The organism is Nonomuraea sp. NPDC049725, from assembly GCF_040674795.1.
Taxonomy (GTDB): domain Bacteria; phylum Actinomycetota; class Actinomycetes; order Streptosporangiales; family Streptosporangiaceae; genus Nonomuraea; species Nonomuraea ceibae.
In genome coordinates this window covers 626717-682452 of record NZ_JBFANJ010000002.1, presented here as the reverse complement: position 1 = coordinate 682452, position 55736 = coordinate 626717, and the positions used below count along the sequence as shown (strand labels likewise).

Here is a 55736-nt window from a genome sequence, read left to right as displayed (position 1 = left end):
CCGACGCCGGAGTGCCGGGAGCGGCCGGTGTGCTGTGGGGTGACGACGACCTGTGGTGCGCCCCCGACCTCGCCCCGCTGCGGCCCGGCCACCTGCTGATCGTGTCCACCGCGCACCGCCCGTGCTTCGGCGCGTGCCCGCCCGCCCTGCTGGACAAGCTCGCCGCCTGGCGCGCCCTGGTGACCGCCATGCTGGCCGGCGCGTACGGCCTGCCCGTCACCTTCTTCGAGCACGGCCCGGCGACCTCGCAGGGCGGCGGCGCCTGCATCGACCACGCGCACCTGCACTGCGTCCCCGGCCTGCCGTCCCTGCGCGAGCGCGTCGAGGCCGAGGGCCTGCGGGCCGGCCCGTACGGGATGACGGGCCTCTACCGCCGCCGGACCTCCTACCTGTACGTGGAGGACGCCTCGGGCCCGGCCGTCTACCCGTGCCGCACGGCGCTGCCCACCCAGTTCCTGCGCAAGGCCGCGACCGCCGAGGGACGGCCGTGGCGCTGGCAGGAGACCTACGGCACGTTGGCGACGCGCGAGCTCTTCCTGGCGACGTTGCGCGCGCTGCTGCCGTGGGCCGACCGGCTGCTCAGCGGCCAGGCCGACAGCAGCCAGCGCAGCTCGGCCGCCGTCACCGCGTCACCGAACCCCATGGGCTCGCGGGCCAGCTCGTAGCCGGTCTCGTAGTCGCGGTGGACGAGGCCGTGATGGTAGACCGTGGACCGGCCCATGTTGCCCGCCCCCGACCTGATCAGCCACACCGGGCCGCCCGGCAGCGCCGCGTCGAGATGCGGGAAGAGCTGCGCCGGCGTCGCGCACGGCGTGCCCAGCAGGCCGTTGAGCGTCTGCAGCTCGGCCACGACGACGTCGGCCGCGTGCAGCGCCGGCAGCCACCGGCGGGAGTCCACGCGCAGGTGGAGGTCATGGGGCACCATGTCGACGCAGACCAGGGTGCCGCCGGCGTGCGCGATGCCCGCGGCCTCCAGCACGGCGCGGGCCGAGCGCGGGTGGAGGAGCTCGTAGCCGGTCAGGAACAGCACGTCCGCCTCGGCGATCGCCCGCCCGGCCGCCCGCACGTCGGCGGGGGCGAGCAGCTGCCCCTCCGGCAGCGGCTCGGCGACCATGAGCCGCACCCCGTCACCCGGCCCGGCGTCGCGCACCACCACGACGCGGCCGGTGCAGACCCCCTCCACCACGGTCAGGCGCGGCTCGACGCCCAGGGCGGCGAGCTCGGCCAGGATCGTCTCGGTGAACGCGTCACGGCCGATCCTGGCGACCAGCTCGACCCGGTCGAACCGGCCGACCGCCTGCCGGGCCAGGCCGAGCGCCACCCCGGCGGGCGTGACGTCCACCGCGCCGTAGTGCAGGCGGTTGGCGTCCAGGTCGGCGAAACGCAGCGAGTCGAGCCGGACGCGCACGTCCACCCGGATCTCCCCGATCACGACCAGGCGGCCCGCACGCCCGCCCGGCGGCCGGGCCGCCGTCATGCCGAGAGGGAGTCGGTGAGCCCCCGCCGGAGCAGGCGGACGAAATGCTCGACGGCCTGGTCCATGCCGGGAATGAGCGGATATTCGGCAAGCTCGTCGAGCGCCACCCAGCGGACGTCGCTGATGTGGTCGCCGGGCACCTGGTGCGCGCGGGACAGGCGGCGCGACAGCGGCCGGCAGATCCGGCCCACCGCGATCGCGCGGACCCGGGAGCGGCCCTCACCGCGCATGAGCCAGTCCCACATGTGGAACGGCGGCCCCGGCTCGATGTCGATGCCCGACTCCTCGCGCACCTCGCGGACGATGTGCTCGTCCAGCCCCTCGGCGGGCTGCATGCGCCCGCCGGGCACTTCCCACAGCCCCGGATGGTAGGGGTCGGCTGCCGATTTGCGCACCAGGAGCAGCCGCCCGTCGTCGGCCAGGAACGCCTTCTGCACGAAGGTGACGTGCACGTGCTGACGGCCGGCGCGATCCGCCTCGGTCAGGCCGCCCAGGAGCTGCTTCGCCACGGATTCCACCCCTGCCGAATAGGGAACGTCCTTGCGTGAGCCGGCGCCCAACCATAGCGCCCTTTCATTCTTCGCAAGACTCGAACGCCCGGCTGCTTGCGATTCTCCCGGCTGGAAATGAGCGGATCTTGCATTCCCAGTATCGGGGTAAAGGCGCGGGAATGCCAGCAGGAGTCGCCGGACAGCGGTTATTCCATTATCGAATCGGTGAATTTCGGGCGGCTTAATGCGGGGCCGCGTTGATCAACCCGTGGCCCGCGCGCTCTTGATCTTCGGCGCGTTCACTGGGAACTTGTCGGGGTGTCCAAGTGGAGTCGCGTTCTCTGGAAAGGGCTGGCCGTCGTGCTGCCGGCCGCCGCGCTGGCCGGGCTCGGCGGCTACGCCATGTCGCTGGGCGGGCCCGGCCTGAGCGAAGCGCTGGCCTCGGCGCCGCCGGAGGCCACCTCCGTCACGGTCACCGGGCTGATCACGGCCGAGACGTACGCCCGCATCGACGGCGTCGTCCGCGAACAGGCCGGGGCGGCGCTCGGCGGGGCCGGGGGCGAGCCGGCCACCCGGTTCCGCTCCGACGCCTACGCGATGCCCGGCCAGGAGAACCTGCGCCGGCCCGAGCGGCTCCGGTTCGACAGCGTGAGCGACCTGCGCGAGCACGCCAAGCTCGTCGAAGGCGCCTGGCCCGGTCACGGCGGCGCCGACGGCACCGTGCAGGCCGCCGTCTCCCAGCCCGCCGCCACGCTCGCCAGGCTCCGCGCCGGACAGGAGATAACCGTCCAGGGGCGCATCGACGGCAAGCCGGTCAAGGTCCGGATCACCGGCGTCTACCTGCTCGACGACCCGTACGGGCCGCGCTGGGCCGACGACCCGATGCTCGCCAGGGGCGTCGACGAGCGCGACTACTACACCACGTACGGCCCGCTGATGGTCGACCAGCGGACCTTCCTCGACCGCTTCGCCACCAACGTCAAGGCGTCCTGGACGTTCGTCCCCGACCTGACCGGCGCTGACGCGCACGCGACGGCCGCCAGGGTCGAGCGCCTGCGCGAGAGCCTGCTGAGCGCCGGGTGCGCCGACTGCACGCCCGTCAGCGCGCTGCCCGCGACCGTGGCCCGCCTCGACGCCGTCACCGCCACCTCCCGGGCCGCCGTGCTCGGCCTCGCCGGCGCGCTGGGCGCGGCCCTGCTCCTGCTGCTCGTACGGCGGCCGGGCGTGCGCGGGATCTCCGTCGCCCTGGCCGCCGCCCTCGTCGTCACCACCGTGTCCACCGCCGCCACCTGGCGCACCTCCCAGGCCGACCAGGCGACCCACCAGGCAGGCGCCGACCTGCGCGTGCACGGCCCCGCCGAAGGCGGCACCCCGCACGCGCTCGGCCGCGGCAGCGCCTTCGCCGCGCTGCCCGGCGTCACCGCCGCCGTGCCCGCGCACCGGGTGACGGTCGTGGTCGACCTGCACGACGCCACCCTCGTCGGCCTCGACGCCGACCGCCTCGGCCAGGCGTACCGGATCCGCCCCGACCTGTCCGACCGCACCGTCGCCGAACTGGCCGCCGGCCTCGCCGCCGGACGCCCGGCCATCGGCGGGCTGCCCGTCCCCGGCACGCCGCGCACGCTCACCGTCGAGGCCGAGACGCCCGACGGGCCGCTGCCGCTCGTCCTGGTGGTCTCCGACGCCCTCGGCGCCTGGCACGGCGTGCCCGTGCCGCCGCTGCGCACCGGCGCCACCGACGTCGACCTGTCCGCGCTGGCCGGCCCCGGCGAGGAGATCGCCTACCCGCTCACCGTCCGCGGGTTTCTCGGCCGCGTCGTCGACGGCGTCCCCCGCACCGCGACCGTGACCGCCCTGCGCGCCGGCGACCAGACGCTCACGCTGCCCACCGGCCAGCAGTGGACCGGCGGCGAGCAGGCCGACAGCGGGCTGTTCACCGTGCGCGTCGCCGACAGCGCCGTCACCGTCCGGCCCGTGCCCACCGCCGCGCCCGTGGACGGGCCGCTGCCCGTCGTCGTCACCGCCGACCTCGCCGCCGCGCACAACCTCGAGACCGGCCGCGAATCGGTCATCCTCCTCGAACGCAAACCCGTACGCGTCAAGGTCGCCGGCATCGTCGACCGGCTGCCCGCGACCACGCCCGCGCTCCCCGGCATCCTCGCCGACTGGCCCACCCTCCAGGTCCGCGAGCTGGCCGCCGGGCGGCTCCCCGCGCCCGCCACCGACTGGTGGCTCGCCACCGGCGACCCCCAGCGCACCCGGGCCGCGCTCGCCGCCCACCCCGGGTGGGACGTCCACCTCGCCCGCTCGCGCGACCTGGCCGCACCCCTCCTCGGCGACCAGCGGGCCGCCCTCCTGCTCGGGCTGGCCGCCGCGCTCGCCGTCCTCGTCCTGGCCGCGCTGCTCGCCGGGGCCCGCGCCCTCTTCTACGCCGCCGGGGGAGTGGCGGCCGGGCTCGGGCTCGCGTACGCGCTCGCCCCCGCGCTCGTCCGCGCCGCCCAGGCCGCCCCCGTCGTCCCGGAACCGGTGCCCGACCTGGCCTGGCCCGTGGCCGTGGCCATCCTGGTGCTGCTCGCCGGGCTGTCGGGCCTCGTCCACGTCCGGCGCGGCCGGGCCCGGCCGGAGGCGGCCCCCGTGCCGGTACGCGTCTGAGACCCTTTCGCCGGACAGCCGCGGGCGGGCGCGTATAGCCTCGCCGATGGTTCCCCCGCTGTCCCCCGCTTTCTCCCCCCGACGAGGACTGGCCTGTGGTGCGCTCATGGTCGCGATCACCGGCCGGCCGGGTGGTGTGGGCCGGGGCCGACCCCGACGCGATCGAGCTCGCCGCCGATCCGCTGCCCGAGGACGGCCCCGCGATCGTCACCTACACCGCCCGCCCGGCCCGCACCGCCGCCGACCTCGTCGCGGCGGTCCTGGACGAGCTCGACGCCGCCGCGCTCGCCCTCTTCCCCGCCTGGCTGCCGGCCGCCGCGACGCTCGACGGCCCCGGCGGCGCCGCCCCGGCCGCGGTCTGCGCCCTGGCCCTGCGCGAAGCCGCGACCAGCCCCCACTTCGGCCCCTTCCTCGCCGCCCTGGCCACCCGCGCCCTCATCACCCACACCCCCGCTCCCGAGCCCGGCCTTGTCCCGGGCTCCGCGCCCGGCTTCGGCCCTCTCCCGGGTACGGGTCCCGCCCCTGCCTTTGACCAGGGCGGGGGCGCGGGCCGAGGCCAGAGCGCGGCCCGGGATCAGGCCGGGGCTCGGGGCCAGGGCGGGGACCAGCGCGGGGACCAGGGCGGGGGCGGGGGTCGAGACCAGGGTTGGGGCCAGAACCGGGGTCGAGGTCGGGGGCGGGGGCGGGGGCGGTTCGGGCCGGAGGCGCGGGCGGCGGGGCTGGCGCGGGTGCTGGCCGCGAGCTTCCGGCGGGAGTGGACGGCCATCCTGGTGCGCGTCCCCGGTGAGCTGCCGCCCGCCGCGCAGGAGGTGCTCGTCGCCGGCTGCGAATGGCTCGCCCAACGGGGTGGGTTCGGCGTGTGGCTGGCGGGGGCGCCGCTGCCTGCCGTGGACCGGGTGCCCGCCGTCCCGCTCCCGCTCCGGCCGCTCCGCATTCCCGCCGTCCGCGCACTCCCCGGCGAGCGCGTACGCATCCCCACCGACCAGGCGGAGAGCGTACGGCCGGCCGGTTGGACGCCGGATGACGCGCGCCCGCCGCACGGGAAGGCGGAGGGCGGAGGGCTGGGGTATCCGCCGGTGGCGGGGCGGCCGCACCCGGCGAGCCGCAGCGAGCAGGCGCTGGAGGACGCGCTCGCGCCCCGGCCCTGGGCCGCCGGGCGGGCGTGGAACCGGACGTACCAGCCCCACCCGCTGGCCCCGCCCATCCGGGTGGACCTGCTGTGGCAGGCGGAGCGGTGCGTCGTCGAGATCGACGGCCCCGACCACCGGCGGCCGGCCAAGTTCGCCGACGACCGGAGGCGGGACGTGCTGCTCCAGCTCGCCGGTTACGCGGTGCTGCGCTTCACCGATTCCCATGTGTTGACCGATCCCGGATCGGTGGCCCGGCAGATCGAGCTGTTTCTGCGGAGCCGCCGCGGGACTACCGAAGGATGAGCCATGTCAGACAAGGCCCTGTCGCTGCCCGAGTTCTCGGCGCTGGTGGCGCTGGCGGTCGAGGCCCGGGAGATCTCCAACACGGAGCTCAAGGCGCGGCGCGGGCTGTCGATCGACGGGAAGAAGCGGGTCAGACTCAATGAGCTGAAGCTGGTCGACAGCTGGAAGCAGGGGCGCGGGTTCGCGCACGTGCTCACCGACGCGGGCTGGGCGCGGCTGGGGGAGGACCTGCGCGCGGGGCGGCTGCCGGTGTTCGGCGGCTCGTCGGGGGTGATCGCGCGGGCGCTGCTCGGCTGGCTGCCGGAGTTCCTGGAGCGTACCGACCAGCGGCTCGCCGACGTCTTCCAGCCGCCCGAGTTCCAGTCGCCCGAGTTGCAGCCGCCCGGGTTCCAGCCGCTGGAGCCGCCGGGGGAGAGCGCGGACCTGGAGGGGCGGGTCCGGGACGCCTACACCCGGCTCGCGGCCTCGCCCGGCGCGTGGGTGAGCCTGACGCGGCTGCGGGCGCTGCTCGGCGACGTGCCGAGGGAGGCGCTCGACGGGACGCTGACCCGCATGGAACGCCTCGCCGACGTCAACCTCGTCCCCGAGTCCAACCAGAAGACGCTCAGCCCGCAGGACCGCGAGGCCGCCGTCCGCATCGGCGAGCAGGACAAGCACCTGCTGTGGATCGGGCAGTGACGGCCGGGGCCGCGGCCCTGGCGGCGCTCCGCTTCAACTACGCCGAGGGCGCCGACGACGTCTGGCGGCACTCCGACCACCACGTGGACGGGCTGCACGGGCCGTCCGCCGGGATCGTGCTCACCGGCCTGACCGAGGCCGCCGAGGGGCGCGACACCAGCCCGATCGGCGTCGTCGTCCAGGGGCAGCGCGGCACCGGCAAGACCCACCTGCTCGGCTGGGTACGCGAACAGGCGCAACGCCGCGGCGGCTACTTCGTCCTCGTCGGCCTGCTCGACGCCAAGGGCTTCTGGGAGAGCACCGTCGTGTCCGTCCTGGACAGCCTGTCCCGCGACGCCGCCGAAGGGCAGAGCCAGCTCGGCCTGTTCCTGACGCGGCTGGCCTCGGCGGCCGACCTGTCCCGGATGGAACGGCGCGCCGTCAGCGGCAGGAAGGCCGTCACCCGGGAGGTGCTGGACCGGTTCGTCACGGCGCTGCGCCGGCTCGACCGGCAGGTCGGCAGCCAGGCGCAGGACACGGCGCGGGCCCTGGTGCTGTACGCGTCCGACGACCTCGCGCTGCAGGACATCGGCGAGGCGTTCCTGTCGTCGGCCCCCGAGGGCGAACCCGGCGAGCGGGCCCGCTGGGGCATCCGGCAGGTCGACCGCACCCCGCAGGAGATCGTCAGGGACGTCTCGCGGCTGCTGGCCCTCACCGGGCCCGCCATCGTCGCCGTCGACCAGATCGACGCGCTCGTCGCCCAGTCGCCCGTCGCCACCGATCCGCTCGCCCGCGAGCCGGGCGAATCGGCCATGATCGAACGGATCGCCGGCGGGCTCATGGACCTGCGCGAGGTCACCCGGCGCACGCTCACCGTCGTCACCTGCCTGCCCGCGACCTGGACGCTGATCGAGAAGGTGGCCGTCGACACCGTACGGGACCGGTTCCGGCAGGCCGTGCAGCTCAAGACCCTGCCCGACGCGCAGACGGCGGCGCGGCTCGTGGCGCGGCGGTTCGAGGTGCAGTACGCCGCCGCCGGGTTCGAGCCGCCGTACCCGACCTGGCCCGTCCGGCCGGAGGCGTTCGAGCAGGCGCCCGGGTTCACGCCCCGGCAGCTGCTCATCACGATCGACGACCACGTCCAGGGCTGCGTACAGGACGGGCAGGTCCGCGAGCTGACCCGGCTCACCGGGTCCGGCACCGGCACGCCGCGCCAGAGTCCCGCCCCCGACGCGGGACTGCTCGCGGCGATCGACACGCGGTTCGCCCGCCTGCGTGACGCCGCCGAGCCGCCCGAGCTCGACGCCGCCACCGAGGACGTCATCGTCCCCGCGCTCCTCGCGGCGGGGCTGACGGCCTGGGTCGGCGAACGCGGCGAAGCGGGCAAGGCGTTCAGCGTCGACCCGCCGCCCAGCGCCAAGCCGCCGCTGCACGCCCGGTTGCGGCACACACTCGACGAGGAGACCGAGGACGAGGCGCACTGGGCGTTCCGCGCGGTCAGCGCCGCCCACGGGAACGCGGCGCTCAACCGGGTGCGCAAGGCGTCCGTCGCCGCCGGGCTGGATCCGCGCGTGCCCAAGCGGCGGCTCTTCCTGCTGCGCAACGCGCCCTGGTCTCCCGGGGTGCGCACCAAGGAGGCGATCGCGGCCTTCGAGCACGCCGGAGGGCGCACCCTGCCCGTGACGCCGGCCGACCTCAAGGTCCTGGCGGCGCTCAAGGCGCTGCTGGCCGAGAACCCGCCGGGGCTCGCGTCCTGGCTCACCACCCGCCGCCCCACGTCCGCCGTCCCCTTCCTCACCCAAGCCCTCACCGGCCCGTGGACCGTTCCCCCCGAACCGCCCCAGTCCGGTGCGTCCACGCCCGGGGGGTCGCCGTCCGGTCCGGGCGGTGGCACGCCGGAGGCGCCCGCCCCCGCTCCTGGAGCGGCTGCGTCCGGTTCGGGTGGGGGCGCGGTGCGGGTTCCCGGTTCGGGAGGGGCGGGGTCGCAGACGGCTGCGCCCGCTCCCGTCGTGTCGGGTGTGTCCGTTTCGGGGGACTTCGACGGTGGGGAGTACGTGGACGTCGGGGTGCGGGTGGGGTTGGAGGGGCTCAGGAAGCATGTGGCGATCTTCGCCGGCACCGGCTCCGGCAAGACGGTGCTGATCCGGCGGCTGGTGGAGGAGTGCGCGCTGCGGGGTGTGTCGGCCATCGTGCTCGACCCGAACAACGACCTGGCGAGGCTGGGGGACCGGTGGCCGGAGCGGCCGGAGGGCTGGGCGGAGGGCGACGAGCGCAAGGCGGAGGCGTATCTGGCGGGCACCGATGTGGTGGTGTGGACGCCGAGGCGGGCGGCGGGCCGGCCGTTGAGCTTCCAGCCGCTGCCCGACCTGGCCGGGGTGGCCGCCGATCCGGACGAGTTCGGCGAGGCGGTGGAGGCCGCGATGGCGGCCGTGGCCCCGAGGCTGAAGCTGACCGCGCAGACCGTGAAGGCGCAGCGCGGCCAGGCGGTGCTGCGCAAGGCGCTCGAATGGTACGGGCGGCGGGGCGGGACGACGTTGCGCGGCCTGGCCGGGATGCTGGCGGCGCTGCCGGAGGGCGTGAGCGAGCTGGCGGACGCGGAGCGCATCGCCGCGGATCTGGCCCAGTCGCTGCGGGCGGCGATGGACAACGATCCGCTGTTCGGCGGCGAGGGGACGCCGGTGGACCCTGGCCTGCTGCTGACGCCGCCGCCGGGCAGGCGGGCCCGCGTGTCGGTGGTGAGCCTGGCGGGCCTGCCGGGGGACGAGCAGCGGCAGAGCTTCGTCAGCCAGTTGCAGCTTGCGCTGTTCGCCTGGGTCAAGAAGAACCCGGCGGGTGACCGGCCGCTGGGCGGCCTGTTCGTGATGGACGAGGCGCAGACGTTCGCCCCGGCGGCCGGCGGCGCCACCGCGTGCCTGCGCAGCACGCTGGCGCTGGCGTCGCAGGCCCGCAAGTACGGGCTCGGCCTGGTCTTCGCCACGCAGGCGCCGAAGGGCCTGCACAACCAGATCCCCGGCAACGCCGCCACCCAGTTCTTCGGCCTGCTGAACGCGCCCATCCAGATCGGCGCGGCCCGCGAGATGGCGCGGGCCAAGGGCGGCGACGTGCCCGACGTGTCGCGGTTGCGGTCCGGCGAGTTCTACGTGGCACTGGAGGGGCGGGGCCCGGTCAGGACGCGGGTGCCGATGTGCCTGAGCCACCACCCCAGGGCGCCGCTCACGACGGAGGAGGTCATCGCGCGGGCGGCACGGCCATCTCCCCCAGCTCGGACCAGCCGTCCTGCGCAATCGTCGTGTTGACGATCCGCGGGGTCTCCGCGAGGTGCGGCGGCAGCGTCCGCTGCGCCTCGCGGAAGTGGTCCGACCGGACGTGCGCGGCGCCGGCCTCGTCGTCGCGGAACGCCTCGACGAGCACGTACTCGTTCGGGTCGTCGAGGCTGCGCGACCAGTCGAACCACAGGCAGCCGGGCTCGGCCCGGGTGGCGGCGGTGAACTCGGCGGTGATCTCCGCCCACCTGGCGGCGGACTCGGGCAGTACGCGGAACTTCGCGGTGATGAAAATCATCGGGCCTCCTCAGGTCTCGGGGACGATCGTATGGCGGGTGGCCTGACCTGCCGTGACGCGCCCGGCGGAAAACTTCTCGGCCGCGTGTCGATCCGGCGGCCGGTCGTTCGACGCGCTGGTGAGGGGGAGGTTCCCCCGCACGAGAGGACGACGTCATGCAGAAGGTCACGACATTCCTGTGGTTCGACGACCAGGCCGAGGAGGCGGCCACGTTCTACACCTCGCTCCTGCCGGACTCGCGGATCGTGGACGTCCAGCGGGTGCCGGGGGGTGCGGCGATGACGGTGACGTTCGAGCTGGCCGGGCAGCGTCACATCGCGCTGAACGGCGGCCCGGGCAAGGAGTTCAGCGAGGCGACCTCCCTGTACGTGGACTGCGCGTCGCAGGAGGAGGTCGACGAGCTGTGGGCCCGGCTGACGGAGGGCGGCGAGGAGGGCCGGTGCGGCTGGCTCAAGGACCGCTACGGCCTGTCCTGGCAGATCATCCCGCGCGCCCTGCCGGAGCTGATGGGCGGCCCGGACCCGGCGGTCGCGGCCAGGGTCGCGCAGGCCATGCTCGGCATGAACAAGATCGAGGTGAAGGGTCTGCTCGAAGCCGCCGCTGGCTGAGGTAAAACCTGTTGTCCCGGCGGCCGCCGATCTGGTGTGCTGCCGGGACACCGACGAGCGGAGGAGCTTCACGATGCGAGCCACAACCATGTCCCCCCAGCTGAGCACTTCCATCCACTCAGAGGACATGGCGGTTCGTGAAATTCCTGAATTTGGGCGTCCTTGCGCATGTAGACGCCGGTAAGACCAGCCTGACCGAGCGGCTGCTGCACGCCGCCGGAGTCATCGACGAGCTCGGCAGCGTCGACGACGGCAACACCCAGACCGACTCCCTCGCCCTCGAACGCCGGCGCGGCATCACCATCAAGTCCGCCGTCGTCTCCTTCCCGCTGGGCGACGTGACGGTCAACCTCATCGACACGCCCGGCCACCCCGACTTCATCGCCGAGGTCGAACGGGTGCTCGGCGTGCTCGACGGCGCGGTGCTCGTCGTGTCCGCCGTCGAGGGCGTCCAGGCGCAGACCCGCGTGCTGATGCGGACGCTGCGGCGGCTCGGCATCCCCGTGCTGATCTTCGTCAACAAGATCGACCGGAGCGGGGCGCGCTGCGCGGGCGTGCTGCGCGACATCGCGGCCAAGCTCGCCCCGGCGAGCGTCGCGATGGGCGCCGTCACGGGCGAGGGCCGGCGCGACGCCCGGTTCGTCCCGTACGGGCCGGGCGACGCGGACGACGCCCTGGCCGAGACGCTCGCCGAGCACGACGACGCGCTGCTGGCCGCGTACGTGGAGGGCACGCCCGTCCCGTACCGGCGGCTGCGCCGGGCGCTGGCCGGGCAGACGCGGCGGGCGCTCGCGCACCCGGTGTTCCTCGGCTCGGCCATCACCGGCGCGGGCGTCCCGGAGCTGGTCGGCGGCATCCGCGATCTGCTCCCGGCCGCGCGCGGCGACGCCGGCGGGCCGCTCTCCGGCACCGTCTTCAAGGTCGAGCGCGGGCCCGCCGGGGAGAAGGCCGCCTACGTGCGGCTGTTCTCCGGCACGGTCCGCGTACGGGACGTCGTGCCGTTCGGCGACGGCCGGGAGGGCAAGGTGACGTCGATCGCGCTGTTCGACCGGGGCTCGGCCGTCCGCGCCCCGGCCGTCGAGGCGGGGCGCATCGCCCGGCTGCACGGGCTCACCGACGTGCGGATCGGCGACGCCGTCGGACGGCCCCCGCGGCTCGCCCGGCAGCACTTCGCGCCGCCCACGCTGGAGACCGTCGTCGTGCCCGGCGACCCGTCCGGCCGGGCCGCCCTGCACGCCGCGCTCTCCCAGCTCGCCGAGCAGGACCCGCTGATCAACCTGCGCCAGGACGACGTGCGCCAGGAGATCTCCGTCTCCCTGTACGGCGAGGTGCAGAAGGAGGTCATCCAGGAGACGCTGGCCGCCGAGTACGGGCTCGGCGTCACCTTCCGCGAGACCACCACGATCTGCGTCGAGCGCCCCGCGGGCACCGGCGCGGCCGTGGAGCTGATCGGCAAGGACGGCAACCCGTTCCTCGGCACCGTCGGGCTGCGCGTCGAGCCCGCGCCGATCGGGTCAGGCGTGGACTTCCGGCTGGAGGTGGAGCTGGGCTCGATGCCGTACACGTTCATGCGGGCCGTCGAGGACACCGTCCGCGAGACCCTGGGCCAGGGGCTGCACGGCTGGCAGGTGCTCGACTGCGTGGTCACGCTCACGCACTCCGGCTACTGGGCCAGGCAGAGCAGCGCGCACGGCGGGTTCGACAAGAGCATGTCGAGCACCGCCGGCGACTTCCGCCACCTGACGCCGCTGGTGCTCATGGACGCGCTGAAGCGGGCCGGCACCCGCGTGTACGAGCCGATGCACCGCTTCACGCTGGAGCTGCCGGCCGACGCCTCCGCCGCCGTGCTGGCCGAGCTGGCCCGCCTCGGCGGCGTGCCGGGCGCCGCCGGGCCGGCCGGGAGCGCGTACCGGGTGGACGGGGTGATCCCGGCGGCCCGGGTGCACGAGCTGGAGCAGCGGCTGCCGGGGCTCACCCGGGGGGAGGGGATGCTGGAGAGCGCGTTCGACTCCTACCAGGAGGTGCGCGGCCCCGTGCCCGCCCGGCCGCGCACCGACCACAACCCGCTCAACCGGAAGGAGTATCTGCTTCACGTGATCCGGCTCGTGTAGGTCCGGAAGTGCGATACAGTTGAGGAGTCGACGCGGGGTAGAGCAGTTCGGTAGCTCGTCGGGCTCATAACCCGAAGGTCGTAGGTTCAAATCCTTCCCCCGCTACTCTTCACGAGATCCCGTCCGGTTGGGCGGGATCTCGTCGTTTCCCGGCAGATACGCGCAGCGGGCCCCCGTCCGCACGGCGGCCCGCAGCTCCACGCCGATGACCGGGTCCGCCTCCGCGATCCGCGCCAGCGCCCGCCTGACCGCCTTGCCGACGGCGATCCTGGCCCGCTCCCCGCCGCCCGCCCGGTCCTCCTCGACCAGGTCGGCCGCCGGGACCTCCCGGCCGGGCCGCGCCACCAGGACGGCCAGGTGGCGCATGCCGACGCTGTCGGCGACGAGCGTGCGCCGCCCGCCCAGCGTCACCCGCCACTGCCTGCCGTGCGGCTCGATCCGGCACGCGCCCGGCCCGGCGGGCAGCATCATGCCCAGCTCCCTGGCCTCCTCGGCGGCGGCCGACCGCTCCCGGCGGGCCGCCTCGTCGTCGAGGCCGTGGCGCAGCGCCAGCGCCTGCGCCAGCCGGTGCCGCGACAGCGCCGCGGCGGGCCGGTGGCCCAGCGCCACGTTGTCGCGCACCGCCGCGCGCAGCTCCGCCACCGCGCCGTCCACGTCGCCGGTCGTCAGCGCCGCCATCCCCAGCGAGTGCCGCACCGAGCCGAGACACGTCACGCCCGGCCCGGCCACCGCCGGCAGCCCCGCGTAGGGCGCCAGCAGCTCGCGGGCCCGCGCCGCCGTGCCCGTGTCACGCAGCAGGTACGCGGCCTCGGCCAGGAAGTAGAGCGTCGCCAGCCAGCTTCCCGAACGCGGCAGGTTCTGGCCGCGCAACCGGGCCAGCACCCCCGCCGCCGTCCGATGATCGCCGGCCGTCGCGGCGGACACGGCCAGGCTCGCCGCCACCGCGTGGTCCACCGGGCTGAGCGTCGGCGACCCGGCCAGCTCGCGCAGCGACGGCACTAGCTCGCCCGCCCGCCCCTGGAACCAGCGGATCGCGCCGAGCTGCTCGCCGTACCAGCCGGGCGCGTCCACGTGCCCCGCCTCCGCGCCCCGCTGCGCGCACGCGCCCGCCAGCGCCTCCGCCTCCTCGAACCGGCCCGCCCGCGTCGCCAGCATCACCTCCGCCGCCCGCGCCACGAACCCGACCGCCAGGTGGTCGCCCGCCGCCAGCGCCGCCCGCAGCTCCCGCAGCGACGGCTCCGCCTGCGGGTCGGCCGCCTTGAACAGGTCGACCGTCCGCCACATCAGCCCCATGAGCAGGTCGCCGCGCCGCCCGGTGCGCGCCGCCACGCCCGTCAGCTCCGACGCCAGCGCCAGCCGCGTGCCCGCGTGGGCCGGGCCCAGCAGGCAGTGGTGCGCCAGGCTCAGCGCCTCCGCGAGCGCCACCGGGTCACCCGCCGCCCTCGCCTCCTCCAGCAGGCGCAGGGTCCCGGCGTGCTCGCCCGCCCGGTAGTCGTCCTCGCCGCGCATCCTGATCCGCAGCCGCAGCGCCAGCGGGGAGCGCGGGCCGACCAGCGCCAGCGCCCGCCGCTGCCGCGCCCGTACCGTCTCCTGGCGCGGGCCCGGCCGATGCTCCTGCACCCAGATCCCGCCCAGCCCCAGCGCCGCCCGCGCCAGCGCGGCACGGTCGCCGCTCGCCTCGGCCCGGCCGTGCGCCGCCTCGAAGCAGCGCCGCGCGGCCCGTAAGTCGCCCTCCTCGTACAGCGCCCGCTCGCCCGCGGTGATCGCGAACGCGCCGTCGTCACAGCGGGCCAGATCCACGCCCCCCACCGAACAGCCACCTCCCGGGAACGCGCGCGCACGCCATCCCAACAGGCCCCCCGCCCCCCGGCGCGCACCACGCCTGCGCATCGTCGCACGGGGACGGGCGAAAAGGGTAGGCGCGCAGGTGTCATACGCTTGCGCACATGATTCGCCCCGCCACTCCCGACGACGTGCCCGTGATCAACCAGCTGGTCCGCGACCTGGCCGAATACGAGAAATCCCTGCACGAGGTCAAGCTCACCGACGAGCGGCTGAAGGACGCGCTGTTCGGCGACTCCCCGGCGGCGTACGCCCACGTCGCCGAGAGCGACGGGCAGGTCGTCGGCTTCGCGCTGTGGTTCCTCAGCTTCTCCACCTGGACCGGGACGTACGGGATCTATCTGGAGGATCTGTACGTTCGGCCGGAGAGCCGGGGCGGCGGGCACGGCAAGGCGCTCATGACGGAACTGGCCCGCATCGGCGTCGAGCGCGGCTACGAGCGGTTCGAATGGTCGGTGCTCGACTGGAACCAGCCGTCGATCGACTTCTACCGGTCCATCGGCGCCGAGCCGTGCGACGAGTGGATCCGCTACCGGCTCTCGGGCGACGCGCTGACGACCTTCGCCGGCCGGTCCCGATAGCCGGTCAGTCGCGGTAGCCGGTCAGTCCCGGTAGATCGTCAGCTCGTAGGAGTAGCGGTCGGCCCGATAGAGCGACAGCGCGCGCTCGACCGCCCGGCCGCGCGCGTCGTACGCCGTCCGCTGCACCAGGAACGCCGGCGAGAACGCCGCCACCCGCAGCTCCCGCGCGTCGGCCGGGTCGAGCACCGTCGCCCTGATCGTCTGCTCGGCCCGGCGCAGGGCCAGCCCGTGCCCGGCCAGCTCCTCGTACAGCGAGCCGCGCAACGCCTCGCCCAGCGTGCCCGGCACCAGCGCCGACGGCAGGTAGGAGTGCTCCAGGCAGATCGGCTCGCCGTCGGCCGTACGCACCCGCCGCACGTGCAGCACCTCGGCCGACGGGCTGATGCCCAGCGCGTAGCCGACCTCCGCCCCGGCCGGGATGCGTTCCTCCGTCACCGCCAGCGAACCCGGCCGCAGCCCCCGCGCCCGCATGTCCTCGCTGAACGAGGTCAGCTCCACCGACTTGGCGATGCGCGGCTCGCTCGCGAACGTCCCCGAGCCCTGCACCCGGTAGACGCGGCCCTCCCGCTCCAGCTGGTCGAGCACCAGCCGCACCGTCAACCGGCTCGCCCCGAACTCCTCCGCCAGACTGCGCTCGGTCGGCAGCCGGTCGTGCGGGGCCAGCTCGTCGCCCAGCAGCGAGAGCAGATGCCGGCGCAGCCGTGCCGACTTGCCCTCCGCCTCCTCGTTCACAGCGGGCAGTCTAGCCCTCCCCAGAATTGGGCTATACCATTTCGCCGAGCGAATCCCCCTTGTCGTGGGGGATCAGGTGGATTGGGCTATACAACCATGCTGGAACAGATCCGGGGCGGCCTCGTCGTCTCCTGCCAGGCGCCCGACGGGCACCCGCTGCGCGACCCCGAGACCATCGCCCGGCTCGCCCGCTGCGCCGAACTCGGCGGCGCCGCCGGGCTCCGGATCAACTCCGCCGCCGACATCCGCGCCGTCCGGCGCCACACCGCGCTCCCGGTCATCGGCCTGCACAAGATCCCGTACGCGCACCGCCACCTCATCACCCCCACCCTCGGCCTCGCCCGCGACCTGGCGGCGGCCGGGGCCGCGATGGTCGCCGTCGACCTGACCCGCGAATCGCCCGCCGACGCCGAGCTGGTCGCGGCCGTGCGCGCGTTCGTGCCCGTGATGGCCGACGTCTCCACCCTCGACGAGGGCCTCGCCGCCTGGGACGCGGGCGCCGCCGTGGTCGGCACCACCCTGTCCGGCTACACCGCCGCCCAGCTCCCCACGCCCGACGACCCCGACCTCGCCCTCGTCGCCGCCCTCGCCGGGCGCGGCGTGCGGGTCGTCGCCGAGGGGCGCTACCGGACCGAGGACCAGGTACGGCGCGCGTTCGAGGCCGGGGCGTGGGCCGTCGTGGCCGGCGGCGCGATCACCGACCCGGTGTCCCTCACCGCCCGCCTCACCCACGCCACCCCGGCAGCCTCCCGATGACGACGAACCGGCCAGTCGACCTGTCCTGGGACCGCGGTGGGGAGCCGGGCACTCGTTCCCAGGCCCCCGGCGTCGGCTCCCGGGCTTTCAGCGGTGGTGGCGGGGCGCTGGCCGTGGCGGTGGACATCGGCGGCACCAAGATCGCGGCCGGGCTGGTGGACGCGGCCGGGCGGCTGACCGGTGAGCGGCGCACGCCCACCCCGGCGGCCGACGGCGGCGAGGCCATCATGGCGGCCGTCCTGGACTGCGCCCGTCCCCTGCTGGCCCTCGGCGGTGACCGGGTGGTGGCGTGCGGCATCGCGACGGCCGGCGTGGTCGACGCCGGCGGACGCATCTCCAGCGCCACCGACCTGCTCACCGGCTGGGCGGGCACCGACGTCAGGTCCGTCGCCGGGCACGCCCTCGGCCTCCCGGTGACCGTGGTGAACGACTGCCACGCCGCCGGAACCGCCGAAGCCCGCCTCGGCGCCGCCCGGGGCGCCCGCACCGCCCTGGTCGTCGCCGTCGGCACCGGCATCGGCGGCGCCTTGGTGACCGGCGGCACCACGTACCCCGGCCCCACGGGCACCGCGGGCGCCCTCGGCCACCTCCCCGCCCCGGCCGCCGCCCTGGTCGCCGGTCGCAGATGCTCGTGCGGCGCGACGGACCACATCGAAGCCCACGCCTCCGGCCCCGCGATCGAACGCACGTACCACGAACTGACCGGCCACGAGCTGGCAAGCCACGAGCTGACAGGCCACGAGCTGACAGGCCACGAGCTGACAGGCCACGAGCTGACAGGCCACGAGCTGACAGGCCACGAGCTGACAGGCGACCGCCTTGACCTGGCCGCCATCGCCGCCCTGGCCCGATCCGGTGACCCGCGCGCCGCCCAGGTGATCAGCACCGCCGCGACCCTCCTGGGCCGCACGCTCGCGGGCGCCGCCAACCTCCTGGACCCCGACGTGATCGTGATCGCGGGCGGTGTCTCGCGACTCGGCCCCCTCCTGCTGGACCCGCTCCGCCTGGCCTACCGCGCCGACGCCCTGCCCGGCCCCCGCCGCGCCCCGATCCACCCGGCGACCCTCACCGACCAGGCCGGCCTCATCGGCGCCGGCCTGACCGCCCTCCCCCCACCCTCCTGACCAGCCCGTCCTGGCCGCAGCAGGCCCGGATCCGGGCAACCACCCGCCCGTACGGACCGCGCCCGTACGGACCGCTCCCCGTACGTACGAGCTCTCTTCCGTACGGGGGCGCGCCCGTACGGAAGAGGGCCCGCCTCATGGCCGCCCCCGCACCGAGCTCGCCCGAACGGTCGTCTCCCAGGGGCGACCCCGTAAATGCGGACGGGCCTCGGCGGGGCGTGGTGGCGGCCCGGGTCCGGTTAGGATGCCGCGCATGCCGCGTCCCTCCGCTCTTCGGCTGGCTGCCGGGCTGCTCGCCGTGTTCTGGCTGGGTCTCGTCGGCGGTGCCGTGCTCGTGTGGGGGACCGCCGCCGCGCCGTTCGAGATCTTCGCCGGGGTGTTCTGGAGCTCGGTCTGGTGCTTCTGGCTCGCCCGGGTGTGGCTGGGCGGGCCGATGGCGATCGGGCTGATGCGCGTGGCGGTGCTCGGGATCGGCTCGATCCTGCTCGTGGGCGCGGTGCTCGCCGCAGGGGTCTCCGGTGGCGGGGTGTACCCGTCGCAGGGGATCGGGGCCGGGGCGGCGCTGTGCGGTGTCGCGGGCGGGCTGCTGCTGGGGCGCGAGGACGTCAAGCGGTGGAGCCGTTCCACGGCCAGGGTGCGGGTGGTGCGGCAGCCGCCTGACGGGACCGCGTTCGACCTGCGGGGCGCCGCGCTCAGGCAGGGCCGGGGGATGTTCGGCTGCCTGATGCTCGTCATCTCCGTCGCCGTGCTGGTCGTCGTCGGGGTGATCGGCGCGACGCTGCCCGAGGACCGGGGGGTGGACGCGCCGGACTACCTCGCGTTCATGGCCGGCGTGGTGCTCGTCGTGATCATCGGCATCGCCGGATATATCCGGATCAATCTGCGCGCCAAGGCCCTGGGCGTCCTGACCGTCACCGAACGCGGCATCAACGAGCACCCATGGCCCAGAATCCGTTCGGCCGCCCTCTCGTACACCGGCGAAGCGAAGACCGTCAACGGCGTCCGCCGCTACCCGGGGGCCCGGCTCGACCTGTCGTTCCACGACGAGCCCGGCGAGCGCCACCTCGCCCTGCCCGGCGACGCCAACCTGCACGGCTCGATCGCGGCGGCCCTGGCCACGCACTGCCCCGACGGCACGTTCCTGGGCTGGGTGCCGCGTACCACCCGATGACCGTCCACGCCGGGCCGGTGACCGTGCCGCCGCGTCGCCCTCGCCCGCCACTCGGCAAGCGCGAGACCGACCAGCTCCGCCACGCCCTGATTCGCCTCCGCGAGATCACCGACCCCTACCGCTGACCACCAGCCTCCAGGCCTGCCTCGATATCCGCCTCGATGCCCGCGACGAGCGTGCGCAGGCCGTGCTCGAACGCCTCCTCGCCCAGCGGGCTGCCCCCTTCGCGCAGCGCCGCCGCCAGCGTCTCGCCGGGCGGCCCGGCCGGCTGTCCGCTCTCGGGGCGTTCCGCCTGCTCCTGCAGCACGAACCCGTTGACGTAATGGGTGACGTGGGTGATCGCCCGCAACGCGAGCACCGGCCCGAACCCGCGCCTGACCAGCTCCGCCAGCTCCTCGTCGAACCTCGCGACCGTCTCCGCGCCGAGCCGCGTGGCCCCGGCGACGATGCGGGCGCTGTCGCGGTGCGCGAGCAGGCAGCGCCGGTACGCGCGGGCGCGCCGGGCCAGCCACTCCTGCCACGTCTCGTCCGCGCTCGGCGGCCCCATGCCCGCCGCCAGCACGATCGCGTCGGCCATCCCGTCCAGAAGCTCCTGCTTGGTGCGGATGTGCCAGTAGAGCGCCGGTGACCGCACGCCCAGCTCGGCGGCCAGCCTGCGCACGGTCAGCCCGTCGAGCCCGACCTCGTCCAGCAGCCGCAACGCGGTCTCGACCAGCACCTGTGGGGACAGCGCGCCCCGCCTGTTCTCGCCCATCGACGCCCTACCTTAGCAATGCTAAAGTCGCCCTTAGCGTTGCTAAGGAGGCATCGTGCTCACCCTCCCCACCCCCGACGGCGCCGGCGTACACGCCACCGACGAGGGCCGCGGCCCCGCCGTCCTCGTGGTGCACGCGGGCCTGGACGACGGTTCGCAATGGCACAAGGTCGCCCGCCTGCTCAGCCCCCGCCACCGGGTCGTCCGGATCCACCGCCGCCAGTACCGCCTCGACCTGCGCCCCCGCTGCACCATGGCCCAGGAGGCCGACGACGTCCGCGTGGCGGCGGCGGCGCTCGGCGGCCCGGTGCTGCTCGCCGGCCACTCCTCCGGCGGCGTCGCCGTCCTGGAGGCGCTCGCCGCCGCCCCCGGCGCGTTCGCGGGCGCGGTCCTCTACGAACCCCCCGTCGTCACCGGCCCCCCGCTCGGCGGCGAGGCCACCGCCCGCACCCGCGCCCTCGCCGACGCCGGCCGCCCCGGCAAGGCCATCGAGATGTTCGTCCGCGACGTCGTCGGCATCCCGCCGTTCGCCTCCCGCCTCGTCGGCCTGTACATGGCGGCCGCGCCCAGGATGCGGGCCCTGGCGCCCCGGCAGATCGACGACCTCGAGGCGATCGACGAACTCGGCGACCGCCTCGACGCGTACGCCGCCATCGACGCCCCCGTCGTCCTGCTCGGCGGCGACCGCAGCCCCGCCCACCTGGCCGCCCGCCTCGATGCCCTCGAACGCCGCCTCCCGAACGCCCGCCGCGTCACCCTGCGCGGCCAGGGACACAGCGCCCACCTCCGCTCCCCGGCCGACGTCGCCCACGTCATCGAAACCCTCGCCACCGAAGTCCTCACCGCCCCCGGGAGTGCGTAGGCCCCAGGAGCCCGCTCCGCAGCGCAGGATGCCGAGCCGATCGCAACGGTTCGCCTACACTGTGAGATGTGAGTGCCGCGCCGGAAGAGTACGAGGACATGCATCGGCTGGTCGACCGGCTGACGGCGGATCAGCTGCGCGAAGTCCGCGCCCACACGCTGAGGCTCGTGCACGGCGCCGGCTCCGACGGCGACACCCACTGGCCCCCGGCCTGGTTCGCCTCCATCACCACCGACCGCGACGACAATGCCGAACGCGCTGAGCGTCGTTACTCCTGACACGGCACCGATGACCCTCGCCTGACAGCCCGGACAAGCCATCGAGCGGGTGTCGCTCCGCATCTCCGGCGCTTCTTGGACCGGTATGGCGGTATGCCGGGCCGATCACATCGGTCAGGGGCGGGTGAAGAAGGCTCGGAGGTCGGCGGCCAGGGAGGTCAGGTGTTGCCCGGCTTCGATCCAGGTGGTGACGGACGCCTCCCACTCCGGGAGTGTGAGCCCTTGGGGGCGGAGTGTCCAGGTCAGCGCGATGTGCCCGCCGGAGTGGAAGGCGGCTGTGAGGGTGAGCTGGTTGGTGTGCCAGGTGCGCTCCCCGGTCCAGCCGCGGAAGTCGTCCACGAGTGCCTGCAGGAAGCCGGGAATGTCGCCGTCCCTGTCCCAGACGGAGACGATCGCGTCGGGAACTCTGGCCAGCAGGCCGTCAGCCTGGGCCTCGATGGTGAAGCTGGTTTCGTAGGCGTCGACGAACTGCCTGCCGGTGAGGTGAACGGTGAGGCTCGGGTCCTGCGAGCACCGGACAGTCACGCAGGGCGGCTCGGGGGGTTGGTGATCTCCAGTGTTCACCTGGGCAGGGTAGCCCCCGTCCCGGGAATGCGGGTTCGACGCCTGCCGTGCCGAATCGGCCAAGGGTGCGGCGAAAGCCGGGAAGGCGTCCGAACGAAGTGAGGCCCATCGATCCGGGCGGGCGGAGGGGCGCAGCCACGGAATCGGTCAGCGGGTGGGGGAGAGGCGCCCGAACGAAGTGAGGCCCTTGGGGTGGGCAGCCACGGAATCGGTCAGCGGGTGGGGGAGCAGGCCATGTCCGGTGAAGGACATGGCCTGCCTGGTGTTCACACGCCGGCGCCTGCCCGGATCCTCTCCGACTGGCGGCCGGTGTGGCCGTACATCTCCTCCTCCGTCTGCGCGTCCGGCCCGTGGGTCTCCTCGATGCGGAGCGCCACGCCCATGCAGAACAGCGTCGGTGCCCATTGGCCGATGAAGATCCCCCACCGGTCCGCGCGGTCCATGCCGGCGTTCTCGATGTTCTTGGACGTCATCCAGGTGGCGAAGGCCAAGCCAACGGAAGCGATTCCGGCCAGATAACAGTGGTTTGACTTAATGCCCATCTTGTGGAGCGTTTTGATCATGATTCCCCCCTTGCTGTGATGCTGTTACCCCGCGTGACCTTCCGTAATCGTTCCTGGGGGCTGGGGGATGGAGGCTCGGCCGGCGCGTTCCGACAGGGTGCGGAAGGCGGCCAGGAGCTCGGGCGGGCCGTCGACGTGGAAGTCGGCGTCGAGCATGAGGATGTGCAGCGCGAGCCGCATCGGCGTGTCGCCGCCGGCGTGGACCGCGCAGGCGTGGTCGCCGCGCGGCTCGACGGCGACGGACGGGGGCAGCAGGGCGCGGACGGCGGCGACGGGCGCGTGCACGGTGACGGTGGCGCGGTGCCGCATGAGCGCCGTGTCGACGCCCTGCGGCACCACGTCCGCCGGTGGCGCGGCGCGCGGGGTGAAGCGGGGGCCGTGCGGGGTGCGTACCGTCATCCGGTCGACCCGGAAGGTGCGCCAGCCGGCGCGGTGCACGTCCCAGGCGATCAGGTACCAGCGCCGTCCGGTGTGGACGAGCTTGTACGGTTCGACGTCGCGGACGCGTCCGTCACCGGTGTGGGTGCGGTAGTCGAACCGGAGCCGGTGCCGGTCGCGGCAGGCGGCGGCGACGGCCGTCAGCGTGCCGGTGGCGACGGGCGTGCCGGGCGGCCGGAGCGACACGGTGTGCCGGTGCAGCGCCTGGACGCGGTGGCGCAGGCGGGCGGGGAGGACCTGTTCGAGCTTGACCAGGGCGCGCAGCGCGGTCTCCTCGAACGCCCCGGCGGTGCGCAGCGCGACGGCGACGGCGACGGCCTCCTCGTCGTCGAGCAGCAGCGGCGGCAGCTTGGCGCCCGCGCCGAGCCGGTAGCCGCCGGCGACGCCGGGCGCGGCGTGCACCGGGTAGCCGAGGCTGCGCAGTTTGCCGATGTCGTAGCGGACGGTGCGCGGGCTGACCTCCAGCCGTTCGGCCAGCTCGGCGCCGGTCCAGTCGGCCCTGGCCTGGAGCAGTGAGAGCAGGCGCAGCAGCCGCGCGGAGGTTCCCAGCATGCCCGCATTCAATCCAGGCAAGGACTTTGCCACAAGGGCTGCGACGGTGGGGTCATGAGCGAAGAGATCAGGGACTTCCGCATCGACATCCCCCAGGCGGACCTGGACGACCTGCGCGAGCGGCTGGGCCGGGCCCGGCTGCCGGTCCAGACGCCGGGGGCGGGGCCGGAGCGCGGCCTGCCGGTCGCCGCGCTTGCCGAGCTGGCCGAGCACTGGGCCACGGACTACGACTGGCGCCTGCACGAGAAGCGGCTCAACGCCCTTCCGCAGTACGTCACCACGATCGACGGCCAGGTCATCCACTTCCTGCACGTCCGCTCGCCGGAGCCGGACGCCACGCCGCTGGTCCTGACGCACGGCTGGCCGGGCTCGGTGGTGGAGTTCCTGGACGTGATCGGCCCGCTGACCGACCCGGGGGCGCACGGCGGCGACCCGGCCGACGCCTTCCACCTGGTCGTCCCGTCGCTGCCGGGGTTCGGCTTCTCCGCGCCGCTGGCCGGGCCTGGCTGGACGCTGGAGCGGATCGCCCGCGCCTGGGCCACGCTGATGGCCAGGCTCGGCTACGACCGTTACGGCGCGCAGGGCGGCGACTGGGGGTCGGGCGTGTCGCGGGAGCTGGGCCGGGTCGACGCCGGGCGCGTGATCGGTGTGCACGTGAACTACCTCATGACCTTCCCTCACGGCGACCCGGCGGAGCTGGCCGGGCTCGGCGAGGAGGACCGGGCCAGGCTGGCCGGGCTGGAGCGCTTCACGGGCGAGCTGGGCGGCTATCTGGCGATCCAGTCGACCCGGCCGCAGACGCTCGCGTTCGGGCTGGCCGACTCGCCGGTGGGGCAGCTCGCCTGGATCGCGGAGAAGTTCGCCGAGTGGACCGAGAACGGCGTGGACCGCGACCGGCTGCTCACGAACGTGTCGCTCTACTGGCTGACGAACACGGCCGACTCGGCGGCGCAGATCTACTGGGAGTTCGCGCACGCGTGGAGCATGCCGGAGCGCTCGCCGACGCCGACGGGCGTGGCGGTGTTCGCCCACGACTACGTCAAGCCGGTCCGCGCGCTGGCCGAGCGGACCGACACGATCGTGCACTGGTCGGAGTTCGCGCACGGCGGGCACTTCGCCGCGCTGGAGCAGCCGCAGGCGCTCACCGAGGATGTGCGGGCCTTCTTCCGGGCCCTCCGGGGCTGATTACCAGCATGTTTCCGGCGTGACGCATATGTATTGCGTGTTGCCCGGGTGAGTCACATGTAACCGGCGCACAGCCACGGACCGTCCATGTGCGTAACGCCGGGTTCCTACGTTCGTCCTCACCAGAACGTAGGAGGAACGATGACGCGCTGGATCGCCGAGTGGCATCCCGACGACGCGGCCTTCTGGCAGCACACGGGCCGGAAGGTCGCCCGCCGGAACCTCGTCTTCTCGATCCTGGCCGAGCATCTCGGCTTCACCGTCTGGACGCTCTGGAGCATCGTGGCCGCCCGGATGGGCGCCTACGACTTCTCGACCGACCAGCTCTTCTGGCTCGTGGCGGTGCCGAACCTGGTCGGCTCGGCGCTGCGGGTGCCGTACACGTTCGGACCGGCCAGGTTCGGCGGGCGCAACTTCACGGTGGCGAGCGCGCTGCTGCTGATCGTCCCGGCGGTGCTGCTCGGCGTGGCGGTGAGCAGCCCGGACACCCCGTACTGGGCGTTCCTGGCCATCGCGGCCGTCGCCGGCGTCGGCGGCGGGAACTTCGCCTCCAGCATGGCCAACATCACCTACTTCTACCCGCGCGCCCGCCAGGGCGTGGCGCTCGGGCTGAACGCGGCGGGCGGCAACATCGGCGTCAGCTCGGTGCAGCTCGTGATGCCGCTGGTGATCGGGGCGTTCGGGCTGGCGGCGGCGGGCTGGTTCTGGGTGCCGTTCATCGTGGTGGCCGCCGGCTGCGCCTACTTCTTCATGGACAACCTGTCCAGCGCCAAGGCGAGCCCGCGCGAGCAGCTCGCGGTGGCGGGCCGCGCCCAGACGTGGATCCTGTCGTTCCTGTACGTGGGCACGTTCGGCTCGTTCATCGGCTACGCGACGGCGTTCCCGCTGCTGAGCATGAGCCTGTTCCCGGACGCGCCGTGGGCGGCGGTGGCGTTCGCCGGGCCGCTGGCCGGGTCGCTGATCAGGCCGGTGGGCGGCTGGCTGGCCGACCGGCTCGGCGGCGCGCCGGTCACCCTGTGGAACTTCGCCGCCATGGGCGCGGGCGTCGTGCTCGTCTGGCTCGCCTCGGCGTCCGGCGGCTTCTGGCCGTTCTTCCTCGCCTTCCAGGTCCTCTTCCTGACGGCCGGGATCGGGAACGGGTCCACGTACCGGATGATCCCGGCCATCTTCCAGGCCAAGGCGGTCGCCGAGCGCGGCACCGGCGAGGAGGCGCTGCTGCACGGCAGGCGGCAGGCGTCGGCGGCCATCGGGATCATCTCCGCGGTCGGCGCGCTCGGCGGGTTCCTCATCAACCGGGCGTTCGGCATGTCGTTCGCCGCGACGGGCAGCCCGGCGGTGGCGTTCGCCGCGTTCGGCGCCTTCTACGCCGCCTGCTTCGCGCTGACCTGGTGGTGCTACACGCGCACCGTCGGCGTGACCCGGATCGCCTCCCTCGCCCATGCGCGGGTGTGAGCGATGACGACCGTCGACACCCACTGCCCGTACTGCGCCCTGCAGTGCGGGATGGCGATCGGCGCCGAGGGGACCGAGATCACGATCACCCCCCGGGCCGACGTCCCGGCCAACGCCGGCGGCGCGCTCTGCCAGAAGGGCTGGACCGCCGCCGAGCTCCTCACCAACGGTGAGCGGCTGACCGGCCCGCTCCTGCACGGGAACCCGGTGTCCTGGGAGGAGGCGCTCGACCACGTGGCGGCGCGCCTCATCGCTCTCAGGGACGAGCACGGCCCCGACGCCGTGGCCGTGTTCGGCGGGGGCGGGCTCACCAACGAGAAGGCGTACCTGCTTGGCAAGCTCGCCCGGGTCGCGCTCGGCACCAGCCAGATCGACTACAACGGCCGCTTCTGCATGTCGTCGGCCGCCGCCGCGTCGATCCGCGCGTTCGGCATGGACCGGGGGATGCCGTTCCCCGTCACCGACCTGGCCGGGGCCGACGTGGTGCTGCTGGCGGGCGCGAACCCGGCCGAGACGATGCCGCCGTTCGTGCGCCACCTGGAGGGCGCGCGGCTCGTCGTGATCGACCCGCGCCGCACCGCGACCGCCCGGCTGGCCTTGCTGCACCTGAGGCCCGCGCCCGGCACCGACCTGGCGCTCGCACTCGGCCTGCTGCACCTGGCCGTGGCCGAGGACCTGGTCGACGCCTCGTACGTGGCCGCGCGCACGACCGGGTTCGAGGCCGTGCGCACCTCGCTGGCCTCCTGGTGGCCCGAGCGGGTCGAGCGCGTCACCGGCGTGCCGGTCCAGCGCATGCGCGAGGCCGTGCGCGCGCTGGCGTTCGCGCGGAACGCGTACGTGCTCACCGGGCGCGGCGCCGAGCAGCACGCCAAGGGCACCGACACCGTGAGCGCGTTCGTCAACCTGGCGCTCGCGCTCGGCCTGCCCGGCAGGCCCGGCTCCGGGTACGGGTGCCTCACCGGGCAGGGCAACGGCCAGGGCGGCCGCGAGCACGGGCAGAAGGCCGACCAGCTCCCCGGCTACCGCAGGATCGACGACCCGGCGGCGCGCGAGCACGTCGCGGGCGTGTGGGGGGTGCGGCCGGAGGACCTGCCGGGGCCGGGACGGTCGGCGTACGAGCTGCTGGACGCGCTGGGGACGCCCGGCGGGCCGCGCGCGATGCTGCTGTTCGGCTCCAACCCCGTCGTGTCCGCGCCCGATTCGTCCAGGATCGCCGCCCGGCTGCGGGCGCTGGACCTGCTCGTCGTCTGCGACGTGGTGATGTCGGAGACGGCGGCGCTGGCCGACGTGGTGCTCCCGGTCACCCAGTGGGCCGAGGAGACCGGCACGATGACGAACCTCGAAGGCCGCGTCCTGCTGCGCCGCCGGGCGCTCGCGCCGCCGCCCGGCGTCCGCGGCGACCTGGAGGTGATCGCCGGGCTGGCCCGCAGGCTCGGCCACGACTTCGCCGACGACCCCGCCGAGGTGTTCGAGGAGCTGCGCCGCGCCAGCGCGGGCGGCACGGCCGACTACGCGGGCATCACCTACGAGCGGATCGCCGGCGAGACCGGCGTGTTCTGGCCCTGCCCGGAGCCGGGGCACGCCGGCACGCCCCGGCCGTTCCTGGACTCCTTCCCCACGCCCGACGGCCGGGCCAGGTTCGTGCCCGTCGAGCACCGGCCCCCGGCCGAGGAGGTCGACGACGACTACCCCGTCCATCTGACGACGGGCCGCGTGCTCGCCCACTACCAGAGCGGCGCGCAGACCCGCAGGATCGCCTCCCTGACCGCCGCCTCGCCGCACCCGTACGTGGAGCTCCACCCCGACCTGGCCGAACGGCTGGCGATCGAGGCGGGCGACCTGGTGCGGGTGACCAGCAGGCGCGGCACGGACGAGGCGGTGGCCAGGATCAGCGACGCGATCAGGAGCGACACCGTGTTCATGCCCTTTCACTGGGAGGGGGCGAACCGGCTGACCAACCCCGCGCTCGACCCCGCGTCCCGGATGCCGGAGTTCAAGGTCTGCGCCGTACGGGTGGAGCGGGTCTCATGAGGCTCGTCGTGGTCGGCAACGGCATGGCCGGATCACGGCTGGTCGGCGAGGTCCGGGCGCGCGACCCGCGGATGACGATCACCGTGTTCGGCGCCGAGCCCGGCCGCCCCTACAACCGGGTGCTGCTGTCGAACGTGCTCGCCGGCAAGGCCAGGCCCGAACAGCTCGGCCTGCACGACCTGTCCTGGTACGCCGCCAACCGGGTCGAGGCCGTGCTCGGCGGCGAGGTCGCCTGGATCGACCGGGAGGCCCGCGCCGTGCACACCGCCGACGGCCGCCGCGAGCCGTACGACCTGCTCGTGCTCGCCACCGGCAGCGAGGCGATCGTGCCGCCGATCCCCGGCGTGGCGCGGGCCGTCCCGTTCCGCACGCTCGACGACTGCGAGCGCATCCTCAAGGCCGCCGAGCACAGCCGCCGCGCCGTCGTCGTCGGCGGCGGGCTGCTCGGCGTCGAGGCCGCCCGCGGGCTGGCCGGGCGCGGCCTGCCCGTGACGCTGCTGCACCTGGCCGGCCATCTGATGGAACGCCAGCTCGACGCCGAGGCCGGGCTGCTGCTCGGCGAGACGCTGGCCGGGCTCGGCGTCGAGACCCGCACCGGCGTGTCCGCCGCGTCCGTCGAGGAGACGGGCGTCCGGCTGGTCGGCGGCGAGCTCGTCGAGGGCGACCTGGTCGTGCTCGCCTGCGGCGTCCGCCCGCTGACCGCGCTCGCCGCCGAGGCCGGGCTGGAGGTGCGGCGCGGCGTCGTCGTGGACGACGAGCTGCGCACCGACGACCCGTCGATCTTCGCGATCGGCGAGTGCGCCGAGCACGACGGCACCGTGTACGGGCTGGTCGCGCCCGCCTGGGAGCAGGCGTCCGTGGCCGCCGACGTGATCACCGGAGGCAAGGCGCGCTACCGGGGCTCGCGCCTGGTCACCCGGCTCAAGGCGAGCAGCGTCGAGCTGGCCGCCATGGGCGAGACGCAGCTCACCGACGAGCACGCCGAGGTGGTCCGCTTCAGCCACCGCGCCAGGGGCACCTACCGCAAGCTCGTCATCCGCGACGACCGCCTGGTCGGCGCGATCCTGCTGGGCGACAGCGACGCCGTCGGCACGCTCACCCAGCTCTTCGACCGCGGCGGGCCGGTGCCCGGCGACCGGGCCGGGCTGCTGTTCCCCGGCCTGTCGGCCGCGCCGGTCGCCGACAGCCCGGTGCTCATGCCCGACGCGGCCAAGGTGTGCCAGTGCAACAACGTGACCAAGGGCCAGATCCGGGCCTGCTGGGAGGCGGGCGCCAGGGACGTGGCCGGGGTGGCCGCCGCCACCCGCGCCACGACCGGCTGCGGCACCTGCCGTGACGCCGTCGCGGGCATCGTCGGCTGGCTGTGCGAACAGGAAGGGGTCTCCGCATGAAGAAGATCGTCGTGGCCGGGTTCGGCCCGGCAGCACACCGGCTCGTGGAGGCGCTGCTCCAGCGCGGCTTCGACGGGCGCGTCACGGTCATCGGGGAGGAGCCCCGCCCGGCCTACGACCGGGTGGCGCTGACCTCGTACCTGTCGGGCGTGAGCGCCGAGGACCTCGCCTACCCGGTGCCGTCCGGGGCGGTGACCAGGCTGAACAGCCGCGTCACCGGCATCGACCGGCAGGCCCGCGTGGTCACGGTCGAGGGCGGCGAGCCGGAGCCGTACGACGTGCTCGTGCTCGCCACCGGGTCGGCGCCGTTCGTGCCGCCGGTGCCGGGGGCCGGGCACGCCTTCGTCTACCGCACGATCGACGACCTGGACGCGATCAGGCTGGCCGCCAAGGAGGCCGCTGACGGCGTCGTCGTCGGCGGCGGGCTGCTCGGCCTGGAGGCCGCCGACGCGCTGCGCTCCCTCGGCCTGCGCACCCACATCGTCGAGATGAGCCCGTGGCTCATGCCCCGCCAGGTCGACGAGGGCGGCGGCTCGGTGCTCAGGTCGCACATCGAACGGCTCGGGCTGAGCGTGCACGCCGGCTCGGGCGTCCAGGAGATCGTCACCGACGACCGGGGCCGGGTGGCCGGGCTGCGCACGCCCGGCGGCACGCTGATCGAGGCCCAGGTCGTCGTCTTCTCCGCCGGCATCAGGCCGCGCGACGAGCTGGCCAGGGCCTGCGGGCTGGAGGTGGGGGAGCGCGGCGGCGTCGTCGTCGACCCCGGCATGCGCACCTCCGACCCGTCGATCTACGCCATCGGCGAGTGCGCGCTGGCCGGCGGCATGGTGTACGGGCTCGTCGGGCCGTGCTTCACCATGGCCGAGGTCGCCGCCGACCGGATCATGGGCGGCGACGGCACGTTCGACGGCGCCGACCTGTCCACCAAGCTCAAGCTGCTCGGCGTCGAGGTCGCCCAGTTCGGCGCCATGACCGGGGCGCTCGACGTCACCTACATGGACCCGGTCGCCGGCGTCTACAAGAAGCTGTTCATCAGCGACGACGCCCGGACCCTGCTCGGCGGCATCTGCGTCGGCGACGCCGCCCCGTACACCTCGCTGCGCTCGTTCGTCGGCAAGCCGCTGCCCGCGCCGCCGTCCGACCTGCTGTTCACCGGCGGCGGCGCGAACCTCGACCTGCCCGACGACGCCCAGGTGTGCTCGTGCAACAACGTCAGCGCGGGCGAGGTGCGCGCCGCCGTCACCGACCGGGGCTGCGCCGACGTGCCCGCGCTCAAGGCGTGCACCCGCGCCGGCACCACCTGCGGAAGCTGCGTGCCCATGCTCAAGCAGCTCCTGGAGAAGTCCGGCGTCGAGGTCAGCAAGAACCTGTGCGAGCACTTCGCCCACTCCCGCGCCGAGCTGTTCGACATCGCCCGGGTGCGCGGCATCACCACGTTCTCCGAGCTCATCGCCCGGCACGGGCAGGGCCGGGGCTGCGACATCTGCAAGCCGGCCGTCGCCTCCATCCTCGCCTCCCTGCACAACGGGCACGTCCTCGACGGCGAGCGCGCCGCGCTCCAGGACACCAACGACCACTTCCTCGCCAACATCCAGAAGAACGGCACGTACTCGGTCGTCCCGCGCATCCCGGGCGGCGAGATCACCCCGGACAAGCTCATCGTCATCGGCGAGGTCGCCCGCGACTTCGGCCTCTACACGAAGATCACCGGCGGGCAGCGGATCGACCTGCTCGGCGCCCGCGTCGAACAGCTTCCGGAGATCTGGCGGCGCCTCGTCGAGGCCGGGTTCGAGTCCGGCCACGCCTACGGCAAGGCGCTGCGCACGGTCAAGTCGTGCGTCGGCTCCACCTGGTGCCGCTACGGCGTGCAGGACTCCGTCGGCCTGGCCATCGCGCTGGAGCTGCGCTACCGGGGCCTGCGCTCGCCGCACAAGCTGAAGTCGGCGGTCTCCGGCTGCGCCCGCGAGTGCGCCGAGGCCCGCTCCAAGGACTTCGGGATCATCGCCACCGAACAGGGCTGGAACCTGTACGTCGGCGGCAACGGCGGCTTCAAGCCCCGCCACGCCGACCTGCTCGCCGGCGACCTCACCACCGACGAGCTCATCAGGACCATCGACCGGTTCCTCATGTTCTACATCCGCACCGCCGACCGGCTGCAACGCACCTCCGCCTGGCTGGAGTCGCTCGACGGCGGCCTCGGCTACCTGCGCTCGGTGATCGTCGACGACGCGCTCGGCATCTGCGCCGACCTCGACGCCCACATGGAGCGGCACGTCGCCACCTACGTCGACGAATGGCGGGCGACCCTGGACGACCCTGACAAGCTCTCCCGGTTCGTCAGCTTCGTCAACGCACCGGGCGTGCCCGACCCGTCCATCGTGTTCGCCGCCGAGCGCGGCCAGATCAAGCCGGTGGTGACCCGATGACCTGGGTGAACGTCTGCGGCTACCAGAACCTGCTGCCCGAGCGCGGCGTCTGCGCGCTCGTCGGCGACCGCCAGGTGGCGCTCTTCCGCACCCACGACGGCTCCGTGCACGCGCTCGGCAACCTCGACCCGTTCAGCGGCGCGTACGTGCTCTCGCGCGGCATCGTCGGCACCAGGAAGGGCGAGCCGACCGTCGCCTCGCCGCTGCACAAACAGGTGTTCTCGCTGGTCACCGGCCACTGCCTGGACGAGCCCGACATCGCCGTGCCCGTCTACCACGTCCGGCTCGACGGCGACCTCGTGCAGGTGGCCGTGAGCGTTTAACGGGTGGCGCCCCGGGCATTCAGCTGGCATTCACGTGCTGGAACTCGGGGGAGGTGCGGATGCCGGCGTTCGACGCCTCCGCTTACGGCCGCGGCATCGCCGACATCTACGACGCCACCGTACGCGGCCTGCCCACGGACCAGGCCGTCGACCTGCTTCACGAGCTCGCCGAAGGCGGGCCGGTGCTGGAGTTCGGCATCGGCACCGGCCGGCTGGCCCTGCCGCTGGCCGCCCGCGGCCTGGAGGTCGCGGGCATCGACGGCTCGGCGGAGATGGTCGAGGTGCTGCGCGGCAAGCCCGGCGGCGACCGCGTGCCCGTCACGATCGGCGACTTCTCCACGGCCACCGCCGGCGGCTCCTACGCGCTCGTCGTGCTCGCCGCCAACACCGTCTACGCGCTGCCGTCGCAGGACGCCCAGGTCGCCTGCTTCCGCAACGCCGCCGCCCACCTGCGGCCCGGCGGCAGGTTCGTGGTCGAGGCGTGGGTGCCCGACCCGGCCGCCTTCCGCGACGGCAGCGCGCTGCGGCTGCTGTCGATGACCGAGGACGCCGTCGTCGCCGAGGCGGCCGTGCTCTCCCCGGCCGGGCAGCACATGCACACCACCCGCATCCGGCTGACCGCCGAGGGGGTGCGCCTGCTGCCCGCCAACCACCGCTACGCCTGGCCCGCCGAGCTCGACCTGATGGCCCGGCTGGCCTCGATGGAGCGCGAGCATCGCTGGTCGGACTGGGCGCGCACCCCGTTCGGCGACGACAGCCGCGCGCACGTGTCCGTCTACCGCCGGAGTGCCTGATGCGCCTGCCTGCCGCCCGGGGCCCGATCAGCGACCAGCTCTTCTCCTGCCTCACCGGGCCGCCCGGGGAGCTGGGGGAGCTCGGCCCGCTGGAGCCCGGCGCGCTGCCGCTCGGCGACGACGACCTGCAGCTCGCCCTGTTCGTCTGCTACGAGCTGCACTACCAGGGCTTCGACGACGTGGACGAGCGCTGGGAGTGGGAGCCGTCGCTGCTGCGGGCCCGCGCCGCCCTGGAGCGCGGCTTCGAGGACGCGCTCGCCCGGGCCGTGCCGCGCCCCGCCCCGGTCGAGCCGCGCCACGTGCGGCGGGCGCTCACCGCGCTGGCCGTCGCCGACGAGGGCCCGCCGCTGTCGCAGCACCTGCAGCGCACGGCCGACCTCGCCCAGTTCCGCGAGTTCGCCGTCCACCGCTCGATCTACCACCTGAAGGAGGCCGACCCGCACACCTGGGCCATCCCGCGCCTCCAGGGCGAAGCCAAGGCCGCGCTGGTCGAGATCCAGGCCGACGAGTACGGCGGCGGACGCCGCGAGCGCATGCACTCCGAGCTGTTCCGTGCCACCCTGCGCGGCCTCGGCCTCGACGACGCCTACCTGGCCCATCTCGGCCGCGTCCCCGGCATCACGCTGGCGATCTCCAACGCGATGTCGCTGTTCGGCCTGCACCGGCGGCTGCGCGGCGCGCTCGCCGGCCACCTGGCCGCCCTGGAGATGACCTCCTCGCTGCCCAACCGCCGCTACGCCACCGGCCTGCGCCGCCTCGGCGGCGACGCCACCGCCACCCGCTTCTACGAGGAGCACGTCCAGGCCGACGCGGTGCACGAGCAGATCGCCGCCAACGACCTGTGCGGCGGGCTCGCCGCCGCGCAGCCGTCGCTCACCGGCGACATCCTGTACGGTGCCGCGTGCGCGCTCACCCTCGAACGCCTGTGGGCCGAGCACGTCATGGACTGCTGGGAGCGCGGCGTCTCGTCGCTGACCGAGCTGGAGACGGCCCTCGCGAGCCCGTGATGGACCTCGACTACGTGCTGCCGCTGCGGTGGGAGGACGACGCCGGGCTGGACGAGCTCACCGCCTACCTGACCGGCCTGGCCCGCCACGCCCGCGTGATCGTCGTCGACGGGAGCCCGGCCGCCCTGTTCGACCGGCACGCCCGCCGCTGGCGCGGCCTCGTCACCCACGTGCCGCCCGACCCCGCGCTCGGCTACGCCAACGGGAAGGTCACCGGCGTCACCACCGGCGTGCGCCTGGCCCGCGCCGCGCACGTGGTCCTCGCCGACGACGACGTACGCTACGGCCCGGCGGGGCTCGCCAGGATGCGGGAGCTGCTCGCCGGGGCCGACCTGGTGCGCCCGCAGAACTACTTCTCCCCGCTGCCCTGGCACGCCCGCTGGGACACCGCCCGCAGCCTGCTCAACCGGGCGTTCGGCGCCGACTACCCGGGCACCCTCGGCGTCCGGCGCGACTTCTTCCTGGGCATGGGCGGCTACGACGGCGACGTGCTGTTCGAGAACCTGGAGCTGATCCGGACCGTCCGGGCGCGCGGCGGGCGCGTGGTCTCCGCCCCCGGCCTCTACGTGCGCCGCCTGCCCTGCCAGGCGCGGCGCTTCTGGTCGCAGCGGGTCCGGCAGGCCTACGACGACCTCGCGCAGCCGTGGCGGATGGCGGCGTTCCTGGCGGTGGCGCCGGGCGTGGCCGTCGCGCTCGCCCGCCGCCGTCCCGCCGCGCTGGCCGGGGCCGCCGCCGTCACCGTGGCGGTCGCCGAGCTGGGCCGCCGCCGCTGCGGCGGCCACCGGGTCTTCCCGGCGACGTCGTCGCTGTTCGCGCCCGTGTGGGTGGCCGAGCGGGGCGTCTGCAGCTGGCTCGCCCTGGCCGCCGCGCTCACCGGCGGCGTCCCGTACGCGGGGCGGCGGCTGCGCCGGTCAGCCAGCTCCGCCCGCAGGCTCCGCCTCCTGGCCGCTGGGGGCGCGGAAGCCGGCCGTCTTGTGTGAGCCGTCGCAGAACGGCTTGGCCGCCGAGCGGCCGCACCGGCACAGCGCGACGGTGGCCCGGCCGGGCGGGATGCGCTCGCCGTCCTGGGTCACCAGCGCGAACTCGCCTCGAATGAGCAGCGGGCCGTCTTCACAGGGGGTCACCGTGACCGGTTCATCCGACATTCGCGTCAATTGCCCGAAATGGCACTTTTGAAACGATGTCAGAGTCGGAGATCCGTCTCCGCAGGTGGGAAAACATGCGCGCCATGATGCGCGGGCGGGAGGACGCATCGCCGCCCCGAATAGGCGGAGGCGCAACGCTCGGCGTCGTCGCGCTGCGGCAGAGGATCGGCGGGCGGAGCGGGGTTCGCCTTGATATGCGGCACTAGAGGGACGGTATCGGCGGCGCGCCGGGCAACGGGTCTCAGTGGCGCAACGATCAGACCTCTGAACGATCTCGCCGAATTCTGTGAACCCCAGGGTGAGAAAATACCGCGCACGTTAAAAGGGTCGTGCGAACTGGATAAAGACCGCATTCGCCCTTGATCGGGGCGGGAATCAAAGCGGCCATGAGCATGAATTCTCTGCGCAGGGGCCTCCTGCTGGCCGCGATCGTACCGGCCCTGTTCACCGCCGGCTGCGCCGCGGGCGGCACCGGGCAAGCGATGAAGGGCGCCGCGAGCCCGGCGTCCCCCACAGCCACCGACACGGGCATGACACCCGGCGACTCCGCCTCGCCGACCGACACCACGACCGGCACCGGCAGCCCGTCGCCCACCGACACCGGCGCCGGCCAGGGCTCGCCCCGCGGCGTCGTCGAGAGCTTCTACAAGGCGCTCGAATCGGGCGACTCCGCCCAGGTCGTGAAGCTGTTCACCTCCGACGCCGTGGCCGCCGTGGCCGGCGAGCAGACCGCCGAGGGCACGCAGGCGCTCACCACGCTGTTCGAGGGCATGGGCGAGGGCCAGGGCGGCACGCCGACGATCGAGGAGTCCCAGGTCGCCGGCAAGCAGGCGTTCGTCCGCGCCACCAGCGGCCAGGGCTCCGACGAGACCCGCGCGTTCTTCCTGCTCACGCAGGACAACGGCGACTGGAAGATCGACCGCTACATGAGCAACAGCCCGTCCTAGCCCTCCGGCCCACGCCCGGACCTAGGCTGGGGTGATGCAGGACCTCTCGAAGTACCAGCACCCGCGCTTCGCCCGCGCCTACGAGAGGATGACCGAGCGCGCCGATCCCGCCACCGCCGCACTGCGCGAGCGCCTGCTCGCCGGGCTGACCGGGCGGGTGATCGAGATCGGCGCGGGCAACGGGCTCAACTTCCCGCACTACCCGGCGGGAGTGCGCGAGGTCGTCGCCGTCGAGCCCGACCACCTGCTGCGCGCCGCGGCCGAGCGGGCCGCGGCCCGCGCCCCGGTGACCGTCCGGGTGGTGCCCGGCCACGCGGGGGCGCTGCCGGGCGGGCCCGGCGCGTACGACGCCGCCGTGCTGTCGCTCGTGCTCTGCACCGTGCCCGACCCGGCGGCCACCCTCGCCGAGGTGCGACGGCTGCTCGCGCCCGGCGGCGAGCTGCGCTACTTCGAGCACGTCCGCTCGCCCCGGCCGGTCCGCGGCGTCCTGCAGGACCTCATCACCCCGCTCTGGCGGCGCGTCGGCGGCGGCTGCCACCCCAACCGCGACACCGCCGCCGCCATCCGCGCCGCCGGGCTGCTCGTCGAGGAACAGCGGAGCTTCGCCCACCGGCCCGTCCCCGGCAGTCCCACGCTCACCCACATCCTCGGGCGGGCCCGCAACCCCTGACCGGTCAGCCCCGCCGCTGATCCAGCGCGGGATGGACGGCGACCACGGGAAGCCTCCTCGTCCCCGAGTCCCCCCATTCTGGGCCCCGGCCGGAACTCCGGGCGCGCCGCCGGTGTATGCACGCCGGAGGTGTCCCATGAGAAGACTCGCCACCGTCGTGGCCGCCCTGCTGCTGGCCGCCGGGCCGCTCGCCACCCCCGGGGCGGCCGCCGGCGGATTCGCCGTCACCTACCTCGACCCGCTCCCGGGCAGCCTGCAGGCCGGCACGTCCTACACGGCCGGCTACTGGGTGCTCCAGCACGGCAACCACCCCTACCAGGGCGACCTCGGGCCCACCGGGCTCCGGCTCACGGACGCCCGGGGCGAGGCCACGCTGTTCGCCGGCACGCCGCTGCCCGAGCCCGGACACTACGCCGCCGCCCTCACCGTCCCCGCCGCCGGGACGTACCGGGTCGACGGCATCCAGGGCATCTTCGCCCCGTACGCCGTGGGCACCCTCACCGTGCCGGGCGGCCTCGCCCTCAACCCCTTGCAACCCGGCCTCGCCCGCGCCCTGAAGGAGCCGCAGAACCACTGGGGCGCCATCCGCCCCCCAGGCTTCCCCCCAGGCCGCCCTACCCCGGACCCCCAGCACCCCGCACCGGGCACCCCCGACCGAGGTGACGCCGAGCCGGGCGCGGCCGAGGAGGGGCGCGCTGAGCCGGGGCGCGCCGAGGAGGGGCGTGCCGAGTCGGGCGCGGCCGTGGCGAGCCCGCTCGCGGCGGGGCCGTCGCCGGGCACGCGGCCTTCCGGCACCCCGGACCCGGACGAGGCGGCCACCGGCGACGGCGCGGCCCTCAGGGAAGGCGCGGCCACCGACCGCGGGGCGGCCCCTGCCTTCCCAGGCGGCGCGGACCCCAACGGCGGCGCGGTCACCCAGGGTGGGGCGGCCACGCAGGGTGGGGCGGGCTCCGGCGGGGTTCCGGTCTATGGGCTGGTGGTCGCCGCCGTGGGCGGGGCGGTGGTCGCCCTGGTTGCCGTACGGGGGCCGTGGGGGAGGCGGGAGCCGGAGCCGCCCGTGGACGACGAGGCGGACACGATCACGATCGGCGGGTGAGCGCCCGGGTCACAGGTCGCGTTCCTGGCGGTCGAGGATGCCGACCGAGACCGCCACGGCCGCCGCCGCGTCACCGGCCTCGATGGCCGCCAGCAGCTCGTGGTGGGAGCTGTCGGGCCGCAGCGCCGCTTCCTCCAGGTCGCGGACGCTCTCGCGCACCGACTCGCTCATGCTCCGGTAGAGGTCGCCGAGCAGCGGGTTGTGGGCGGCGTCGGCGACGCACAGGTGGAAGGCCACGTCGGCGTCGGCGAAGGCGTCGAGGTCACCGGCGTCGGCGGCGGCGTCACGGCGGGCCAGGGCCTCGCGCATCCCGGCCAGGTCCTCGTCGGTGCGCTGGGCGGCGGCCAGCCGGGCGGCCACCAGGTCGAGCCCGCGCCGCACGTCGATGATGTCCATGGCCGCCGCCCGGTCCAGCCGCCGCCGCAGCGCCACCTGCGACTCGTCGGTGGCCGTCACGTACGTGCCATCGCCCTGCCGGGTGGCCAGCAGCCCGGCGTGCGCCAGCACCCGCAGCGCCTCGCGCACCGACAGGCGGCTCATGCCGAGCGTCTCGGCGAGCCGGCTCTCGGACGGCAGCTTGGTGCCGACCGGCCACGCGCCGCTGGTGATCTGGTCGCGCAGCTGTTCGATGGCGGCGTCCACCAACGAGGTCCGTGCCACGTTCCGCATGCCCATCCTCTCGACCCGCATGGTCAGATCTTGTCAGGCTTCCGGGCGTCTGAGAGATTGCTCGTACTTTTGGTACAGCCACGGAGGTCACGCGTGCCACAATTACGCCCGGCCCTCATCGCCGCAGTCCTCGTCCTGGGCACGGCGACCCCCGTCCACGCCGCGGCCTCAGCACCCGCGGTCACCGTCGAGAACGGCCGTACGCAGCCGGTCTTCTCCTACGCGGACGCGGTCCGCGAGCACGTCTACGTCGAGTCGCCGGTCGACAGCGACGCCGACGGCCGGCTCGACCGGGTGCGCGTCGACATCATCCGTCCCAAGGAGTCCGGTCCCGGGCTCCGCGTCCCGGTCATCATCGACGAGAGCCCGTACTACGACAACTCCGGACGCGGCAACGAGGGGGAGCGCAAGGAGTACGGCGCCGACGGGAACGTCACGAAGTTCCCCCTGTTCTACGACAACTACTTCGTGCCGCGCGGCTACGCCGTGCTGAACGTCGACATGATCGGCACCACCCGCTCCGACGGGTGTCCCGACGTCGGCGGGAAGGCCGACGTGCTGGGCGGCAAGGCGGTCATCGACTGGCTGAACGGCCGGGCCAAGGCGTATCGGGCCGACGGCAGCCCCGCCGTGGCCGACTGGACGACCGGCAAGTCCGCGATGATCGGCAAGTCGTACGACGGCACGCTGGCCAACGCCGTGGCCGCGACCGGCGTGCGCGGCCTGGAGACGATCGTGCCGATCTCCGCCATCAGCTCCTGGTACCGGTACCAGCGCTCGAACGGCGTGATCTACAACTACGACTACGCCTCCTGGCTGGCCAACTACGTCGACACCGACCCCGAGGCCAAGTGCCAGGCGGTGCGCGACCGGATGGACGCCGGGGACGGTGACGACACCGGCGACCACAACCCGTTCTGGGCCGAGCGCGACTATCTCGGCGGGCTGCTCGGCGATGCCTCCAAGGTGCGGGCCAGCGTCTTCGTCGTCCACACGTCCAACGACCTGAACGTCAAGCCGGACAACTTCTCCACCTGGTGGCAGGCGCTGGCCGAGCGCCGGGTGCCGCGCAAGATCTGGGTCGGCCAGTACAACCACGTCGACCCGTTCGACTTCGAGGGCCGGCGGGACGTGTGGGTCGACACGCTGCACCGCTGGTTCGACCACTGGCTGCACGGGGTGCGCAACGACATCATGCGCGAGCCGCGCGCCGACGTGCAGGTCGGGCCGACGGAGTGGATCACGCAGCGCGACTGGCCTGCGCCGCACGCCACCCGGCTGACGCTCCGGCCCGCCGCCGACGGCACGCTCGGGCTGCGGCCCGACCGGCGCGCCACGGCGACGTTCACGGACGTGGCCATGACCGAGTCCGCGATGGTCGCCGACGTCGGCGCCGCGAACCCGGGACGGCTGGCGTTCACCACGGGCGCGCTGCCGGTCGACCTGCGCCTGTCCGGCACGCCCACCGCCGACCTGCGGGTCAAGCTCGACCGGCCCGCCTCGAACCTGACCGCCCTGCTCGTCGACTTCGGCGACGACACCCGCCTGGACTGGCGGCGCGGCCAGGGCGTCACCACGATCGCCGAGGAGGACTGCCACGGCGAGAGCACCGCTGCCGACGACGGCTGCTACAAGAAGGTCGTCACGAACGTGGCGAACCGGCCGGTGGAGGTCGTCGCCCGGGGCTGGATCGACACCCGCAACCGCCATTCGCTGACCCGGCCGTCGCCCATGCCGGTCGGGAAGTACGCCAAGGTCAGGTGGGAGACGCTGCCGCACGACTACACCTTCAAGAAGGGGCACCGGATCGGCCTGATCATCGCGGGCACCGACGCCTCCTACAGCTCCGAGACGGGCACCGGGGCCGCGGTGACCGTCGACCTGTCGAGGACCGGCGTGACCGTCCCGGTCGTGCCCGGCGCCCCGCTGGCCGACGTGCCGAAGGACACCGCCAGGTTCCTCGGGCCGCGTGAGCTGACGCTGCCGGAGCCGGAGCCGGGCTTCTCGTTCTTCTGACGGGAGACGGGCTTCTGACAGCTGACGGCCCCGGGCGCGATGCCCGGGGCCGTCACGTGCGTGGCTGGTGCATGGTGCTTGTCTGTTTCACTCGCCCTTAGGGCAATTGCTCCAATAACCGCCTCCGTTCGTGTCGGGGATGAACGCTCCTCGGTTCGTGGTCACGGTCCACGAAACGATCATGGTGAGGGTGCCGTCGCCGGCCGTGGTGCCCTCCGTGGTCCTGCCGTCGCCCGTGGCGGTGCCCGACCAGCCGACGGTGATCACGCCCGACTCGGTCACGGGCGGCCCGGCGCAACCCGGCCGCTCGGCGGGCGCCCGTACGGTGAAGGTGTTGCCCTCGACGGTGATGCCGTTCGTCCCGGAGAACGAGGTGACCCGGCAGTCGCCGGTGCAGGTGAGCCTGAACCGGCCGCTGCGCTTCTCGCCCAGCCGCACGGACGCGGGCGTCAGCCTGGCCGCCGGAGGCTCGGGCGCGGGCAGCGCCGTGCCGGGCTCCTCTGCCGCGCCGGTGGGCTCCCGCGCGGGAGGGTCCTGGAGCGTGGGCTCCTGGACGAGCGGCTCCTCGGCGGTGGGCTCGGGCCCGGTCTCTTGAGCGGTGGGCTCCTGCGCGGTCGGCTGCGGGGCGGTGGGGGGCTGGGCCGCCGCGGCGGGGGCGGCGGTCGTTGCCGCCTGACGGGACTGGGGCTTGAGCACCGACCACGTCAGGCCCCCGGCCAGCAGCACCAGGCCGAAGATCAGCGCCATCCGGACCAGCCAGCGCAGGGAGATGCGCGCCTCCGGGTCGTCCTCGTCGGGGCGCTCCCGCCAGAAGTCCTCCCACCGGGCGTCACCCCCGTCGTCGCGCGGCGGCGGCCGGTCACCGGCGTGGACGAGCTTGTCGCCGGGCTCGGCCCTGCGCCGCTCGCCCGGCCGCGCCGCCGGCCGGGCGCGCTCCCTGGCCCGCAGCGGGTCGTGCGGGGGGACGGGGTCGGGCGGCAGGTAGTACTCGCGCCGCTGCCCCGACCCCGGATGCGCGGCGTGCACGAGCGCCTGCCCGGAGCCGGCGCCGTTGCCGCCCCGCCGGACCCGGGCCTCCTCCACGACCCTGACCCCACGCCCCTCCCCTTCCTCCGCCACCGGGGCGCGCGGCACCGGGCGAGGGGGCACCCAGTCGTCCTCCGGAGGCTCGGGCGGGGTGGGGGCGGGGAGGGGTTCCTGGCCGGCGACGGCCGCGCCCGTCGCCGGCCAGGGGTTGTCCCTGGTCTCCGTCGTGGGGCCGGGGACCAGGGAGATCAGGGCCGGAGGCGGCTCCGCCAGCCCGCGCGCCTGGACGGGGAAGCCGTCCGGGCGCCAGGCGGTGTCGTCGTCCGGCAGCGGCTGCCCCCAGGCGGGCTGCTCGCGCAGGGTGCCGGGGGTGTCGGCCAGGGGGAGGCGGCGCAGCAGCGTGGCCGCGCGGAGCGTCCGGGGCGCCGCCTGACATTCCGGGCAGGTCAGGATGTGGCGGGCGATCCGCGTGCGGTTGCGGCGTCCGGGGGTCCTGGCCCAGTCGGTCAGCCGGGAGGCCAGCCGGGCGCAGCCGTCGCGGGTCCTGGCCGCCCGCACCGCCGCGAACCACTGCTCCAGCGTGTCGGCCGCCTCCGTGACGATGGCGGTCACGTCACCGGTGTCCGCGTCGAAGATCAGCGCGATCTCGTCGTCGGACAGCTCGTGCCGTACCGAGAGGTCGAGCAGTTCGCGGTGCGGGCCGTCGAGGGCCGTCAGACCCTCGGGCACCAGGTCGGGCGCGGGGCCGGGACGGGACCAGGAGCCGATGCTGGCCGGTCTGGCGGCGGCGACGGCGGCGCGGTGGGCGCGGGCCAGGGCGTACAGCCACGGCCGCAGCGCGTCCGGCGACGGGAGCCGGCCGGCGTGCGCGTGCGCCGACAGCAGCGCGCCCGCGACCGCCAGCTCGGCGTCGGAGCCCGCCAGCGCCGTGCGGCAGTAGTCGTACAGGTGCCGCCCGTGCTCGTCGCAGAGCGCGCCGATCGCCTCGCGCGCCTCGTCCGTCAGCGTCCGCCACATCTGATCGAGCACTCCTCACGTCACCGCGCCGACCCTCGCCCGGTCCTCGCAGGGGATGGGCCCGTCAGGCGGCCTCCGCGGCGGCGCCGGGATCGCCGGCGCCGGACCGCGTGCCGCCCGGACCGGCCGCAGGCCCGGCACGGCCGCGAGCCGGAGCGCCGGCGACCCTCGTCTGGGGGCAGGGGAGGGCGAGCGCGCCCGGTGCGGCGCTCACGAGGCCCTCCGGTGCGGGGAGCGGTTGAGCGTGACGGGCTTGCCGGTCGCCCGCGACAGCGCCCACCAGGCGGTGCACAGGTTGGACGTGAGCAGCACCCGGTCGTTGCCGGCGCCCAGCGTGCCCAGCGCCGGCAGCGTCGCCATGCCGCTGCCGACGAACAGCAGCACGCCGTCCCGGGGCAGCCGCGCCTGCTTCACCTGCTCCACCAGCTCGGCGGGGGTGATCGTGTACGGGGACCAGCCGCCCTGGGCGCGGACCGGGAGCACCCCGGCGATGCGCAGCCCGGCGGCCTTCCAGAAGCGCTCGGCCAGCTCCGTCAGCCACGGCTGGAACGGCGAGACGATGTGGACCTCCTCCAGCCCGAGATGCCCGATCGCCTCCAGGATGGCCACGGTCGCCGAGGCGAACGGCACCCCGCACCGCTCGGTCAGCCGCAGGCAGCCCTCGCGGTCCTCGTCCGGGTCGAGCAGGTAGCGGGGGGCGTCGCAGGCCATGACGAGCGCGTCGAGCGGCAGGTCGCCGAAGGCGTGCGTCATGGCGGGCAGCGCCGCGTTGTAGCTCTCCAGCCGCTCGGCCGGGGCCAGCCCGGGGCGTACCGGGAAGCGGGCGGCGTGCATGTCGGCGCGTGAGCCGAGCAGGCGGGTCAGCTCCGGCTCCGCCGACGGGTTCGCGGGCGGCACCAGCACGCCCACCCTGCCGCGGCTCATGTCCGCCTCCCGCCGTGCCGCCGCACGGGCCGCAGCCGCCGCACCGGGTGCGTGATCGGCGTGACGTCCGCCCGTGGCCCCGCCGCCTGGTCGAGGGGCGGCCGGTCGGGGGGTGGTGGCGGGCGGGTGCCGCGTACCGGGACCTCGCAGGGCCGGTGGCGCGGCCCGCGGACCTCGTCGGTGAGCATGATCACTCCTGTCAGGTCAGGGCGCCTGCGTCCGATGGGGACAGCAGGGCGTGGGGCGGCGCGGTCGCCTGGTTGGGCACGCTGGCCGCGACCAGCCGCTCGGACAGGCCCGTGGCCAGGCCCGCCGTCAGGTGCGGGAAGCCGATGCGCGGGGGCGGCTTGCCGCCGGTGACCGAGGTGGCGACCCGGCCGGCCAGCGACAGGTGCTCGGCGCAGCGGTCGCGCACCCTGGCCTCCAGCCCGGCGATCTGGGCGAGCCGGTGGCGCAGCGGCTCCAGCGTGGCGGTGCGTTCGAGCCCGGCGAGGTCGGCCAGCCGTCCCGGCCAGCGCAGCTCCTCGCGCAGGCGCGCCTCCACCTCCGGGACGACGCGTTCGGCGGCCAGCCCCTCCTGGAGCAGCCGGGTGGCGACGGTCACCGCCATGAACGACGTCAGGTCGTAGTCGGCCAGCCGCCCGGCCAGCGCGGCGTCGAGCACGAGCACCCGGTACGACAGGGCTTCGGCGCTCCAGCCCAGCACCATGAGGCGGTCGGTGCCCGCCTCGGCGTGCCAGCCGGCGAGCCGCAGCTCGCGCGCCATCCGCTGGTACAGGCTCCACGTGCCGCCGTCGCCGTCTGTCCAGATCTGGACCCCGCCGAGAGGCAGGTCCGATACGTTGACCGTTGTCCCGGCCGGAGCGATCCGGGAGCAGATGCGCTGGATCACCCGCTCCTGCGCCGGTGAGGCCGTGCTCTTGGTGAACCAGGGGCTTATCTGGTGATCGATGGTCACGTTCGGCCACCTCCCTGCCGGGGGCCTCCGAAGGGGCCGGCTGTCAGGTAACAGTTTCCACGTGTCGTACGATACTGGCCAAATGCGGGTTATGGTGTCAACTCTCAGTTTTCGACAATACGTGAGCGGCTCCGGTACGGGAAGAGCGCCCTGCGCGGACACGCCGGGCGGCGTCTAGGCTGGAAGAGCGTTCACGGGTAGCAGGAGGTCCGCGTGGCGAAGTTCGCCGAGCGACTCGATCTCGCGCTCAACAAGCGAGGTTTCACAGGCGCTCAAGTCGCCGCCGCGCTCACCGAGGCCGGCATCCCGATCACACGCGCCTACGTCAGCCAGTTGCGCACCGGCAAGCAGACCAACCCGACGCTCCAGGTGCTGCGCGCCCTGGCGGCGTGCCTCCAGGTGAGCGTTGGCTGGCTCGTAGGTGAGGATTACCTGGAGTCCGGGGCGGTGGAGGACCTTCAGCTCCGCGCCGCCGCCATCGGCGTGTCCGCCTCCGGGCTGTCCGACGCCTCGCTGACCGTGCTGCGAGGGGTGATCGAGCTGGCCCGCAGGGCCGAGGGCCTGCCCGAGGAGCCCGAGCCGGCCATGGAGATCCCCGACGCGGCGGCGCCGCTGGAGGAGCCGATGCGGGTGGCGCTCGGCGAGCGGCTCAGATCGCTGCGCCTGGCCGCGCAGATCAGCCCGGAGAAGGTGGAGACCGCGCTCGGCAAGGGCGCCGTCGCGGTCGAGGCGATCGAGGCCGGCCGCATCACGCCCGCGCCGGCCACCGTCGAGCGCCTGCTGACGCTCTACGGGGTGACCGCCGTGCCCGCCCGCGAGTACGTGCTCTCGCTGGCGCGCGGCGAGCGCGAGCTGGCCTGGTACGACGCCAGCTCGTTCCCGGTGTGGCTGGCGACGACCTGCGCCATCGACAGCCGGGCCTCGGTGATCCGCACCTATCACACCCACTTCGTGCCGCCGCTGCTGCAGACCGAGTCCTACGCGCTGGCCGCGATCGCCACGGCCGACCAGGGCTCGTTCCGCCACACCACGGCCGACGCGGCGGTCGACATCCTGGCCGCCCGGCAGCGGCTGATCTTCGGGCCCAACGGCCCGGTCGTGTGGGCGGTCATGGACGAGGGCGTCCTGCTGCGCTCGATCGCCGACCCGGAGGTCATGCTCGACCAGCTCGACCGGCTGATCGCCTACGCCAAGCGGCCCAACATCTCGCTGCACATCGTGCCGATGGAGGACCCGGCGTACGTGCCGCGCACCGGCCCGTTCACGCTGTGGCGCTTCGCGGAGGCGTTCGAGCCCGACATCGCGTGCTCCCACGCGCTGGAGGCCGACGAGCTGATCACCGACGGGGTCGTGGTGGAGGCGTACCACCAGGCGTTCACCAAGCTGTCGGTCACCACGACCACCCGCGACGAGACGATCGACATGCTCTGCGCGCATCGCGAAAGACTTTCACGTACGCCCGCGAATTGATCTCCGGGAATGCGAAAAGTCATATTTCCTCAAAATACACTGCCCCATGTAGTTGAATAAGAGAATTTATGGATCATTATTAACATTGGTCATCCGAGTGGGGTCAGAGACCGGAACTTTCCCGAATGGACGCGGCGAGGGGAAAGGGGCGACACGCAATGCGGCAACGTGCCATCCGAAACCTGGCCAATCTCGACACCGCACACGCGAGGATCACGCGCATCCTTGATGCCGCCACCGGAGGCAAGAACAACTTCCGGGCCGACCGTGAAGCGGTGAACCGGTACGACGTGGCAGCCGCGGTGACGACCGCCGCGGCTCGGGCCGTCCAGGGGTATCTGTGCCGGGCCGTACGGCACCTGGCCGGTGAAGGCGTTGACCAGTTCATGATCGTGGGAAGTGGTGTCCCCAGCGGCCTGCCACCCGGCGGGCAGCTGCATGACATCGCCCGCGACACGCTCCGTACCTCTTGTGCGCGTGTCGTCTATATAGAGAATGACCCGATGGTGCTGGCCAACGCGCAGGCCACCATCGAACCGATCACCGACTCGGTCCGCGTGGTCGAGGGCGACATCCGCCAGATCGACGAGATCCTCGACGACCGGGTCGTGCGCACGTTCGCCGACTGGAACCGGCCGATGGCCTGGGTGGTGGTGTCCACCCACAGCCTCAGCGACGACGAGCAGGCGCGCTACGTCGTCAAACGCCTGCGCCAGTCGGTGCCGGAAAGGAGTTATCTGGCGATCCTGCAGACGACGTTCGACGGCATACCGCCGGAGTTGCTGCCCGCCATCAACGACCTGCTGGCCATGACGCTGCCCGGGCACGCGGTGCGCTCCCGCGACCGGGTGGAGGCGTTGCTCGACGGTCTGGACCTGCTGGAACCGGGATTGGTGTGGGTCCCGGAGTGGCGGCCTGACGAGGGCGACCCGCACTGCGCCGACCAGCCGGGGACGTCGGGCAACTACGGGGCGGTGGCCCGCCTGCCGTGATCGGGACCCGCCGCCCGCCGCCGGGCGGGCGGCGTCAGTCCCACCAGAACGACCAGGCGTGCTCGCCGATGATCTGCTGCGCGTAACCCCGCAGGTCGCCCGGCCCCTGGACGACGTTGTCCGGGCAGAACGTCCAGTGCTCGGCCGCGACGCGCATGGCGTGCTCCGGCTCCACGGGCGGCGCCGCCACGCTCAGCTCCAGCGTGTTGAAGCCGACGCCCACCACCCGCGCGCCGAAGCGCTCCTCCCAGCTGCGCACCACGGCGGCCAGTGGCACCATCCACTCGTTGTGGTGCAGCGCGCCCTGCCAGCCCATCACGGCCAGCGCGTCGGCGCCCCGGGGCGCGGCCACCAGCCCCAGCGGCATCCCCCGCTCGGCCAGCACCCCGGCGTACCAGGCGGCGACCTCGTCCGGGTGGGCCACCGGCGTCCCCGGCGGGGCCAGACCGGGACAGATCGCCCCGTAGGGGTCGAGCTCGTCCAGGGCGTCCTGGGCGGGCATCTGCGACACCCACTCCTGCCACACCTCGGCCATGAACCCGTCGGCGGTGAAATGGTCGATCTGCACCGGCTCGTCGGGCACCACCTGCCCCACCGACCACGGCTGCGCGCTCTCGTCCAGCAGCACCGGCCACAGCCCGCTGCGCGGGTGCTCGGCGTGGAAGCGCCGCCAGTCGGCCCCGGAGACGGGCTCGTCGCTCATCCAGAACGCCGGCCGCGCCGCCGGCCCCTGCCCGGTGTAGCCCGGATCGGGCCACACCATGCCGCCCTCGGGCACAGCGATCCCCAGAGCCCGTCCCCTGCCGCCGTCGGCGAACAGCGGGCACAGCTCCGGCGGCAGCTGATGATCGTTCATGCCCTACCGTTCCGATACCGAATCCCGTCTCGCAGATGGTAATGCCGGGGACATTTGTCCTGGGCGATCCCGGATGCATGAACCTTCCGGCGTCCCGGGCGCTTCCGCGACCGTTGAGGCATGAGAACACTTCTCGCACTGGCCGTCCTGCTCACCGCCTGCGGGACCGCGACGAGCACCCAGGCCGCCCCGGACCCGGCGGTCGTCCGGACCGACGCCGGTACGGTGCGCGGCAGCGTGTCCGGCGAGCACCGGATCTTCCAGGGCATCCGCTACGCGACCGCCGGCCGCTGGGAGCCGCCCCGCCCGGCCCCGGCCTGGCAGGGCGTCCGCGACGCCACCGCGCCCGGCGCGATGTGCCCGCAGGTCGGCTCGCCGTACGCGCCCGTCCGCAGCGAGGACGAGGACTGCCTGTTCCTGAACGTGACCACCCCCGCCGAGCCCGCCAAGCCGGGCGCGCGGCGGCCGGTGATGGTGTGGCTGCACGGCGACGGCGCGCTCGGCGCCGGGCACTACTCCGACGCCCGCCGGCTGGCCGCCAAGGGCACGGTGGTCGTGACGATCAACTACCGGCTCGGCGTGTTCGGCGGCTTCGGGCACCCGGGCCTGGCCGACGGCGGCACGTACGGGCTCCAGGACCAGACCGAGGCGCTGCGCTGGGTGCGGCGCAACGCGGCGGCCTTCGGCGGCGACCCGGGCAACGTGACCGTGTTCGGCATCTCCTACGGGGCCTCGTCCATCGGCGCGCTGCTCACCTCGCCGGGCGCCAAGGGCCTGTTCCACCGGGCGATCATGCAGAGCGGCGAGACCATGATGGACATGCCCGCCGGCAGCATGGTGCCGGGCCTGGAGGCGCTGCCGTCGTTCATGTGGCGGCCGAAGGCCGAGATCGCGGCCCTGGGCGAGGCGTACGCCCGGCAGCTCGGCTGCGACAGCCTGGCGTGCCTGCGCGCGCTCCCGGTCAAGAAGATCCTCGACGTGCCGCAGATCATGAACGTGTTCCAGGTGTACGCGTACGGCAACCGGGTGCTGCCGCAGTCGCCGGACGAGGCCCTGCGCAAGGGCCGCTTCCACCGGGTGCCGGTGCTGGCCGGGGCGACCCGGGACGAGCATCGCCTCTTTGTCGCGATGAATTACGACATTCAGGGTAAAACGCCGAATTATCCCAAACTTGTACGGGAAGCGTTCGGCAGGAAGGCGCCTGACATTCTTCGTAAGTACCCGGTAAATCGGTATAAGTCTCCTAGTATTGCGTGGGCCACCGTCCTCACCGACCGCATGTGGGCCCGCGCCACCCACGAACAGAACACGCTCCTGGCCCGGCACGTCCCCGTGTACGGCTACGAGTTCGCCGACCGCGAGGCGCCGATGTTCCTGCCGCTGGAGAGCGGCTTCGACTGGGGCGCCTACCACGCGGGCGACCTGCCGTACCTCTTCGAGGAGAAGGACACCCCGCTCCCGCCCGCCCAGCGCGCGCTGTCGGACCAGATGATCGGCTACTGGACCAACTTCGCCCGCGCCGGCGACCCCAACGGCGACGGCCTGCCCACCTGGCCCCGCGCCTCCTCCGGCACGCTCGCGCTGGAACCCGGCAAGATCCGCGTCATCGACTACGCTGCCAGGCACCGGCTCGGTTTCTGGAAGTAGGACGGCGTTGATCAAGCTCCTGATCGCCGAGGACCAGGGCATGATGCGCGACGCGCTGGCCCTGCTCCTCGGGCTGGAGGACGACCTGGAGATCGTCGCCCAGGTGTCGTCCGGCGACGCGATCATGGCGGCCGCCGAGACCCACCGGCCCGACGTGGCGCTGCTCGACATCGAGCTGCCCGGGCGCTCCGGCCTCGACGTGCTGCCGGAGCTGCGGGCCGCGCGGCCGGACTGCGCGGTGCTGATCCTCACCACCTTCGCCCGGCCGGGCTACCTGCGCCGCGCGATGGAGGCCGGGGCCGCCGGGTTCCTGGTCAAGGACGGGCCCGTCGAGGAACTGGCCGCCGCCGTCCGCCGGATCGCGGCGGGGGAGCGGATCGTCGACCCGGCGCTGGCCGCCGCCGCGCTGCGCGCCGGGCCCAGCCCGCTCACCGACCGCGAGCGCGACGTGCTCGCCGCCGCCCTCGACGGCGCCACCATCGCCGACGTGGCCGCCCGGCTGCACCTGTCGGAGAGCACGGTGCGCAACCACCTGTCGTCGGCCATCGGCAAGACCCACACCCGCAACCGCATCGAGGCCGCCAGGCTCGCACGGCACAATGGATGGCTGTGACCTCCACCGAAGCGACGCCCGCCGGCCAGACCCCCGCCGGCCGGACCCCCGCCGGCGCGTTCCCGTACGACGCCGTGCTGTGTGACCTCGACGGCGTCCTGCGCCTGTTCGACCTCGACGTCCAGGACGCCATCGAGGCCCGCTACGGCCTCCCCGTGCGGCGCACCGCCTTCGCCCCCGAGATCCTCTCCCCGGCCACGCTCGGCCGCGTCACCGAGGCGCAGTGGGTCGACTCCGTCGCCGCCGCGCTGGGCGGCGACGAGCGCGCCAGGCAGGCCGCCGCCGAGTTCGCCGCCGTGCCGTTCCGGGTCGACGAGGAGGTCAGGGCCCTGCTCGCCAAGGCCCAGGAGCACGCCCCGGTGATCATCGTCACCAACGCCATGGACAGCCTGGACGAGCACCTCGACCGGCTCGGCCTCACCTACTTCGCCGACGCCGTCGTCAGCAGCGCCCGCGTCGGCGTCGCCAAGCCCGACCGGCGCATCTACGAGATCGCCGCCGAGCTCGCCGGGGCCGCGCCCGAGCGCTGCCTGTTCGTCGACGACCGCGCCGAGAACGTCGCCGCCGCCGTCGCCCTCGGCATGACCGGAGTCCACTACCGGCAGGCCGCCGACCTGGCCGTCGCCCTCGGCTAGCCGAGGGCGTCAGACATGGCCCTCGGTTAGCCGAGGGCCATGTCGAAGAAGCGGCGCTCCAGCTCGACCGCCCGGCCGAACACCTCCAGCACGCGCCGCCGGCCCGCCTCGCCGAGCCCCGGCCCGAGCCGGTCCAGCTCGCCGCGCAGGAAGTCCACCCACGCGCGGAACTCGGGGCCCTCGTGCAGCCCGATCCACTCCCGGTGCACGAAGCCCTCCGGCAGCGGCTCGACCGCCCTGGACGCCCAGCCGAGGTAGGACCACTCGGCCACGCACAGCACCGCCGCGACCGACGGGTAGTCCTGAGAGGCGCGCACCTCGTCCATGAGCTGCCGGAACTCCGCCGTCACCGGCTCCGTCGCCGCCTGCGTGCTGCCGCCGAGCGCCGCCAGCGCCCGGTGGAAGTACGTCTTCTCCTCCGTCGTCGCCACCTGGCCGAGGAACTGCCCGTACGGGACGCGCGCCTCGAAGGTGTCGGCACAGGCGACGGCCGCGCCGAGGAGCGCGGTGAAGGAGTCGACGAACTGGAAGTCCTGCTCCAGGTAGCGCCGCATGTCGGCCTCACCCGTCGTGATCGCCGTGGCGAACGGGTGGGTCACCACCGCCGTCCACTCGGGCTCGCACTGCTCGCGCAGCCATGCGCTGAAGGTCTCGGTCACGTACCCGACTCTAGGCCCTGACCCCCGGCTCCCGGCGCGGGCCGGGGGCCGCGCCGGGAACGCCCGAAGGTCAGTAGCCGCCGTACGGCTGGCTGGGGGCCTTCGTGGGGGCCTTCGTCGGGGCCTTGGTGGCCGGGGCCGCCGGGGCGGCGGGACGGGAGCCCGCCGGGCGGATCACACCGAGCAGGCCGTGCGTGCCGCCCTCCAGGCCGGCCGAGAACCACAGCGCGTTCTCGCCGCCGTTCGCCGCCGTGCCGGGCTCCAGGTCCCACAGCCCCGGCAGCGTGATCGCCTTGCCGCCGGCCGTGCGCAGCGCGCCCAGGTGGCGGTTGCCGCGGTAGGCGTGGATGGTGCCGTCGCCGAAGTTGCCGACCAGCAGCGCGCCCGCGTACTGGCCGAGGCGGCGCGGCGCCTTGGTGATCGCCCACGGCGCGTTCAGGCCGGTCCGCGCGATGCGCCCGGTCAGCCTGCCGTCGAGGTCGAAGCGGCTGACGAAGCCCTTGCCCGCCCCGGCGACCGACTTGCCGGTCTTCGGGTCGCGCAGCGCGTACGCCACCCACACGTTGCCGTTGACCACGGCCACGTTGAACGGCGAGTAGTTCGCCGGGACCGCCGCGTCCCTGAACTGCGAGCGCGACAGCCGCACCCGCCGGAAGTCGGCGTCGAAGGCGTGGATCCGGCCGCCCGCGAAGTCGGCCGCCAGCAGGAAGTCGCCGTCGTCCGTCTCGGCCAGCGCCAGGCCCTTGTAGTCGGCGCCGCGCGTGAACGCGCCGATGATCGCGTTCTTCGGGTCGGCCTCGGCGTTCCAGCCGCTGATCGCGCCGCTCGGGCTGGAGAAGACGAACGTGGCGGGTTTGCCCTTGACGGTGAAGCCGTCGCCGGGGTTGAACACCTGGCCGGTCGGGGCGCCGCCCGGCACGACCACCTCCGTCGCCTCCTTCTTGCCCTGGCCGGAGTAGACGGTGGCGCTGCCGGTGCCCGTGTTGGACACCCACAGCGTCTTGCCCATGGCCAGCCCCCAGGGGTTGACCAGCTTGGGATCGGTGAGCGCCGCCTTGCCCTTGACGTCCGACACCAGGTTGACGACGTCGAACCGGGTGCGGTGGCTCGTGGCCTGTGCGGGGGTGTTGAGAGTGCTGCCCATGACGACCGCGACAGCGCCCAGGGCGATGATGCGTGACCGCATCCGTACCTCCTTGATAGCGCTTGTGACGCGAGATACGCGAGAGCCGCCTCCCGGGTTCAGTTAGGGTCCCTGGAGGTGTTTCGCGGCCGTGTACGGGGGAGTGGAAGACGCATGGACGTGCTGGGCATCGACATCGGCGGCTCGGGCATCAAGGGCGCGCCCGTCGACCTGGAGACCGGCGAGCTCACCCGGGAGCGGCTGCGCGTGCCGACGCCGCGCCCCGCCGTGCCCGGGGCGGTCGCCGCCGAGGTGGGGCGGATCGTCGAGCACTTCGCCTGGACGGGCCCCGTCGGGGTGGCCGTGCCCGGCGTGGTGCACGGCGGCGTGATGCGCGACGCCGTCAACCTGCACGAGTCGTGGGCCGGGGCCGACGCCGCCGAGCTGTTCGGCGGGGCGGCCGTGGTCAACGACGCCGACGCGGCCGGGCTGGCGGAGATGACCTACGGCAAGGGGCGCGGGGAGCGCGGCACCGTGCTCATGCTCACGTTCGGCACCGGGATCGGCAGCGCGCTGTTCGTCGACGGCGTGCTCGTGCCCAACACCGAGCTGGGCCACCTGGAGCTGCACGGCCACGACGCCGAGCACCGCGCCTCCGACCGGGCCCGCGAGGAGCACGACCTCGGCTGGCGGGAGTGGGCCGGGCGGGTCCAGGACTACCTGGAGCACGTGGTGATGCTGCTGTCGCCGTCGCTGATCATCATCGGCGGCGGGGTCAGCAAGAAGGCCGACAAGTTCCTGCCGTACGTCCAGGTGGGCGTGCCCGTCATCCCCGCCGCGCTGCGCAACGAGGCGGGCATCGTCGGGGCCGCCGCGACAGCCGGTAATCGGCGCAGCACAGCGCTGCCGTAAACGTGATCAAACAGAGGCAACCCGGAGGCTGTTCCAGGAGTCTCATAGACGTGACCGTGGCCCGCCACGACTCAACTCTGGGGAGAGTGGGCCGGTCGTGGCGGGCCACGGTCACCCAGCGGCACGACGGGGCCCCGATATTGGGATGCGCCGCGCCGCGCGGTGGGGCACGATGGGCCGTTGGCTCCCGGCGAGCGGGGCCCGAATATCCTTGAAGCAGTATGGGAACTCCTGCGTTGTCCTCTCCACTCACCGAGCTCCAGTCCCGCCTGCCCGGTCTGATGCCGCGCGACCAGCGGCGGCTGCGGCGCAGGCTCGACGGCGTGCGCCGGGTGCGCTCCCGCGAGGCGCGCGAGAAGATCGCCGCGGAGATCCTCGCCGACGTCGAACGCGCCGAGCAGCGGCTCGCGCGACGCCGCGAGGCCCTGCCGGTCGTGACCTATCCGGACAACCTGCCGGTCTCGCAGCGCAAGGACGACATCCTGGCGGCCATCCGCGACCACCAGGTCGTGATCATCGCCGGTGAGACCGGGTCCGGCAAGACCACCCAGATCCCCAAGATCTGCCTGGAGCTGGGCCGGGGCGTGCGCGGGCTGATCGGCCACACCCAGCCGCGCCGCATCGCCGCCCGCACCGTGGCCGAGCGCATCGCCGAGGAGCTCGGCACCGAGCTCGGCCAGGCCGTCGGCTACAAGGTCCGCTTCACCGACCAGGCGAGCGACCGCACCCTGGTCAAGCTGATGACCGACGGCATCCTGCTCGCCGAGCTCCAGCACGACCGGCTGCTGGAGCAGTACGACACGCTGATCATCGACGAGGCGCACGAGCGCAGCCTCAACATCGACTTCATCCTCGGCTACCTCAAGCAGCTCCTGCCGCAGCGGCCCGACCTCAAGGTCGTCATCACCAGCGCCACCATCGACCCCGAGCGGTTCTCCCGCCACTTCGACGACGCGCCGATCATCGAGGTGTCCGGCCGCACCTACCCCGTCGAGGTCCGCTACCGGCCGCTCGACGACGAGGACGACCAGACGCAGGGCATCGTGCACGCCTGCCGCGAGCTGATCGGCGAAGGCCCCGGCGACATCCTCGTCTTCCTCAGCGGCGAGCGGGAGATCCGCGACGCCGCCGACGCGCTGGCCAAGGCCGAGTTCCGCAACACCGAGATCCTGCCGCTCTACTCCCGGCTGAGCGCCGCCGAGCAGCACCGCGTCTTCCAGCGCCACACCGGCCGCCGCATCGTGCTCGCCACCAACGTGGCCGAGACGTCGCTGACCGTCCCCGGCATCAAGTACGTCGTCGACCCCGGCTACGCCCGCATCTCCCGCTACAGCCACCGCACCAAGGTGCAGCGCCTGCCCATCGAGGCCATCTCGCAGGCCAGCGCCAACCAGCGCAAGGGCCGCTCCGGCCGCACCTCCGACGGCATCGCCATCCGGCTGTACGAGGAGGAGGACTTCCTGGCGCGGCCGGAGTTCACCGACCCGGAGATCCTGCGCACCAACCTGGCCTCGGTCATCCTGCAGATGACCTCCATCGGGCTGGGCGACATCGAGGCGTTCCCGTTCGTCGAGCCGCCCGACCGCCGCCAGGTCAAGGACGGCGTCAACCTGCTGCACGAGCTGGGCGCGTTCGACGCCCACGGCAAGCTCACGCCTGTCGGCCGCAAGCTCGCCGCGCTGCCCGTCGACCCGCGCCTGGGCCGCATGGTGCTGGAGGCCGAGCACAACGGCTGCCTGCGCGAGGTCATGGTCATCGCCGCCGCCCTGTCGATCCAGGACCCGCGCGAGCGGCCCTCCGACAAGCAGCAGCAGGCCGACGAGAAGCACCGCCGCTTCGCCGACCCCGAGTCGGACTTCCTGTCCTACGTCAACCTGTGGAACTACCTGCGGGAGAAGCAGCAGGAGCTGTCGTCCAGCGCGTTCCGCCGCATGTGCAAGGCCGAGTTCCTCAACTACCTGCGCGTGCGCGAATGGCAGGACATCTACAGCCAGATCCGCCAGTCGCTCGGCGCCCACCCCGGCACCGAGACGGCCGACCCGCGCCAGGTGCACGCCTCGCTCCTGGTCGGGCTGCTGTCGCACATCGGCGTCAAGGACGTCATGGACAAGCGTGGCGACGGCGGCCGCCGCCCCGTCCAGGAGTACATCGGCGCGCGCAACGCCCGCTTCGCCATCTTCCCCGGCTCCGCGCTGGCCAAGAAGCAGCCGCAGTGGGTGATGTCGGCCGAGCTGGTCGAGACGTCCCGGCTGTGGGCGCGGGTCAACGCCAAGATCGAGCCCGACTGGGTCGAGCCGCTGGCCCAGCACCTGGTCAAACGCTCCTACTCCGAGCCCCACTGGGAGAAGAACCAGGGCGCGGTGATCGCGCTGGAGAAGGTCACCCTGTACGGGCTGCCGCTCGTGGTCGGCCGCAAGGTCAACTACGGCCGGATCGACCCCGACCTGTCGCGCGAGCTGTTCATCCGGCACGCCCTCGTCGAAGGCGACTGGGACAGCCACCACAGCTTCCTCAAGGCCAACCGCAAGCTGCTCGAAGAGGTCGA

51 protein-coding genes, 1 tRNA gene and 1 pseudogene (2 of these 53 running past the window's edge) are annotated in these 55736 nt (G+C 73.9%); 35 read left to right on the top strand and 18 right to left on the bottom strand.

The features are described 5' to 3' along the window. Positions 1-284 (top strand): annotated as a pseudogene (locus tag AB0J53_RS07535) (hypothetical protein) (its annotated part extends 526 nt beyond the left edge of the window); the annotation flags it as partial. A gap of 221 nt (positions 285-505) precedes the next feature. Here the strand turns inward: AB0J53_RS07535 and AB0J53_RS07530 are convergent. Both AB0J53_RS07530 and AB0J53_RS07525 read right to left on the bottom strand, forming a co-directional pair. Beyond that, positions 506-1477 (bottom strand): carbohydrate kinase family protein, encoded by a 972-nt coding sequence (locus tag AB0J53_RS07530; protein ID WP_364169622.1) that lies wholly within the window; start codon positions 1475-1477, stop codon positions 506-508. Next, the gene (locus tag AB0J53_RS07525) at positions 1474-1986 is read right to left on the bottom strand and encodes an NUDIX domain-containing protein (protein ID WP_219508248.1); all 513 of its coding nucleotides are present in this window, start codon (positions 1984-1986) and stop codon (positions 1474-1476) included. The genes AB0J53_RS07530 and AB0J53_RS07525 overlap by 4 nt, the downstream gene beginning before the upstream one ends. A gap of 300 nt (positions 1987-2286) precedes the next feature. Here AB0J53_RS07525 and AB0J53_RS07520 point away from each other — a divergent pair, with 300 nt between their 5' ends. From AB0J53_RS07520 to AB0J53_RS07505, 4 genes are all read left to right on the top strand, one after another. After that, entirely contained in the window at positions 2287-4620 is a 2334-nt protein-coding gene (locus AB0J53_RS07520; protein ID WP_364169619.1) for a hypothetical protein, read from the top strand. A gap of 95 nt (positions 4621-4715) precedes the next feature. Further along, a complete protein-coding gene (locus AB0J53_RS07515) occupies positions 4716-6053 on the top strand; it encodes a DUF559 domain-containing protein (protein ID WP_364169616.1) in 1338 nt (445 codons plus the stop codon). A gap of 3 nt (positions 6054-6056) precedes the next feature. Next, positions 6057-6731 (top strand): hypothetical protein, encoded by a 675-nt coding sequence (locus AB0J53_RS07510; protein WP_364169613.1) that lies wholly within the window; start codon positions 6057-6059, stop codon positions 6729-6731. Next, entirely contained in the window at positions 6716-10006 is a 3291-nt protein-coding gene (locus AB0J53_RS07505; protein ID WP_364169610.1) for a DUF87 domain-containing protein, read from the top strand. Before AB0J53_RS07510 ends, AB0J53_RS07505 begins: the two co-directional genes overlap by 16 nt. Here the strand turns inward: AB0J53_RS07505 and AB0J53_RS07500 are convergent. Next, entirely contained in the window at positions 9939-10271 is a 333-nt protein-coding gene (locus tag AB0J53_RS07500; protein ID WP_219508254.1) for a putative quinol monooxygenase, read from the bottom strand. The two genes, AB0J53_RS07505 and AB0J53_RS07500, sit on opposite strands and share 68 nt — an antisense overlap. 155 nt (positions 10272-10426) lie before the next feature. On the opposite strand from AB0J53_RS07500, the gene AB0J53_RS07495 reads away from it, so the two are divergent. The 3 genes from AB0J53_RS07495 (at position 10427) to AB0J53_RS07485 (ending at position 13095) form a co-directional block, all read left to right on the top strand. Further along, positions 10427-10879, top strand: a complete 453-nt coding sequence (locus AB0J53_RS07495; protein WP_364169605.1) for a VOC family protein — start codon at positions 10427-10429, stop codon at positions 10877-10879. Between the two features lie 152 nt (positions 10880-11031). Continuing rightward, positions 11032-12990 carry a translation factor GTPase family protein gene (locus tag AB0J53_RS07490; RefSeq protein WP_364169602.1) on the top strand — a complete coding sequence of 653 codons (1959 nt, stop codon included), beginning with the start codon at positions 11032-11034 and terminating at the stop codon, positions 12988-12990. Between the two features lie 31 nt (positions 12991-13021). Beyond that, positions 13022-13095, top strand: a tRNA-Met gene (locus tag AB0J53_RS07485). Here the strand turns inward: AB0J53_RS07485 and AB0J53_RS07480 are convergent. After that, entirely contained in the window at positions 13093-14799 is a 1707-nt protein-coding gene (locus tag AB0J53_RS07480) for a hypothetical protein (protein ID WP_364169599.1), read from the bottom strand. The genes AB0J53_RS07485 and AB0J53_RS07480 overlap by 3 nt on opposite strands. 137 nt (positions 14800-14936) lie before the next feature. On the opposite strand from AB0J53_RS07480, the gene AB0J53_RS07475 reads away from it, so the two are divergent. Beyond that, positions 14937-15413 (top strand): GNAT family N-acetyltransferase, encoded by a 477-nt coding sequence (locus AB0J53_RS07475; protein ID WP_364169596.1) that lies wholly within the window; start codon positions 14937-14939, stop codon positions 15411-15413. A 21-nt stretch (positions 15414-15434) separates the two neighbouring features. Here the strand turns inward: AB0J53_RS07475 and AB0J53_RS07470 are convergent, their stop codons facing one another. Further along, on the bottom strand, positions 15435-16145 hold the full coding sequence (locus AB0J53_RS07470) for a GntR family transcriptional regulator (protein WP_364169594.1): 711 nt from the start codon (positions 16143-16145) through the stop codon (positions 15435-15437). Between the two features lie 96 nt (positions 16146-16241). On the opposite strand from AB0J53_RS07470, the gene AB0J53_RS07465 reads away from it, so the two are divergent. From AB0J53_RS07465 to AB0J53_RS07450, 4 genes are all read left to right on the top strand, one after another. After that, complete coding sequence (locus tag AB0J53_RS07465; RefSeq protein ID WP_364169591.1) at positions 16242-16901, top strand: putative N-acetylmannosamine-6-phosphate 2-epimerase; 660 nt, start codon at positions 16242-16244, stop codon at positions 16899-16901. Continuing rightward, positions 16898-18025, top strand: coding sequence for an ROK family protein (locus AB0J53_RS07460; RefSeq protein WP_364169589.1), 1128 nt, complete (start codon positions 16898-16900; stop codon positions 18023-18025). Before AB0J53_RS07465 ends, AB0J53_RS07460 begins: the two co-directional genes overlap by 4 nt. 253 nt (positions 18026-18278) lie before the next feature. Beyond that, positions 18279-19196, top strand: coding sequence for a hypothetical protein (locus tag AB0J53_RS07455; RefSeq protein ID WP_364169586.1), 918 nt, complete (start codon positions 18279-18281; stop codon positions 19194-19196). Beyond that, complete coding sequence (locus AB0J53_RS07450; protein ID WP_364169583.1) at positions 19193-19321, top strand: hypothetical protein; 129 nt, start codon at positions 19193-19195, stop codon at positions 19319-19321. The genes AB0J53_RS07455 and AB0J53_RS07450 overlap by 4 nt, the downstream gene beginning before the upstream one ends. On the opposite strand, the gene AB0J53_RS07445 is transcribed toward AB0J53_RS07450, so the two are convergent. Beyond that, on the bottom strand, positions 19312-19950 hold the full coding sequence (locus AB0J53_RS07445) for a TetR/AcrR family transcriptional regulator C-terminal domain-containing protein (protein ID WP_364169580.1): 639 nt from the start codon (positions 19948-19950) through the stop codon (positions 19312-19314). The two genes, AB0J53_RS07450 and AB0J53_RS07445, sit on opposite strands and share 10 nt — an antisense overlap. A gap of 55 nt (positions 19951-20005) precedes the next feature. Between AB0J53_RS07445 and AB0J53_RS07440 the strand changes: the two genes are divergently transcribed. Next, positions 20006-20812: an alpha/beta hydrolase gene (locus AB0J53_RS07440; RefSeq protein WP_364169577.1), complete on the top strand. Its 807-nt coding sequence runs from the start codon at positions 20006-20008 to the stop codon at positions 20810-20812. A gap of 68 nt (positions 20813-20880) precedes the next feature. Continuing rightward, a complete protein-coding gene (locus AB0J53_RS07435) occupies positions 20881-21090 on the top strand; it encodes a hypothetical protein (protein WP_364169574.1) in 210 nt (69 codons plus the stop codon). A 114-nt stretch (positions 21091-21204) separates the two neighbouring features. On the opposite strand, the gene AB0J53_RS07430 is transcribed toward AB0J53_RS07435, so the two are convergent. The 3 genes from AB0J53_RS07430 to AB0J53_RS07420 all read right to left on the bottom strand — a co-directional run bounded on the left by AB0J53_RS07430 (position 21205) and on the right by AB0J53_RS07420 (position 23207). Further along, the gene (locus AB0J53_RS07430) at positions 21205-21654 is read right to left on the bottom strand and encodes a DUF6228 family protein (RefSeq protein WP_364169571.1); all 450 of its coding nucleotides are present in this window, start codon (positions 21652-21654) and stop codon (positions 21205-21207) included. A gap of 266 nt (positions 21655-21920) precedes the next feature. Continuing rightward, positions 21921-22217 carry a hypothetical protein gene (locus AB0J53_RS07425; RefSeq protein WP_364169568.1) on the bottom strand — a complete coding sequence of 99 codons (297 nt, stop codon included), beginning with the start codon at positions 22215-22217 and terminating at the stop codon, positions 21921-21923. Positions 22218-22241: 24 nt separating this feature from the next. Further along, the gene (locus AB0J53_RS07420) at positions 22242-23207 is read right to left on the bottom strand and encodes a YafY family protein (RefSeq protein WP_364169566.1); all 966 of its coding nucleotides are present in this window, start codon (positions 23205-23207) and stop codon (positions 22242-22244) included. 54 nt (positions 23208-23261) lie between these two features. On the opposite strand from AB0J53_RS07420, the gene AB0J53_RS07415 reads away from it, so the two are divergent. The 9 genes from AB0J53_RS07415 to AB0J53_RS07375 all read left to right on the top strand — a co-directional run bounded on the left by AB0J53_RS07415 (position 23262) and on the right by AB0J53_RS07375 (position 34796). Next, the gene (locus tag AB0J53_RS07415; RefSeq protein ID WP_364169563.1) at positions 23262-24392 is read left to right on the top strand and encodes an epoxide hydrolase family protein; all 1131 of its coding nucleotides are present in this window, start codon (positions 23262-23264) and stop codon (positions 24390-24392) included. Positions 24393-24533: 141 nt separating this feature from the next. Continuing rightward, positions 24534-25844, top strand: coding sequence for an MFS transporter (locus AB0J53_RS07410; RefSeq protein WP_219508269.1), 1311 nt, complete (start codon positions 24534-24536; stop codon positions 25842-25844). A gap of 3 nt (positions 25845-25847) precedes the next feature. Continuing rightward, entirely contained in the window at positions 25848-27875 is a 2028-nt protein-coding gene (locus AB0J53_RS07405) for a molybdopterin-dependent oxidoreductase (protein ID WP_364169560.1), read from the top strand. Beyond that, positions 27872-29266, top strand: coding sequence for an FAD-dependent oxidoreductase (locus tag AB0J53_RS07400; protein WP_364169557.1), 1395 nt, complete (start codon positions 27872-27874; stop codon positions 29264-29266). Before AB0J53_RS07405 ends, AB0J53_RS07400 begins: the two co-directional genes overlap by 4 nt. After that, positions 29263-31692 (top strand): nitrite reductase large subunit NirB, encoded by a 2430-nt coding sequence (gene nirB, locus AB0J53_RS07395; protein WP_364169554.1) that lies wholly within the window; start codon positions 29263-29265, stop codon positions 31690-31692. Before AB0J53_RS07400 ends, nirB begins: the two co-directional genes overlap by 4 nt. After that, a complete protein-coding gene (gene nirD / locus AB0J53_RS07390) occupies positions 31689-32015 on the top strand; it encodes a nitrite reductase small subunit NirD (protein WP_364169551.1) in 327 nt (108 codons plus the stop codon). The genes nirB and nirD overlap by 4 nt, the downstream gene beginning before the upstream one ends. Before the next feature lie 59 nt (positions 32016-32074). After that, positions 32075-32809, top strand: a complete 735-nt coding sequence (locus AB0J53_RS07385; RefSeq protein WP_364169548.1) for a class I SAM-dependent methyltransferase — start codon at positions 32075-32077, stop codon at positions 32807-32809. Then, positions 32809-33816, top strand: coding sequence for an iron-containing redox enzyme family protein (locus AB0J53_RS07380; RefSeq protein ID WP_364169545.1), 1008 nt, complete (start codon positions 32809-32811; stop codon positions 33814-33816). Before AB0J53_RS07385 ends, AB0J53_RS07380 begins: the two co-directional genes overlap by 1 nt. After that, positions 33816-34796 (top strand): glycosyltransferase, encoded by a 981-nt coding sequence (locus tag AB0J53_RS07375; RefSeq protein WP_364169542.1) that lies wholly within the window; start codon positions 33816-33818, stop codon positions 34794-34796. Before AB0J53_RS07380 ends, AB0J53_RS07375 begins: the two co-directional genes overlap by 1 nt. On the opposite strand, the gene AB0J53_RS07370 is transcribed toward AB0J53_RS07375, so the two are convergent. Continuing rightward, positions 34728-34961, bottom strand: coding sequence for a CDGSH iron-sulfur domain-containing protein (locus AB0J53_RS07370; RefSeq protein WP_364169538.1), 234 nt, complete (start codon positions 34959-34961; stop codon positions 34728-34730). The two genes, AB0J53_RS07375 and AB0J53_RS07370, sit on opposite strands and share 69 nt — an antisense overlap. 386 nt (positions 34962-35347) lie before the next feature. On the opposite strand from AB0J53_RS07370, the gene AB0J53_RS07365 reads away from it, so the two are divergent. The 3 genes from AB0J53_RS07365 (at position 35348) to AB0J53_RS07355 (ending at position 37674) form a co-directional block, all read left to right on the top strand. Beyond that, complete coding sequence (locus tag AB0J53_RS07365) at positions 35348-35908, top strand: nuclear transport factor 2 family protein (protein ID WP_364169536.1); 561 nt, start codon at positions 35348-35350, stop codon at positions 35906-35908. Positions 35909-35942: 34 nt separating this feature from the next. Further along, the gene (locus AB0J53_RS07360) at positions 35943-36578 is read left to right on the top strand and encodes a class I SAM-dependent methyltransferase (protein ID WP_364169533.1); all 636 of its coding nucleotides are present in this window, start codon (positions 35943-35945) and stop codon (positions 36576-36578) included. A 136-nt stretch (positions 36579-36714) separates the two neighbouring features. Then, on the top strand, positions 36715-37674 hold the full coding sequence (locus AB0J53_RS07355) for a hypothetical protein (protein ID WP_364169530.1): 960 nt from the start codon (positions 36715-36717) through the stop codon (positions 37672-37674). A gap of 9 nt (positions 37675-37683) precedes the next feature. On the opposite strand, the gene AB0J53_RS07350 is transcribed toward AB0J53_RS07355, so the two are convergent. Then, positions 37684-38364: an FCD domain-containing protein gene (locus AB0J53_RS07350; RefSeq protein ID WP_364169528.1), complete on the bottom strand. Its 681-nt coding sequence runs from the start codon at positions 38362-38364 to the stop codon at positions 37684-37686. 72 nt (positions 38365-38436) lie between these two features. Here AB0J53_RS07350 and AB0J53_RS07345 point away from each other — a divergent pair, with 72 nt between their 5' ends. Then, positions 38437-40359, top strand: coding sequence for a Xaa-Pro dipeptidyl-peptidase (locus AB0J53_RS07345; protein WP_364169525.1), 1923 nt, complete (start codon positions 38437-38439; stop codon positions 40357-40359). A gap of 87 nt (positions 40360-40446) precedes the next feature. Here the strand turns inward: AB0J53_RS07345 and AB0J53_RS07340 are convergent, their stop codons facing one another. The 4 genes from AB0J53_RS07340 to AB0J53_RS07325 all read right to left on the bottom strand — a co-directional run bounded on the left by AB0J53_RS07340 (position 40447) and on the right by AB0J53_RS07325 (position 44284). Continuing rightward, positions 40447-42402: a hypothetical protein gene (locus AB0J53_RS07340; RefSeq protein ID WP_364169522.1), complete on the bottom strand. Its 1956-nt coding sequence runs from the start codon at positions 42400-42402 to the stop codon at positions 40447-40449. A gap of 210 nt (positions 42403-42612) precedes the next feature. Continuing rightward, positions 42613-43326, bottom strand: a complete 714-nt coding sequence (locus AB0J53_RS07335; protein WP_357587279.1) for a hypothetical protein — start codon at positions 43324-43326, stop codon at positions 42613-42615. Continuing rightward, positions 43323-43514, bottom strand: coding sequence for a hypothetical protein (locus AB0J53_RS07330; protein WP_364169518.1), 192 nt, complete (start codon positions 43512-43514; stop codon positions 43323-43325). The genes AB0J53_RS07335 and AB0J53_RS07330 overlap by 4 nt, the downstream gene beginning before the upstream one ends. Positions 43515-43525: 11 nt before the next feature. Continuing rightward, positions 43526-44284 carry a hypothetical protein gene (locus AB0J53_RS07325; RefSeq protein WP_364169515.1) on the bottom strand — a complete coding sequence of 253 codons (759 nt, stop codon included), beginning with the start codon at positions 44282-44284 and terminating at the stop codon, positions 43526-43528. 213 nt (positions 44285-44497) lie between these two features. On the opposite strand from AB0J53_RS07325, the gene AB0J53_RS07320 reads away from it, so the two are divergent. Then, entirely contained in the window at positions 44498-45754 is a 1257-nt protein-coding gene (locus AB0J53_RS07320; protein WP_364169513.1) for a Scr1 family TA system antitoxin-like transcriptional regulator, read from the top strand. Positions 45755-45912: 158 nt separating this feature from the next. Next, positions 45913-46746, top strand: coding sequence for an SAM-dependent methyltransferase (locus AB0J53_RS07315; protein WP_219511617.1), 834 nt, complete (start codon positions 45913-45915; stop codon positions 46744-46746). Between the two features lie 34 nt (positions 46747-46780). Here AB0J53_RS07315 and AB0J53_RS07310 read toward each other — a convergent pair whose 3' ends face one another. Beyond that, positions 46781-47602 carry a DUF4253 domain-containing protein gene (locus tag AB0J53_RS07310; RefSeq protein WP_364169510.1) on the bottom strand — a complete coding sequence of 274 codons (822 nt, stop codon included), beginning with the start codon at positions 47600-47602 and terminating at the stop codon, positions 46781-46783. Between the two features lie 120 nt (positions 47603-47722). Between AB0J53_RS07310 and AB0J53_RS07305 the strand changes: the two genes are divergently transcribed. The 3 genes from AB0J53_RS07305 to AB0J53_RS07295 are packed head-to-tail and all read left to right on the top strand — an operon-like array spanning position 47723 to position 50497. After that, positions 47723-49249: a carboxylesterase family protein gene (locus AB0J53_RS07305; RefSeq protein WP_364169507.1), complete on the top strand. Its 1527-nt coding sequence runs from the start codon at positions 47723-47725 to the stop codon at positions 49247-49249. Positions 49250-49256: 7 nt separating this feature from the next. Beyond that, the gene (locus AB0J53_RS07300) at positions 49257-49862 is read left to right on the top strand and encodes a response regulator transcription factor (RefSeq protein ID WP_219511574.1); all 606 of its coding nucleotides are present in this window, start codon (positions 49257-49259) and stop codon (positions 49860-49862) included. Further along, complete coding sequence (locus AB0J53_RS07295) at positions 49859-50497, top strand: HAD-IA family hydrolase (protein WP_364169503.1); 639 nt, start codon at positions 49859-49861, stop codon at positions 50495-50497. The genes AB0J53_RS07300 and AB0J53_RS07295 overlap by 4 nt, the downstream gene beginning before the upstream one ends. Positions 50498-50523: 26 nt before the next feature. Here AB0J53_RS07295 and AB0J53_RS07290 read toward each other — a convergent pair whose 3' ends face one another. After that, positions 50524-51156, bottom strand: coding sequence for a TenA family protein (locus AB0J53_RS07290; protein ID WP_364169500.1), 633 nt, complete (start codon positions 51154-51156; stop codon positions 50524-50526). A 70-nt stretch (positions 51157-51226) separates the two neighbouring features. Beyond that, on the bottom strand, positions 51227-52342 hold the full coding sequence (locus AB0J53_RS07285; protein ID WP_364169497.1) for a TIGR03118 family protein: 1116 nt from the start codon (positions 52340-52342) through the stop codon (positions 51227-51229). A gap of 111 nt (positions 52343-52453) precedes the next feature. Here AB0J53_RS07285 and ppgK point away from each other — a divergent pair, with 111 nt between their 5' ends. Both ppgK and hrpA read left to right on the top strand, forming a co-directional pair. Further along, a complete protein-coding gene (ppgK, locus tag AB0J53_RS07280) occupies positions 52454-53191 on the top strand; it encodes a polyphosphate--glucose phosphotransferase (protein ID WP_219511580.1) in 738 nt (245 codons plus the stop codon). A 221-nt stretch (positions 53192-53412) separates the two neighbouring features. After that, a protein-coding gene (gene hrpA, locus AB0J53_RS07275) for an ATP-dependent RNA helicase HrpA (protein ID WP_364169494.1) crosses the window boundary here: on the top strand, positions 53413-55736 show its 5' portion. It continues 1546 nt past the right edge of the window; 2324 of the gene's 3870 nt are visible here — the first part of the coding sequence; it begins with the start codon at positions 53413-53415; its stop codon lies off the right edge, out of view.

What these genes read in the sequence shown, in the direction of transcription:
- AB0J53_RS07530 (WP_364169622.1), bottom strand. Translation starts at nt 1,477, where the DNA reads ATGACGGCGGCCCGGCCGCCGGGCGGGCGTGCGGGCCGCCTGGTCGTG.
- AB0J53_RS07510 (WP_364169613.1), top strand. Translation starts at nt 6,057, where the DNA reads ATGTCAGACAAGGCCCTGTCGCTGCCCGAGTTCTCGGCGCTGGTGGCG.
- AB0J53_RS07500 (WP_219508254.1), bottom strand. Translation starts at nt 10,271, where the DNA reads ATGATTTTCATCACCGCGAAGTTCCGCGTACTGCCCGAGTCCGCCGCC.
- AB0J53_RS07495 (WP_364169605.1), top strand. Translation starts at nt 10,427, where the DNA reads ATGCAGAAGGTCACGACATTCCTGTGGTTCGACGACCAGGCCGAGGAG.
- AB0J53_RS07475 (WP_364169596.1), top strand. Translation starts at nt 14,937, where the DNA reads ATGATTCGCCCCGCCACTCCCGACGACGTGCCCGTGATCAACCAGCTG.
- AB0J53_RS07465 (WP_364169591.1), top strand. Translation starts at nt 16,242, where the DNA reads ATGCTGGAACAGATCCGGGGCGGCCTCGTCGTCTCCTGCCAGGCGCCC.
- AB0J53_RS07460 (WP_364169589.1), top strand. Translation starts at nt 16,898, where the DNA reads ATGACGACGAACCGGCCAGTCGACCTGTCCTGGGACCGCGGTGGGGAG.
- AB0J53_RS07455 (WP_364169586.1), top strand. Translation starts at nt 18,279, where the DNA reads ATGCCGCGTCCCTCCGCTCTTCGGCTGGCTGCCGGGCTGCTCGCCGTG.
- AB0J53_RS07450 (WP_364169583.1), top strand. Translation starts at nt 19,193, where the DNA reads ATGACCGTCCACGCCGGGCCGGTGACCGTGCCGCCGCGTCGCCCTCGC.
- AB0J53_RS07445 (WP_364169580.1), bottom strand. Translation starts at nt 19,950, where the DNA reads ATGGGCGAGAACAGGCGGGGCGCGCTGTCCCCACAGGTGCTGGTCGAG.
- AB0J53_RS07425 (WP_364169568.1), bottom strand. Translation starts at nt 22,217, where the DNA reads ATGATCAAAACGCTCCACAAGATGGGCATTAAGTCAAACCACTGTTAT.
- AB0J53_RS07420 (WP_364169566.1), bottom strand. Translation starts at nt 23,207, where the DNA reads ATGCTGGGAACCTCCGCGCGGCTGCTGCGCCTGCTCTCACTGCTCCAG.
- AB0J53_RS07415 (WP_364169563.1), top strand. Translation starts at nt 23,262, where the DNA reads ATGAGCGAAGAGATCAGGGACTTCCGCATCGACATCCCCCAGGCGGAC.
- AB0J53_RS07410 (WP_219508269.1), top strand. Translation starts at nt 24,534, where the DNA reads ATGACGCGCTGGATCGCCGAGTGGCATCCCGACGACGCGGCCTTCTGG.
- AB0J53_RS07405 (WP_364169560.1), top strand. Translation starts at nt 25,848, where the DNA reads ATGACGACCGTCGACACCCACTGCCCGTACTGCGCCCTGCAGTGCGGG.
- AB0J53_RS07400 (WP_364169557.1), top strand. Translation starts at nt 27,872, where the DNA reads ATGAGGCTCGTCGTGGTCGGCAACGGCATGGCCGGATCACGGCTGGTC.
- nirB (WP_364169554.1), top strand. Translation starts at nt 29,263, where the DNA reads ATGAAGAAGATCGTCGTGGCCGGGTTCGGCCCGGCAGCACACCGGCTC.
- nirD (WP_364169551.1), top strand. Translation starts at nt 31,689, where the DNA reads ATGACCTGGGTGAACGTCTGCGGCTACCAGAACCTGCTGCCCGAGCGC.
- AB0J53_RS07385 (WP_364169548.1), top strand. Translation starts at nt 32,075, where the DNA reads ATGCCGGCGTTCGACGCCTCCGCTTACGGCCGCGGCATCGCCGACATC.
- AB0J53_RS07380 (WP_364169545.1), top strand. Translation starts at nt 32,809, where the DNA reads ATGCGCCTGCCTGCCGCCCGGGGCCCGATCAGCGACCAGCTCTTCTCC.
- AB0J53_RS07375 (WP_364169542.1), top strand. Translation starts at nt 33,816, where the DNA reads ATGGACCTCGACTACGTGCTGCCGCTGCGGTGGGAGGACGACGCCGGG.
- AB0J53_RS07370 (WP_364169538.1), bottom strand. Translation starts at nt 34,961, where the DNA reads ATGTCGGATGAACCGGTCACGGTGACCCCCTGTGAAGACGGCCCGCTG.
- AB0J53_RS07365 (WP_364169536.1), top strand. Translation starts at nt 35,348, where the DNA reads ATGAGCATGAATTCTCTGCGCAGGGGCCTCCTGCTGGCCGCGATCGTA.
- AB0J53_RS07360 (WP_364169533.1), top strand. Translation starts at nt 35,943, where the DNA reads ATGCAGGACCTCTCGAAGTACCAGCACCCGCGCTTCGCCCGCGCCTAC.
- AB0J53_RS07355 (WP_364169530.1), top strand. Translation starts at nt 36,715, where the DNA reads ATGAGAAGACTCGCCACCGTCGTGGCCGCCCTGCTGCTGGCCGCCGGG.
- AB0J53_RS07350 (WP_364169528.1), bottom strand. Translation starts at nt 38,364, where the DNA reads ATGCGGGTCGAGAGGATGGGCATGCGGAACGTGGCACGGACCTCGTTG.
- AB0J53_RS07340 (WP_364169522.1), bottom strand. Translation starts at nt 42,402, where the DNA reads ATGTGGCGGACGCTGACGGACGAGGCGCGCGAGGCGATCGGCGCGCTC.
- AB0J53_RS07335 (WP_357587279.1), bottom strand. Translation starts at nt 43,326, where the DNA reads ATGAGCCGCGGCAGGGTGGGCGTGCTGGTGCCGCCCGCGAACCCGTCG.
- AB0J53_RS07330 (WP_364169518.1), bottom strand. Translation starts at nt 43,514, where the DNA reads ATGCTCACCGACGAGGTCCGCGGGCCGCGCCACCGGCCCTGCGAGGTC.
- AB0J53_RS07315 (WP_219511617.1), top strand. Translation starts at nt 45,913, where the DNA reads ATGCGGCAACGTGCCATCCGAAACCTGGCCAATCTCGACACCGCACAC.
- AB0J53_RS07310 (WP_364169510.1), bottom strand. Translation starts at nt 47,602, where the DNA reads ATGAACGATCATCAGCTGCCGCCGGAGCTGTGCCCGCTGTTCGCCGAC.
- AB0J53_RS07305 (WP_364169507.1), top strand. Translation starts at nt 47,723, where the DNA reads ATGAGAACACTTCTCGCACTGGCCGTCCTGCTCACCGCCTGCGGGACC.
- AB0J53_RS07285 (WP_364169497.1), bottom strand. Translation starts at nt 52,342, where the DNA reads ATGCGGTCACGCATCATCGCCCTGGGCGCTGTCGCGGTCGTCATGGGC.
- ppgK (WP_219511580.1), top strand. Translation starts at nt 52,454, where the DNA reads ATGGACGTGCTGGGCATCGACATCGGCGGCTCGGGCATCAAGGGCGCG.